The organism is Streptomyces sp. NPDC028314, assembly GCF_055565795.1.
In genome coordinates, this window is record NZ_JBVHTP010000003.1 from 109174 (window position 1) to 162561 (window position 53388).

Genomic DNA, 53388 nt, shown 5'->3' on the forward strand with positions numbered 1-53388 from the left:
TTCACCGTCACCGTCGTCGCCTGACCATTGTCCAGATTCGTCACCTTCAACTTCGTCCCCACCGGGAACGTCCCACTGCTCGCCGCCGGCGCACCCCCCTCACCCGACAACGTCACCGTCGACCCCGGACACACCACCTCCCCGGCGGCCGGCGGAGCCTGTCCACCCGCCGCACCGGACGCACCCGCCGCACCTGCCGCACCTGCCGCACCCGCCGGCGCGTCGCCGCCGCCCACGCGTTCGATGCGGGCCCGGCGGATCAGGTTCTTGCCCGGCTCCCGCACCTTCTCGAAGGCCGCGTTGTTCAGCAGGACACAACTACCCGACGGACCGTTCACCGTCACCGTCGTCGCCTGACCATTGTCCAGATTCGTCACCTTCAACTTCGTCCCCACCGGGAACGTCCCACTGCTCGCCGCCGGCGCACCCGCCTCACCCGACAACGTCACCGTCGACCCCGGACACACGACGTCGGGGGTGGCGGCATTGCCGGTCGCCACCGTGGCGATGATCCCTCCGGTCACCAGGGATCCCGTGGCGACAGTGAGCACGAGCTTCTTCTTAAAACTCATAGTCCGTTTCCGGGACATTGACACTCCTCGATCCGATGGACGCTGTCCCCCTGTCCTTCATACGGGCCGCCATCAGGAGCGAGTGCAGTCTTGTCACCGCCTTACAAATCCAATCTTGAGGAGGTTTTGGGCGCTGCGCGGCGCGCCACGGCAGCTCGAATCTCATAGAGCATGCGCAAAGAGGCAGGTCACAACCCCAACGCCTTGGGAGTCGCCGTGTGTGCGGCGCTCACACCGACGGTCTTGTCGACGCGCGCGAGCAGACCACAGGCGGCCTTAAGGTTCAGTTGACCCGCCCTTAAGCCGAGCCCCAGCTGACGATCGGGCTCGGCTTTCGCCTACAGGACGTAAGCCAGGCCGCAGCGAGGCTGCGTGGACACTGACGCCGATCTGGAGGGCGCCAGGTCCGTTCAGCGGTCCAGCGGGTGCGGGTTCGCCAGGACGCGTTCGGCGAGACCGCCCCGTACGGCCGCCGCCGGGGAGCTCTCCGGCTTGCGGGCGGCCTGGTCACGGAAGCAGGCCAGGAACTCGTCCGCCAGGCCCTCTCGCGGGTACCGGGCCAGGACCGCCGCCCGGAATTCGGCGGTGAAGTCGTCCGCGTTGCGCCCCGAGATGTCCACGCCGGTGGACCGCTCCAACAGATGGCCCTCCGGATCCTCCCGCACGTCCACCGAGTCCCACATGTGCCGCACGATGACCTCGGACAGCCGCTGCCGGCGCTCCACCGGCCACCCTGCCCCGGCGCCGAACACCCAGGCCACGTGCCCGCCGGCCTCGTCGAAGGCGACGGTGTGGCTGTCGAACTCCGGGACCAGCCCTATGTCGTGGAGCAGCGCGGCCACGTACAGCAGCTCGGCATCGTGCTCGATGCCCCGGTCCGCGGCGTACGCGGAGGCCCACACATAGGACCGCACCGAGTGGTTCAGCAGGGCCGGGGTGCAGTAGGCGGTGGCCACTTCGAGAGCGGCGGCACAGGCGGCGGTGTCGGGGGCGGCGGGTACGGTCAGCGCTTCGCGAGACGATCGGAGAGTCATGGTGCCGAGTATGCCGACCGTCGCGGTCCATATCGATCACCGGGCACCCCGAATAACTCGTGAACCTGGGCCCGGGTTGAGGTGAACCAGCCGCCGGCCGCCGCTGGTACAGGACCGCGCAGTATCGTCGGGAGTCCTGGGCGCGGCCGCTCGGCCCGCTACCCATGGGCGGGGCGGGCGCCGGGGCGGCCCGCTTCGCGCCGCAGTCTCCCGCCATCCGCGGCTCGGACAACGGAGGTACCGCACATGAACGCTGACACCGACCGGCCGACGTTCCTCCTGGTCCACGGAGCCTGGCACGGCGCCTGGTGCTGGGACCCCGTACGCGCCGCGCTCGACGCCGACGGTTGGCGGTCCCACGCCGTCGACCTGCCCAGCGCCAATCCCCCGGCCGGTCGGCACGACGGCGCCCGCCCGGTGGGCATGCTGGACGACGCGGACGCCATCCGGGACAGCCTCCGGCGCATCGACGGCCCGGTGGTGGTGATCGCCCACTCCTACGGCGGCGTCCCTACCACGGAGGCCATCGGGGATGCCGCGAACGTGGTACGGGCGGTGTACCTCGCCGGTTTCCAACTGGACGTGGGCGAGAGCATGTTCACGTTTCTCGGAACGCCCGTGCCGGACGACAGCACGGGCCATGCCCCGCCGTACGAGGACGCCCGGCGGATACTCTTCGACGACGTGCCCGAGGCCGATGCGGACCGGGCGGTGGCCCGGCTGCGCCCGCAGAGCGTCCGGTCCTTCACGGAGCGGGTGACCACGGCAGGATGGCGCACCGTGCCTTCCAGCTACATCGTCTGCGATCGCGACCAGGCGCTCGAACCGTCCCGGCAACGCGAACTCGCCACGCGCGCCGATTCCGTCCACCGGCTGCCGAGCAGCCACTCGCCGTTCCTCTCCATGCCCGGACAACTCGCCACTCTCCTGGGCCGGATCGCCATCCGTGACGCTGACTCGCCCGTCCCGGACAGGACCCCGTAGCCACAGAGCCGCTGTGCCCGCGCAGGAGGGCAGTACCGGGCCGGGCTGGCCCGGTACTTGAGCAGCTGACGGCGGCGACCGCCCCAGCCGGTGGTCGCGGCTGTCGCCGCGCGCGCATCCGATCCCTCACCGGCACGTCTAAAACTCGGCCGGGTGGAGCGGCTGGGCAATCCTGAAGCATGCGGACTGAAGGTCGCAGTGTCTGAGTAATCAGCGGGCGAGATCAGAGGGCCCAGGACAGTCGTACGGCCTCGATTTCCGTGTCGTTCAGGAGGGCCTCGACGAGCGGGGCGGGGCCCGCCAGCTTGGTGGCCCACAGGTCGTAGTCGGTGCAGAGGACCCAGGAACGGTCCTGGGCCCAGAGGTTGGACGGGGTCCAACAGTCCTCTTCGGGGTGGTCGTACAACGCCTTGGCGTCCGCGAGGGTGCCGGCCCGGACGTGCAGGTCGTCGAAGTCCTCGGCCCGTTGCAGCAGCGGGTTGTAGTAGGCCAGACAGGGGGTGTCCGCGCCCTGCGGGCTGTGCTCGGTGAGGATGTCGACCAGCCGGTTCCAGTCGGGCCGGTCCAGGCTGCCCTCGGACGGTGCCTTGATGCCGACCGGCCAGCCGCCCGGCTTGATCGAAGGGAAGGAGGTGGGGCACGGCAGGTGCCCCACCGGTACCAGGGGGTCATCGGTCCGCTGCGTGAGTTCCGCCCAGCGCAGTCGGCGCCAACGGGGTCCGGGGCGCTCGCCTGCCGTGCCGGTGAACACGTCCGTGGGGTCGAGGCCCGGGATGATCTCGGGTCCGCCGCCGTTCAGCACGGCACGTTCGTAAGCGAGGTACGACATGTCGGTCGGCCCGAGTTCGTGTTCGTACATCGAGTGGAGCACCCACGCCGCGTCGGGCAGCGCCGGTGGCATGAACCCGGTGAGCCCGTCGTCGGCGGACAGTTCCCGCAGCCAGTCGGTCTCCTCGGGCGCGGCCAGCGGCCACCGGGCGGCCGCCAGAGCGGCGGATGTCTCGTTCATCCGCTCAGGATCGCACCCGCCGCCGAGGCGGTCCCGTAGCGGTCAGCGTTTGCCGATGTCGGGGCCTTCTACGCCGGGCGGAGCGCAGGTGGGCGTGAACGCCGAGGGTGAGGGGATGGCTGATCCCGAGAGCCCTGATACAGGCGTTGAGGGTCTGTGTGTACGGGCGGAGGGCCTCCTTGCGCATCCCCATTGCGCGGTAGGTAGAGGCGATGTTCATGCGCGTGGTGAGAGGCTGTCGGGGTGCTGCTCCCCTGTGCCATCCGGGGGACGGCGAGGCCTTGCTCGACGTCGGCCGAGCTGTCCGCCGTGATCCACCGGATCGGGGTCAGGCCGAGGGCAGTGGCCCGGGTGGCCGCCCAGTGAGCGGCCAGGGCGCTCTTGCCCATGCCGCCGAGTCCGTGCACGACCTGCAACAGCACTCCTCTCGGACGTTCCGTCATGGCGGCTTCCAGGCAGTCGAGTTCGGCGGCACGCGGCCCACGAAGTGGCCGGGACGGTAGGGCAGGTCATCGACGCCCGAGCGGGCCTTGATACCGGCCGCGGGCGCCACCGTCTCCGGTGGCAGCATCACGGTGGAGTGGTCGTTGTAGATGCCCGTGACGGCGATCCCGCCGTTCGTCGCGGTCACGTTTCCGCTTCCTGACACCTGCCGCACCGGGTGTACGGGTGCTGCGGGCCTCAATCCGCCAAGGGCGCCCCTCGAGGAGTGCTCTCGCCCGTGTCTCGCCGTCTGCCCAGCGCCACTTCGCCATGCCGCCCAGCCGGCCTGGTCGCGCACTATGCCGCTGACGGGACTGGAGCCCTCGCCCGTGGCCTCCGCGTCGCCGGGTGTTGATCGCTTGCCGGCCGCCCGTCGTCGCCCGTGCGCTTCTCCCCGGCCACCGCGCTGCCACCGCCACTCGCGACAGCCTTCCCCGTCGCAACGGCGACGTCGTCGGCGCGTCGGCTACGTAGGGGACCAACGTGCGCAGCTCCTGAGCGGCTCGCTCCTGTTCGGGGTGCCCAAGGACTCCAACAGCATCTCGAAACGCGCTCGCCACTCCCCTTCCTGCCGCAACCGCTCCCGTTCCGGGTCTACGGTGGCTTCGGGCTCCAGGGCTCGCGCGGTCGGGTCCCACCGCTCCGGCTCGGCCTGGCCCCGATCGCCGTTGCCACGCCCCAGGAGGGCGGCGGCGCGCTCGCGCACCATGAGCCAGGCGTCCGTTCCGGCGGCCCGGACCACGCGCCACCGCCCGCCACCGCCCGCTGCCGCCACCGCAGTCCTCATCTGGTCAGCGAAGCGATTCAGTCCGGGTGACAAAGCGGGCGAGCTCCTCGGTGGCGCCGCGGGGCAGGCTGGCCGCCACTACCTCCGGCAGGTTCATGACCACGGTGCGCAACCGTACTGCGAGGTCCGGAAACAGGGTCCATGCCGACGCCGGAACGTTCACAGCGGCAAGTAGCAGGTCACCCTCGTAGAAGTAGGCGTCAAGCATCGGCTCATCAAGCAGCAAGCGCACCGCGAGCGGAAGAACGTACGGCAGCGCCACCTGCTGAGAGACGAGGGTGCGCAGATCCGCCGGACCTAGCTCGTCCAGCGGAACGCCCCGCAACTCATGCACCTTGCGGACCAAGTGGGTCGCGTCAGAGGCAGGAGGCGCCCAGCGAGGTGGGTCCAGCGCATCGAGCGTGCGGTCGAGGTGCAGCAGATGGTCCATGGTTCATTGTTGCCAGAACAGGTAGGAAATCTCTGACTCAGGTCACTAAGTCCATGTCCATGTCCATGGGAAGGCGATCTTCGCAATGCAATGCGTCCCCGAACGAGAACTGGTGCGCGGTCGCATGTACGGGCAGGGCTGCCACGGGGAGGGCCGGCAGGGCAGTCAGCGTCGGCCGGCGTCGGGGCTGGTCGGCTGCTGTGGCGCCAGGCAGCGCGCAGCGATCGGCGCACCCATTCGCTCGAAGCCTCGGCTGTCCGTCCGGTGCGTGCCCGGCAGCACGTCATCTGGACTGCGGCCCGGGCGCCTGGGAGAGTGGTGGGGACAACCAGCCTGGTCTGGTGGGAGACCCTGTGCCGCCCTGGCGCCCCCGTTCGGTGGCCAGTTGACGGGCACGGGCGGTCTCGCTCGGCTGCTCGCGGCCCTATGCCGCGTGCTCAACGGCCACCTTGCCCGCATCGGCGGGCGACCGTGATGGGCTCGACCCCTGAACGGGGACGAACCATGAACGACGCAATTCTCGTCACCATGAGCCACGGCCTGAAGGGCACCGTCATCACGGTGACCGGCGAGCTGGACATGGACACCTGCCCGCCCCTGCGCCAAGCCACCACCACCGCAACAGCCACCCGAGCCCCCCTGCACCTGAACCTCGCCGGTGTCCCCTTCATGGACGTCAGCGCGCTCCACCTGCTACTCGACCTCCACCGCGACTTCCAACAACGCTCAGCACTCCTGGACATCAGCGGATTCCAACGGCAGCCCACACGGCTGCTCACCCTCACCTCCAGCCGCCACCTCCTCCACCGCCCCGCCCGGCCAGCAGAAACCGCTCTCCACCCGGTCTCCGTGCAACCGCGTTCGCCCCGGCGCCTCGCCGTCGCCCGCGTCGCAGCACTCGCCCCCGACCGATGCTGATCACCCCGGCCAACGTGTGAGAGCCCCCACCCGGCGGGCCGCCGTCCGCCAGGGAAAGAGGCAAGGCGGCCACCACGTCTGGCTGGCTCCGTAATCGGCGCAAGCAGGAAGATCTATTCACGGCTGCCCCAGGTGGCCGGCGTCACTGCTCGCCCCAGATAATCTGGGCACTGGTGGCCCACCCTGGCCTACGATCCTGCTTGCATCGGCCGATCGGTCGCGCTTGTGTCCTGTGGAAGTGTTGGGTGGCGTGCGTTGCGTTCCTACCGGGCCGTCCTGGCCCTCGTTCCCCTCGCGTTCGCCCTCGTCGCCTGTGGCAGGCTGGCCTTCCCGCCAGTGCCCGGGGGCAGGCCGACCGAGCTGCCCCGATCCCGGACAGTGGCCACGTGGACCGATGCCACGGGCGGCACGCTGGAGCTGAAGCCGGACGGAACGTTTACCGCCCATGACGTCTGCGGCGATTACGACATCGATGCGTACGGGCCGGAGAACGAACCCAGGTCGGGGTCGGGCACGTGGGATGCCGAGGCCGGGCAGGAAGGACAGACCAGCGTCACGGTGTCCTTCGAAGCCGAAGGCGTGAGCTCCCGCTACGAGGCCCTGCACGACGGCAAGACACTGAAGCTCTGGACTTACGTCGGCGACCCCGACGCAGGTCATTCGCTCTGCATCCTGACCGCTCCCACCGGGACAGAGCCCCGCCGCCGGGGCCGAACTGTCCTGGGCTCCGTCATGAGCGCGACGCCGGTCCGGATCTCGTCCGCCGTCCAGCCGGTGATGTCGAGCAGCAGTCAGCCGCCCGAGGAGGCCGGGGCGCCGGTGGTGAGGGTGGTCGGCGCCGCGCAGCAGCCGCCGGTTTCCTCGGTGGCCGTGGGCTGGTCGAAGAGGCCCGCGCCGCCGCAGACACCCGTCTCGGGGAGGGTGAGTTCGACCCGTCCGGCGGCTTCGTGGTCGCCTGCGAGGTGGGCGGCGATGGAGCGGACCTGCTCGTAGCCGGTCATGGCCAGGAAGGTCGGGGCGCGGCCGTAGGACTTCATGCCGACGAGGTAGACGTCCTTCTCCGGGTGGGAGAGCTCGCCCTCGCCGTGGGGGTAGACGGTGCCGCAGGAGTGCTGGTTGGGGTCGATCAGCGGGGCGAGCGCGGTCGGGGCCTGGAGGCGCTCGTCGAGGGCGAGGCGGAGTTCGCCGAGGAAGGTGAGGTCGGGGCGCAGGCCGGTGAGGACGATGACTTCGTCTACGGGGTCGAGGCGGCGCCCGTCCTCGGCGACCAGGACCAGGCGGCCGTCATCGCTGCGCTCGATGGTGTCGGTGCGGAAGCCGGTGGCAGTGTCGGCGTAGCCGTGGTCGACGGCGCCCTTCGCGGCGAGGCCGAGGGCTCCGCGGGCGGGGAGCTGGTCGGCTTCGCCGCCGCCGAACGTGGAGCGGGAGATGCCCCGGCGCAGGATCCAGGTGGCGTGGGTGCCTGCGCCGTCCTTGGTCTTGGCGAGGTCGGCGAGGGAGGCCAGCGCGGTGAAGGCGGAGGCGCCGGAGCCGATGACGGCGGTGCGCTTGCCCGCGTACCGGGCCCGGGTGGCCGGGTCCTTGAGGTCGGGGATGCGGTAGGAGAGCCGGTCGGCGGCCGCTCGTTCGCCGAGGGCGGGCAGCCCGCTTCCGCCGGCCGGGCTGGGGGTGGACCACGTACCGGAGGCGTCGATGACGGCGCGGGCGAAGAGGCGCTGCTCGGTGCCGGTCTCGTCGGTGTAGTGGACGACGAAGGGCTGCTGGTCGCGGTCGGCGTCCACGATGCGATCACGGCCGGCGCGGGAAACGCCCGTGACGGCGCTGTTGTAGCGGACCTTGTCGCCGAGGACGTCGGCGAGGGGCTGGAGGTAGAAGTCGGCCCAGTCCCCGCCCGACGGGCAGGCCGCGCCGTCCGGTCGGGCCCAGCCGGCCGGGGCCAGGAGCTTTTCTGCGGCGGGGTCGACGATTTCGGACCAGGTGGAGAAGAGACGGACGTGGGCCCACTCCCGGACAGCGCTGGCTGCGGCCGGTCCGGCTTCCAGGACCATCGGCTCGATGCCCCGCCCGGTGAGGTGCGCGGCCGCGGCCAGGCCGGTCGGGCCCGCTCCGATCACGAGGACGGGCAGGGCTTCGGTGGATGCGTTCACGACGGGCTCCCCAGTTGATTCGACAGATGTCGATGTCCTGACGACTTCAGGCTCGCACCTGTATCGATGTGCGTCAACATAGACATTTATCGAAGTCCGATGGATGATGGAGGCATGCCCGCCGCGAAAGTGTTGCCACCGCTGGAGGACGAGGCCGTGGCCCCGTGCTGCCCACCCCTGTCCGAACGGCCGCTGACGGCCGCAGAGGCCGAGCGGACCGCCGTCATGTTCAAGGCCCTCGGCGACCCGGTACGCCTGCGCCTGTTCTCGCTCGTCGCCTCCCACGAGGGCGGCGAGGCGTGCGTCTGCGACATCTCCGACGTGGGCGTCTCCCAGCCCACGGTCTCCCACCACCTGAAGAAGCTCCGCGAGGCCGGCCTGCTCTCCTCCGAGCGGCGCGGAACCTGGGTGTACTACCGGGTCGAGCCCGCGGTCCTGGCCACCATGGGCCGGCTCCTCACTCGCGCCGCCACGGCGTGACCCTCACCATCAGCCCGCTGACTGCCGCACGCGCGGAGCATGTCCTGGCGATCTCCCCCGTCGATCACCCCCACATGGGTGTGCCACGTCATGTGGCGGGCTGATCCTCGGTCTTGCCGCGCATGAAGATGACCGTCACCAATGCCAGGCCCGCCACCGCACCGACCAGCTGCATGGCGATGAACCCGGGAACCGAGGCCGGGGCGATGCCGGCGAAGGTGTCGGTGAAGGCGCGGCCGACGGTGACGGCGGGGTTGGCGAAGGAGGTGGACGAGGTGAACCAGTACGCGGAGCCGATGTACGAGGCCACGGCGACCGGAGCGAAGCGCAGGCGGTCGGTACGGGCCAGGCCGAAGATCAGCAGGATCAGGCCCGCGGTCGCAACCACCTCGCCGAGCAGGAGGTTGCCCGCCGAGCGGTCGTGCTGCGACCACGCGACCAAGGGCTCGCCGAACATGGCGTCCGCGAGGGTCGCGCCCGCGATGGCGCCCACGATCTGGGAGGGCACGTAGACGGCGAGCTCACGGGCGGTGACGCCGGCTCCCCCACGGCGGGCGGTCCACCACTCGGCGAGGGTGACGGCCGGGTTGAAGTGGGCGCCGGAAACCGGGCCGAGGAGGGCGATCAGGACCCCGAGGCCGAACACGGTGGCGGCGGAGTTGGCCAGCAGTTGCAAAGCGACGTCGTCGGTGAGCCCGGTGGCCTGGATGCCGGAGCCGACCACTACCGCCACCAGCGCGGCGGTGCCGACCAGCTCGGCGGCGGCGCGGGCGATCAGCGGGGCGCGGGGCGCAGTGGCGCCGGGCGCGAGCCGCGACCCCGTACCGGGGGCTACGACGCCGGGCGCGACGGGCTCGCTGACGCAGGGCGGGGCGGGCGCTATGACGCCGGGCGGGGCGGGCTCGGTGGCGGTCAAGGCAGGGTTCTCCTCGGGCAGGTGCGGCAGAGCACGGAAGGCTAAGGGCTGTCCCGTAATCCCCGGTGGATCAGCGCGCGGCGTCAGATGCGGTGCATCGCCAGGCGGAGGAGCGTCCTCATACTGGGCGTATCCGGGCGCTCCGACAACGCGGCGAGGTGCCGTAGCTGTCGTCGTGCGCCCGCCGGGGATTACGGGACAGCCCTTAGGGGCAGGACCGTTTGAGGTTCGCGTCGGCGGTGGCGCGCGCGGTCTGCGCGAGGCCGGCGAACTGACCGGCGAGGGCTTCGATGACCTCCGGGCGCAGCCGGTAATAGGTGAAACGTCCGCACGGCTCCGTCTCCACGACCCCGGCCTCGCGCAAGACCTTCAGGTGGTTGGAGAGGTTCGTCTGCCTGGCACCCGTCTCCTCCACGAGGTGGGTGGTGCAGAGCGTCTCCCTGGCAAGGAGGGTCACGATCTGGAGCCTGAGCGGGTCGGCCAGCACCCGGATCAGATCAGTGTCGACTGACGTCATCATGAGCTGATACTTTCACATCAGCGGCAGCTGACACCAGGCTGCACTGATGCGCATGCCGCCCGCGCTTCCAGCCGCGCCCGAGAAGAGGCCTCCATGACCGCCGCCAAGCCGTCCGTACTGTTCGTCTGCGTGCACAACGCGGGCCGCTCCCAGATGGCCGCCGCCTGGCTCGCCCACCTCGCCGGAGACCGCATCGACGTCCGCTCCGCCGGCTCCGCCCCCGCCGGGTCGGTGAACCCCGCCGCGGTCGAGGCGATGCGCGAGGTCGGCATCGACATGTCCGCCAACACCCCCAAGATCCTCACCGTCGACGCCGTCAAGGCCTCCGACGTGTGCGTCACGATGGGCTGCGGCGACACCTGCCCCGTCTTCCCCGGCAAGCGCTACCTCGACTGGAAACTCGAAGACCCCGCCGGGCAGGGCGTCGAAGCCGTGCGGCCGATCCGCGACGAGATCAAGACCCTGGTCGAGAACCTGATCGCCGAAATCGCCCCGGCCCCCGCCGCTTGATGGAGATGCGCGACGTCATCCACCAGGAGCGGCAGCGGGTCATCGAACCGCACGGTCCGGGGCTACGTCCGCGCCCTTACGGGGCGCAGGCCTCGGCGATCGACAGGCTGTTCTCGTAGAGGTGGTGCCGGGTGATCCGGCCCTCCTCGACGGTGAGGTGCAGCGCGAACGGCCCCTCGAATGACCTTCCCGTCGCGCGTACGGTCCCCGACAGGTGCCCCATCAGGACGGCATCGGTTCCGTCGACGAGGAAGGTGTCGACGGAGGCGCGCGCCTCCTCGGGCACGGTGTGCTCCATCAACTCCGTGAACTGCGCGGCGCATTCGGAGGCGGTGGACCGTGGGTGGATCCACGGGACGGCGGGGTTCTCGGCCAGCAGCCAGTCGACCTCGTCGGCGAAGAGCGCGACGAGCCGCCCAGTGTCCCCTGCCAGCCGGGCGGCGAGGAACTCCTGCACGACGGCCCGGGTGGCCTCGGCGACGGAACTCGCGGTGGTGGCTGAACTCGCCGTGGACTTGACGGACATGACGCTCTCCTCGCAGCTGCGGCCGGACGCCGACGGGGCGATCCCGTCGACGTGCTCGATCCTGCCGTTGGAAGGGACAGCGGTCGATTACCCCGGGGGTAACCCTCGCGGACGAATCGCCCGGGATACCCGCGGGCGGATCCTGTAGCGCCGGCGGTGTCCAGCCGGTCGCCGTCGGACAGGCGCTCAGGGGCGGCGGCAGTGGAAGATGCCCCAGCTCATGAGGCCCTTCCGGCAGGCGTCCACCCACAGCGGAAGGTTCTGGAGCAGGCCCTCCAGATAGGCGGGGCTGATCACACCGCTGAGCTCCCTCGCCCGCTGCCCCGTCTCCTCCGTGAGGCGTAGGTAGTGGGTGAACATGTGGTCGCTGCGGTCATCGAAGTCGATCCGGGTCAAGCCGAGTCCGGCGATCGTCCGGCGGTAGAGGGCGGGTGTGGCGAACCCGTCCACCTCAAGCCGGGCAACGGCGGCCCGCAGCGCGTCAGCGGGAGCCGTGTCGGCTGCCATCAGATCGGTGAAGACCGTCTCTCCCGGCGTCTTCAGGACGCGCACGGCCTCCGCGAGGAGCTGGGTACGGTCGCCACTGTGGCAGAACGCCTCCTGTGACCAGACGATGTCGAACGACCCCGCCGGGTACGGGATGTCCTGGAAGGACCCGGTGACGACGTCGATGAGTCCGTCCAGGCCCTGCTCCGCATTGGTCTGGCGGTGCCGCTCGTTCTGCGACTCGCTGATGTTCAGCGCCACCACCTTGCAGCCGAACCTCCCGGCCAGGTACCGGGCCGGCCCGCCGTACCCGGAGCCGAGATCCAGTACCGTGCACCCCGGGCCGAGACGGCCGGCGACCTTCGTAGCCGCGAGCTCCACTGTCCGCCGGGATGCAACCGCCACCGACTCGTGTTCGTCGGCGTAGACACCGGTGTGGATGTCCTGACCGCCCCACACCTCGGCATAGAAGGCATCGACGTCACCCGTCCCGTAGTAACGGCGTGCCGCCACTTCCGCCCTCGCCACACTCTCACGACCCATGACCGTCAACCCGCCGTCCGGATCCGCCCACCAGAGGACACCCCAGTACCCGGGGCGTGACGAGCGAGCGGTCTTCGGGGCCTCGCCCTGCCGGATCAACGAAGGCCGGCACGCTCAAGTCACTGTCGAAGTCCCTACGCCATTCCACGCCTGCGGTTCGCGAGGCGCTCTCCGGACGGCGCTTCGGTATCAGCCATGCCGTCTCGGGTGGCTACCCGAGCCAGACGATGTCCAGGACGGACACATGGAGCAACGCCCGGTTCGCGAAATAGACGACGGACAGCTGCCCGGCGGACGCGATACGGACGTCTTCGCCTTCGGGGTCACCGGCGTCCCACTGGCCGAACCCCCACGGGGCGGCCGCCGCGGCGTCCAGCAGATCCCACACCGTCTCTTCCGCGTGCTCCGGCAGTGCGGCGAGGACCTTCGCGGCGGGCGGGGACAGCCGGACCGTGTACGGCTGACCGCTCACCGGCGCCTGCTCCGGAGCTGCTCCAGGTCCATGAACCCGCTCTCGTCACGGCCGGAGGCGAGGAACGCGTCGACCGCCGGGGCGGAGGCGACACGGGCCTGCCAGGCCTGGACGACCTCGTACAGCGTGGTGAGGGAGAACGTACGGCGCGACTCCTCCAGCGCGGTCGCCCACTCCCGCTCGAAGGCCGGCACCCACCGGTCGGCACGGCGGTCGGCGCGCAACTGCGCGAGCAGTTCGGCCGGAGCGCCGGGCGCGGGCGCGTACGGCGTGACGGGTGCGTGATGGGGCTGCGCGCTCATCGGCTGTTCCTCCCGGCGGGTCGTCACCCCACGGTACGCGCGATGGCCGGCCGTGGAAGCGGGCATGGACAGATCGCTCCTACCGGGTCAGCAGCGGGCGCCGGTCCGGTGCCTGCACCGCCGCGAGTTGGCGCTGTGACCGGAAAGGCTCACCGGGTCGGGCCGAGGCCTTCTCACTGCCCGGGGTCAGGGAGATGCTGTACGACGGGAGGGTGACATGGTTTGGATGGGACCCAGCAGTGCCGACGAGGTGACGGTGCCCGACATCGTCGGACTGATCGTGACCCAGGCACGGAAGGTCGCGTGGGAGGCGGGCCTGGTGATCGCCGCTGCCGATCCGGACGGGCCGCCGGTCGGGGCACTGACCTGGCCGGGCGTCTGGGTGGTCACCGCCCAGGACCCCGCGCCCGGGTCCAGGATGCGCCGCCGGGGCTCCCTGATGATCGATTTCAGGGAGGTCCCCGGCGGCAAGGCCGGGGATCGGTAACCCCGCCGTCCGCCGCCCCGTCTGGCGGGCGGGGAGGTCGCAGTCGTCGGCGCCCGGCGAAAGACCTTCCCGGCGGCCTCGGGACGGTCCCCTTCGAGGTCCCGGTCGCGGCTGCGACCCCGGCTGCGACCCCGGCTGCGACCCCCGTTCCGCCCTCGGTTCCGCCCTTGGTCGACTCAGGTGCCGCGTACCGCAGCTGACTGGGAGTCGGGGTTTGCACCGACGAGTTGCGAAGATCTAGATTGTCGCCGCATGACCATGTCACGCAGGACGATCATCAAGGGAATAGCCGCCGCGCCGATCATCACCGCGGCCGGCGCCGCCTTCGCCCCCTCCACGGCCCAGGCGAGCACCCTCACGCCCGGACAGTTCACCCTGGCCGAGCGGACCTCGAACGCCTCGGGGCAGTTCGCGGACCACATCGCGGGCCTGGCGCAGGTCCTGCCCACCGCGGGGGTCTCCGAGGTGCTGGCCACCGCCAACCGCCCCGCTGCCAAGCTCTCCTCGGCGCCGGCCGGCATCGGCGGTTTCTCGCACGGTTTCACCTGGAATTCCGGTGACCAGGACGCGGTCGAATGGATCCCGCAGGGAATCACCACCAGCGCCGACGCGCTCGGCGCGGGCCTGTGGCCCGCGGGCGGCAAGCGGGTGGTCCTGGTGTCCTGGTACTTCGAGACCGACCCCGACGAGGACGGGGTGGACGAGTTCGCGATCGACAAGGGCATCCGCCTCAGCTTCGTCGACTACAGCTCGGCCTCCGCCCCGATGTACCGGCACGTCCTGCTCGTCGAGCCCGTCCGCGCGAGCGACGGTACCCACACCTACCAGCCCGTCCGCAAGCACGCGGGCGGGATCATGTGGTACGGCAACCGGCTGTACGTCGTCGACACGTACAAGGGTCTGCGGGTCTTCGACCTGGACCGGATGTTCGAGGTCAGCACCGGCCTCCCTGACGTCTGCGGGAAGCACACGGACGGCCGCTACCACGCGTACGACTACCGGTTCGTCGTTCCGCAGATCGCCGCCTACGACAACACCGGTACCCTGCTGCGCTTCTCGGCGATCGGCCTCGACCGCGCGTCGAACCCGGACAGCCTCACCCTCTCCGAGTACGCCACCAGCCTCGACGCCCCCGTCGTGGACTACTCGGGCCCCGGGTGGAACGGCAACGGCACCAAGGTCGACACCCCCAAGATCGTGCGGTGGCCGCTCGACTACACGACGCGCAAGCTCGCCTCCACCACCGCGACCGAAGCCGTCACGGTGAAGCAGGGCAAGATCCAGGGCGTGGTCTCCCGCCAGAACAAGCACTACCTGTCGCGCAGCGACGGCCCGCCCTCCAACGGCTACCTCCGGACGGTCACCTCGGGCGCCGACACGCCCTCCACCGTCGTCCGTCTCGGCGTCGGATGCGAGGACCTGAGTTTCCACAGCGGTACCACCGCCGACTGGGCCTACCGCGAGTCCGTGATCTGGAACCTGAGCGAGTACGCGGGCCGGCGGGCCGTGTACGCCGTCTTCGCCGACGGCTCCTGACGCAGAGCAGCCCCGCCGGGAGGCCGCTCCCGACGGGGCGCGCCACCTGGTCCGTGAGCCGCACGCATCGCTCCGGTGTCGGGTGCGGCTCCGGACGGCGTCCCGGCGGCATCGACGGTTTTTGTTCGACGGGATGCCCTCGCGCAGGCGTCGAACTTCGCCTTCGACGCGGGAGCCTTTCGGCGGCCGTCAGCGTGTGGGCAGCTGCGCCGCGACGATGACGTTCCCGTACAGGTCCGCGAAGTGCAGAGATCGGCTTTCACCCTCCGCCCGCTCGTCCCACACCCGCACGCCATGACCGCGCAGGTGCCTGCCGGTCCGCTGCACATCGGCCGTGTACAAGACGAGCAGGTGCTGGCCGCCGCACTGACGGCCGATCAGCTCATGCTCCCGGGCCGTGGTCGCGGGCATCAGCCAGAGGCCGACCCGTGCCTGGCCGGGCAGACCGATGTGCAGATAGCGGTAACCACCAGCCATCTGATCGTGCAGGACCGAGAAGCCCAGGACGTCCCTGGAGTCGGAGCCCGGACGGGCCAACCTCGTCGCCCGGCTGCCCGGGTCGGGGCAGGAACCGCCGCTCATGCTGCTGGGCCACGCCGACGTGGTCGGTGCCCGGCCCGGCACGTGGAGCCGTCCGCCCTTCTCGGGCGAGGTGGCCGACGGCCGCGTCTGGGGCCGCGGGGCACTCGACATGAAGGGCCAGATCGCCGCGAGCCTACTGGTGGTGCAGCTGCTCGCCGCGCACCGGATCCGGCTGACCCGGGACGTGTTGCTGGTGGTCACCGCCGACGAAGAGGCCGGCAGCCGACTGGGGGCGTACTGGCTCTGGGAGAACCACCGCCGCCTCGTCGAGGCCGAATTCGCGTTCAACGAAGGCGGCGGGCAGCGCTTCCTGACCCCGGGCGGACCCGTCTACACCGTCCAGGTGGCCGAGAAGGGAAGCGCCCGGATGCGGGTCACCGCTCGCGGGCCGGGCGGCCACGCCTCCGTACCCCGCCTGGATTCGGCGGTGTTCGCGCTCGCCGAAGCCCTGCTCCGATTGCGCGCGTTCGCCCCGGAGACGGAACTGCACCCGATCGCGCGGCGGATGCTCAGCACCTTGGCGGACCTGCACCCGGGCGCGGGAGCGGAGGCGATCGAGCGGTTGCTGCGGGACCCGGCCTGGGCCCGTGCGCACAGCCTGCCGATCGATCCCGTCCTGCGGGAGTTCGTCGTGGCCGGGCTCCACAACACCGCCACCCCCACCCTGCTCGCCGCGGGGCAGCGGCAGAACGTGGTGCCCGTCGAAGCGAGCGTCGTGCTCGACGGCCGTCTGCTGCCGGGCGAACTGCCCGAGCGGTGGGTGGAGGCGGTCCGGCATGCCGTCGGGGACCGGGTCGAAGTGGAACTGCTGCACGGCAGGGTGAGCCCCGGCGTCCACGACGACCCCGAGATCCTGCGGGTGCTCGACGATACGGTCGCCGCGCACGAACCGGGCGCGCGGGTGCTGCCGTACATCAATCCGGCCGCCACGGACGCCCGCGCCTTCCCCGGCACGAAGGTCGTCGGATTCTTCCCCTCCGCGAGTGACGCGGACATCATGCGGCTCATCCACGCGCCTGATGAGCACGCCCGGATCACCGACCTGATGTTCGGCGGGAAATGCCTGCTGGACGCGGTCCTCAGACTCTCGACATGAAGGGAGCCACCCATGGGTGTCGTCATCGAGACCTCGAACGGCACGATCGAGGGCACGGCCGAGAACGGGCTGTCCGTCTTCAAGGGCATCCCCTACGCACTGCCGCCGGAAGGCCCCCTACGATTCCGGGCACCGGCCCCGGTCCCCGCCTGGGACGGGGTCCGGCCGGCCACGTCCTTCAGCGCCGCGCCACCGCAGTTGCCGCTGGTTCCCGGAATGCCCCGGCCTGGCGGCCGCAGGACGGCCTGGACTGCCTCAGCATGAACGTCTGGACTCCGGGGGGCGCCGGCGACCGGCTGCCGGTCATGGTGTGGATCTACGGCGGGGGATGGAAGACGGGCCACTCCTCTGACCCCGGCTACGACGGCGAGGTACTCGCCCGGGGCGGCGTGGTCATGGTGACGTTCAACTACCGTGTCGGGTTCGAGGGATTCGGCTACGTCCCGGGGGCGCCAGCCAACCGGGGGTTCCTCTACCAGGCCGCCGCTCTCACTCACGAACGGCCGGCCGACGGCTCGTGTCTGGGATGACCGGCCGTCAGTCGCCGAGGACCCGCTCTCGGCATCCCGCCGGATCTGGCACGAGGAGTCCGGGCTTTAGCGGGGCGGAAGCGCCGGTACGGGCCGCCGGGCCGCTATGGCCCGGGGCTCGGGGCCCGGGCCGGGAGTGTGGGCGGGCGGGTAGTGGCCGCGGCGTTCGTGTTCCCGTAGTGAGTGGAGAGGTTGTCCTGGGCGGGCTTGGCCCGCCCGGCCGCCCTCCGGGAGAACGCTCGTAGGACGTTCGCGGTGACCGTGCGCGTGAAGTGCCCGGCGCGTGCGTCCAGGCCGTGGTTGGCCTTGCCTCCACCGGGCCCGCTCGCGTCGAGGGCCTCGACCCAGCGCATGGTGCCGGTCGCGAAGACCGCGGCACCTCCTGGCAGGGACAGGTAGGCCGTGTCCGCGTACGAGGGGCGGCCCTTGCACACCACCGGCGAGTGCGCGAGGACCTCGACCGGCCGCGGCGTCGGGTAGGACAGGTTCACCCGGTCGAACTCGATGCCCACCAGGTGGGGGAAGGAGTCGCCGGCCCGCGCCCCGGTACCCGCCAGGAGCCAGTGGTCCGGGTGGGAGACGACATAGGGGGCGTCGACCGGATAGCCGTCGTAGATGACGCCGAGCAGCGAGCTCTCCGGGTCGGGGGCGGGGGCGCGCCGGAAGTCGTTCGTGGGCGCGGAGCCCTGCTGGAAGCCGGGGTCCTGGGCGTAGGCGTTCTTGTAGCAGACCACGATGCGGTCCGGCCCGGCCGGGGAGGGCGCGAAGCGGATCCTTCGGTAGCAGCAGTTGGCGCCGAGCACGGCCAGGTTCATCCCCGCATCGCGCGCCCCGGTCACGTGGTGGCGCTGCTCGGGGCTCCAGTATTCGTCGTGGCCGGGCGAGACCATGGCGGCCGCCCCGTCCAGGATGTGCGGATCGCGGGCCACGTCCAGGCCTGTCGTATAGGCGAGGGGAAGTCCCAGGCGTTCGGCGAGTGCGATCACGGGCGCTTCGAACAGGAGGAACTGGCCGGCGCCCTGCCGGTTGGCGTAGGGGCGGTCGAAGGAGACCTGGAGGGACCGCGACCCGCTCCTGCCCGTCGAGCCCCGGTAGAGGTCGGCGCCGCCCCACCGGTTGTACGCCTGCCATGTGGCCACCGCGTTGACCACGACCGTACGGCCGACGGCCGAGGCGGACCGGACGGTCAGGGGGAGGTAGCGCTGGGCCTTCCCGTCCTGGGTGTCCAGCCGCAGCAGGTAACAGCCCTCCGGCCACCCCGAGGTGTCCACCCGCGCGGTCGGCTCCCACTCGGCGTGCGCCATCCGCGTACCGGGATCGATCCTGGCCGGCGGTTGGCGGACACCCGGCAGCGGAACCGACTTCCAGACCAGACGGGCTCGGGCGCCGCCGTACCAGCCCATCCGGAAGGCGGAGACGGTGTAGAAGGCCGACGTCGTCGAAACCCGCAACGCGACCGGCTCACCGGGGTAGACGCTGACCCGGTCGGCGAAACCCTCGACGCCACGCGCCGGGCCGGCCCGGGTGATCCGCCAGTCAGGGGAGCCGGGCAGCGCGTTCTCAGCCGTCACATCGAGCCCGCCTCCCGTCCGGACGTGCCCCCCGGCGCCCTCAGGGCCGGCGGCGGCCCGCGCGGCCGTCGTCGTACCGGCAGGCCATGACACGAGCGCCGCAGCCGCGAACCCGAGAATCAGTCGGCGATCCACCACATCACCCCAGGAATCCGAACCTCATGGCAACCTGTTCTAGCCCATGACAGCCCCGCTGCCCCCTACGCCACGAAAGAGAGCGGCCCGGGCGCCGACCCGATGGGTGTCACGGCCGGGCGCTGTGGCAGGAGCCTCGAAGCCGGCGACGGGCACGGCGAAGGCCCCGGTCTCCCTCAGGAGGCCGGGGCCTTGATCGAGCGCTGGGCAGGCCTTGCACCTGCATCCCCCCACGGGAAGTGGGGTGCCTTTCCTTGGACCACCAACGCATGTCCCACCACCGGGAAACCCGGCCGCGAGAACAAGATCACTATAGCGCACTGCCGTCCCCGGCGCGACCAGGTTGGACGGCGTCGAGCGATTGCGTGTCGCGATACGGAGGACAGGCGCGTCATCCGTAGCTTTACGAGACATTCAGCGTGTCGGCGCAGATGGAGGAGCCGGACCTTGGCCCGTGACGCAGCTCACCCGGAAGGCATGGACCGCAGTCACTCCGACCTGTCCCTGATGGGGTTCGTCGGCTACGGGGCCATCGGCCTCGTCGTGCTCGCCATCGGAGTCCACCGAGCGGGCATCGCACCCGGATGGCTCGCCGCCCTCATGGCCCGGGGCATGGTGGGCGTCGCGGCCACGCTCCAGTACCACGTCCTCCTGGTCATCTCGGCCCTCGCTCTCCTCGCCGGCTCCGGCACCGTCGGAGTCAAGCTGCTGAGGGCCCCGGGCGGAAAGCGCACGACAGTCGGCCCGGTGTGACGGCCGCCCGCCTGGAGCAGCCTCGGGTGCGCATGGGCCGGCTATTCGAGGGCGGACAGGACGCCGGCGACGGCGAAGCCGAGGACGGTCAGCAGACCGGTCGCCTTCCCCCCGCGCTCGTACGCCTCGGGCATCATCGAGTTGGCGAGCATCGCCAGGACCGATCCGGCGGCGAACGCCTCCGCGTAGCGGCCGTCCGCATCGGGCACCAGTTGCAGGATGCCGTACCCGGCCGCAGCACTCGCCGCGGCCACCGCGACCAGGGACCACCACGTCCGGTAGGCCTGACGGGGTGTTCGTCCCGAGGCGAGCATGCCCGAGGTCGCGCCGAGGCTTTCGGGCATGTTGGAGAGGAAGACGGCGGCCAGGAAGGCGATGCTGACGTGCCCGCCGGCTGCGACACTCATGCCCAGGACAAGCGATTCCGGTATTCCGTCGAGCAGCGCACCCACGACGATCGAGCGGTCCACGGACCCTGAAGAAGACGCCGAAACAGCGCGGTCGACGAAGAAGAAGACCAGCGCTCCTGCGGCCAGCGCGACGAAGGCCCACACGCTGGGCTCGTTGCCGGGGGGAACGAGTTCGTAGGCCACCGCCGCGATCAGCGCGCCGGATCCGAAGCCCATCACCAACCCGACCCGGCGCCTCGGTGGCATGCGGTGGATCGCTACCCATGCGCCGATGACCAGGGAGACGGATCCTGCCGCTCCCCACAGCGCGGCGATCAGTGCGTTCATGGCCACCTTCGATCATTCGTGGAGCGAAGCTGTCGTCAGGGTGCCCCGGCGGCCTCGGGGCCGTCGTGGCCCGCGGTCCGGGGCTCGGTGCGGGGAGCGGGTGGCTGTGGCGTGCCGACGGGGAGCAGTTCGGTGGTGACGAAGGAGATCACGACGGCGAGGATGACGAGGGGGATCATCGCGGAGCTGCCCAGCAGCAGTACCACGAGGACCACGCTGCTGACCGGTAGCCGCAGGATGGCGGCTGTGGCCGCCGCCATGCCTGCCGCCATGGCCGGCACGACGCCGAGGCCGGGCAGGGGGGCCAGGAGCGCTCCGGCTGCGGCTCCGAGGAAGAGGGCGGGGAAGATGGCGCCACCGCGCAGGCTGCCCAGGCAGAGGGCGTAGGCGGCGCTCTTGAAGAGCAGGATGGCGACGAGGACGCCGACGCCCCAGGCATGTGGGTCTGCGGCCAGTTCGCCGAGGGTGGCCTGGCCGGACCGGGCGACGTCCGCCGGAGTGTGGCCGGTGATCAGGGCGTAGAGGGCGGCGCAGGCGGCAGCGCCCAGCGCGCACAGGACGGTGCGGGACAGTGTCCGGGCCGCGACGTACGCCGCGACCCGCCGACCGGCGTCCAGGACCGGGTGCAGGAGCAGCGCGAGGGCGAGGGCGATGAGTACGGTCCAGAGCACGTCCGGCGCGTCCAGGCGCGGGAGGGGCGTGGGCAGCTTGAGGCCGAGGCTGCCGGTTTCCAGGCCCGTCCAGCGCCCGAAGCCGGTGAAGACCAGGGCTCCGATCCCGCTGGAGAGCAGGGCCGGGAGCATGACCGCGAACAGCTGGGGGCCGCCTACGCCTGCCACCTCGATGAGCAGTACGGCGGCGATGAGCGGGTTGCCGAAGATCGCCGCGATGGCGGCAGCCGCGCCGGCCGCGCCCAGCAGCGCGGTGGCCTGCGGGGTCACGGGGGACCGTGTGAGGTCCCGGAAGAGCAGGGCCAGGCCGCCACCCAGGGCGATCAGGGGTGCCTCCGGACCCAGGACCGCGCCCAGGGGCAGGCTCGCCGCCGCGGCAAGCACAACGCCCGGCAGCGCTGCCGGGGAGGTCGCGCCGGCGTGCAGGCCGCCTGCGGGGATGTGGCCGCCGCCACCGGTGAGCCGGGTGGCGATCAGGCCGACGAGGATTCCGGCGACCAGCAGCAGGGGCAGTGGCCACCACCATGGGGGCGTGTCCCAGCCCAGGTCGTGCGGTATGTCCGCCCACAGCGCGTGTTCCAGTTCGTGCAGCCCGACCAGGAACCAGAACGCGACCAGCGACACCGGGATACCGATGAGGGCCGAGTAGGCGAGGATCTTGAGGTAGCTGGGAGCGCGGAGGATGTCACGCAGCCGGTCCGCCTCCTGCGGCTGCTGCTGCTGACCAGGAGCGTCAACGGGTTGAGGACTCGGCTCCGTCATGGAATTCCTTTCCTCCTGGCCCACGGCCACGAAGTCCCTCGGGCAGCCACGAGAGCGCGGTGCCCACCGCGGCGCCCCCTGCGCCGCCCGACCGGATGCCGCCACCCGGGCGACCGGACTCCCCTTCTCGATGATCCGCCTGGCCGGCGGTCTTCGCCGCTGGAAGGCCCGGTGGCCCGGGACGGGCCCACTCCGCTCAGCCACTCCGAGGCCGCGAACGCTCTACGGATCAACGCGAGCAGGCAGCTGACCGCCGTGCACCGGCCGGTGGCGGGGAATGCTTCCAACGGACCACACAAGGCGCCGCCATGCCGGTGACCCCGTGGTGCGCCTGCCGCGCGCCACCCGGCTCGCCCGGGAGGTTGGCACCGAGGCCGGTGCAAGGGCCGCCGGACAGGGCACCGCGTGCGATCGGGGGCGCAACCTTGAGCAGGACGGGTAGTGGCCGCCGGCAGGCGGTGATCGCCTCCGCGCGGGCGCTGACGACAGCGGGAATCCTTGTCGCCGGCTACTACCTGCTGCCACTGGGTTCGGCCTTCACTGTCGGCCCCGTCCTCACACTCGTCGGTGGCCTCGCAGGGGTGGCGCTGCTTCTGGCCTGGCAGATCCGCAGGATCACCCTGTCCCCGTGGCCCGGGCTGCGTGCCATGGAGGCACTGGCGGTGAGCGCCCCCCTGGTCGTACTGCTGTTCGCAACGGGGTACTGGCTGATGGAGCGCAGCGTGTCCGGCAGCTTCAGCGAAGCTCTGTCGCGGACCGACGCCCTGTACTTCGCCATGACGGTGTTCAGCACGGTCGGGTTCGGCGACATCACCGCGCGCAGCGAAACGGCCCGTCTGCTCACCACGGGGCAGATGACCGTGAACCTCCTGCTGGTCGGCGTGGCGGCCCGCCTCCTGGTCCACGCCGTCCAGGAGGGCAGACGACAGCGGGACCGGGCTGCGGCCGGCGGGGACAAGGCCCCACCCGACGCCCGGTGACCCCGACTTGGAGCCCATGTGGGGTTCGTCGTCTCAGGTCAGGTAGTTGTCGATGTCGCGGGCGGAGCGGTAACCGCTCTCGATCGCCCCGTCGATGAAGCCGCGCCACGTGATCGCCGAGTCGGCGCCCGCGAAGAACAGCCGCCCTTCGGTCGTGCGCAGGTCCGGCAGCACGCTCGCCAGCTGTCCGGGCCTGAAGATGCACCATGTGCCGAGCGCGAGCGGGTCGTTGGCCCAGTCCCAGCCGACGATGCTTTCCACCTCGACGCCCGAGAGCAACGGCTGCAGCGCATTCTGCATGCCCTGGGTGTCGTCGAACTGGGTCATCTGGAGCTTCTTCGGGTTGGCGGAGAACACGATCAGCCACGAGCCTTCCGGGCCGTGGTCGTAGGTCACCAGATAATTGACCGCCTGAGCCTCAGGAGCCACGATGCTCACGTTGCCGATGTCGCCCTTCACGCGTACGAAGGCCTTCATGCCGGCACCCACGTGTCGGTCGGCCGACGCGGTCCGCTTGATCTCGGACAGGCCAGGCTCGAACTCCACACTGTTCAGCACGTTCATCGGCAGCGCGATCAGCGCAGTCGGCGCGCTGACGGCCTCGCCGCTGTCGAGTTCGACCCGCACTCCCCCGTCGGTCTGGACGACACGCCGCACGGGCGAGTTGAGCCGGATGTCGGCCAGCGTGGCCTGCCCGGCGATCGAGTTGATCAGCTCACGTGTCCCCTTCACCAGTTTCGTTGCCGACAGCGCGGCCATGACCTGGGCGGCGCTGTACCCAGCCAGGGCGTAGCACCGGAAGATCTCGGTCGCACCGGACTGATCGAGCGGGCCGAACGCGACCAGGCTGCACATCCCCTCCACCCAGTCGCGCAGCTCCGGAGATGCGGCCTTGAAGGTGTCGAGCTGATCACGCATCGATCTCTTGCCCAGGCCCTGCGGGTCCGGACCCACGGTTTCCAGGAACGGCTCCGGGAACAGGGTCATGCCCGGGGCACAGAACTGGTCGAACGCCTCCAGTGCCCGCTCGACATCGTCGTCGGACAAGTCCACGACGCGGCCATCGGAGACGACCGCCTGCCGCAGCCCCTCCAGCACCGGGAACGTCTCGGTCTCGACCGCGTACCGGTCGATCTCCGACCACACGTGCGGCTGCAGAGGGTGTACCCACGTACCGCCGAACTCCATGGGATGCCCGTCGTGGTCCTTGGTGTAGGTCCGGCCGCCCAGCCGGTCACGCGCCTCCACCAGCACCGCGCGGCGCCCGCGCGCCGACAATTCACGCGCAGCCGTCACACCGGCGAATCCGCCGCCTACGATCACGACATCCACTTCGGAATCTGACGTCGCCATGATCTGCTCCCTTGGAGTCGTCTCACCTGACTCGCGGGCCACTTTCCGGGAATGGGCAGCAGCTGGTCGCGCGCCACGCTCTGATCGTGGAGAATCAGGTCAACCACGATCTTGATCTGGGGATGCCCCTAGGCCACGACGAAGAACTTCACGAACGGTGACCGTGTTCTCCAGATGGCCGTGAACCCGGCCGGGAATGCATAGATGCCTCCGGCAACGAGATCGATCCGCTCGCCCTCGGGGGTTTCCAGCTCCGCCTCGCCCTCGATCACATGGAATGTGTCGCTGGCCGCGGGCTTGTAGGGGAACTCAGCGCCTTCCTCCGGGCCGATCCTCCACAGGCCCGACAGCGGGCCCCCTTCCGTCTGGGCGAGCCAGTGGATCTCCCCCGTCTCCCGGCCGTCCTCGAAATAGGGTTCCCACGACTGGGCCGTCACAGATGAACTCGCAAAACCCGCGGTGTTCGTCATGGATCCCTCCTCGGGAAGCAGGCCGAAAACGTGCCCCTTCCACCACCGTACCCACGTTCCAGGCTTCGAGCCCATCCGCCGGTCGGCGTTCCCTTCGTTGAACCAGTAGTCGCCTGCGGCCAGGTAGCGGAAGGAGTGCACGCTCTTGCCGGGCAGGACGAAGGTGACCTCGGTGCGGTCCTTGCGCTGCTTGCGTTCGAGCAGTTCCTCGCCGCCAGGCGGCTGCGGCGCGGCGAGCTCCGGCCGCGAGTGCGATGCTGGAAAGCAGTGGAGGGCCGGCGGCTGGACTGTCGGGCCGGCCCCGTCAGCAAGGGAGCATGACGTGGGTGGTCTTCTTCGAGGAATAGCGCGCACCGCGGTGGTCGCCGGTACGGCGACGGCGGTCTCCAACCGTGTTTCGCGGCGCCAGGCGGGCCGGTGGGCCGAGCAGGACAGCCAAGCCGAGCAGCAATACGCTCCGCCCCCGCAGCAATACGCCGCACCCGCACCGGCCGCCGCTCCGCCTGCCGCGGACGACATGCGCAGCAAGATCGATCAGCTCAAGGAGCTCGGAGCGCTGAAGGAGCAGGGCATTTTGACGGAGGCGGAGTTCGAGGAGCAGAAGAGCAGACTGCTCGGTACCTGACCAGACCTCAGGTGATAACGCACTGCTCCGGCACCGGTCGAGAACCGGTGCCGGAGCAGTGCGTCCGAAGCGGGGGTCGTCTTCGGACCGCGTACCCCCTCACTGGGGCAGCTGGCCGCCTTCCGCTGCTTCCTCCGCGTCGAGGGAAGCCAGGATGGCCTGCACGGGGATGCGGCCACTTGCCACCATCTGTGCGCCGCTGCGGCGCAGAGCACGGGCGAAGGGGGCGGCCCAGCGGTTCTCGTACACAAGGATCGCGGCCGCGTTGCCCGGTTGAAGGGCGTTGCCGGCTTCGTCGAGGTCGTCCTGTCCGAGCAGTTCGGATGACGCGCCTTCGAAGACGGAAAGCCCCGTCGCGTCCCCGTCGTCGAGTCCTGTGAGTTCCAGGGCGGTGACGGTTCCATCGGCGTCCTTCCGCACGAAACGGAGGTCGAGGATGTGGATCAGGCCTTTGTCCACCAGGTCGATCAGGAGGGGGAACGCCTCGCCCGTCATCCGGTTTCCGGGGAACTCGACGACCAGGTAGTCGACGGGGCCCATGTCTTCGATGTCGTCGCTCATGAGCACTCCTTGTGTATGTCTGGAGCGGTGGCCCGGGGGTGTCCGCGGTATGTGCCTTCCGCGGACGACGAGATCGCGCCGGGGGCCGACACAGCTCTGTTCTCATTGCAGCATCCGCCGTGAGGCACCGCACCTCCGCATCGTCCGCACCGCATCGTCCGCACCGCATCGTCCGCACCGCATCGTCGGCACCGTGGCGACGGTGCACGGCATCCGTGTCAGCCGGTGAGCTGGTAGAGGCTTCGGGCGACGAGCCACAGTCCCAGCAGGAGGCAGGTGACGACGATCGCCGGGTCCTTGTGGCGTTCCAGCCAGGCGCGCAGGCTCAGCAGCGCGTGCTGGGCCTTCTGGGGAGCGAACACCATGTACAGCTCCATGGCCAGCAAGGTGGAGGTGGCCAGGATGCAGAAACCCATGAGGGCCAGGAAGGACTCTGCGTGGGAGAGGTCGGCCTGGACGACGGTGGCAGCAGCGGCGCCGACCATCCCCCAGGGTTGGAGCAGCACCGCGAGGGCTGCTGCGGACCATCCGGTGGCGTCGTCCATCCGGGAAGTCATGGACGACCCGGAGGAATCCTGTGCGGGGGAATCCGCAGTGGTAGCGGTGCGGCGGCTGCGCCGGCGACGGCGCTCGCTGTAGACCACCAGGCCGACACCGATGATCAGCGTGGCCACGAGTGCCGCCATGGACGGCGGAGAGCGGGGCGGGGGCGGCTGCCCGCCGGTGAGCAGGAGGACGATCGCCATCACGGCCACGAGGCAGGCCAGCCAGGCGATGATGAACGCCAGCCCCTTGCGCACCCCACGGGGGGCGGACACCACCAGCACGAAGGCCATGATGGGCAGGGGGAACAGCGTCACGGCCAAGCCGATGAGGAGCAGGTCAAGCACCATCGCGGCCCACCCCTCCCCCATGCGCCCTTCCCGCCGGAGGAACGGACCGGGCCGCGGCCTGGTCGAGTTCGGTGTCGAGAGCCAGGGCGGCGGTGATGAGGGCGAGGTGGGTGAAGGCCTGGGGGAAATTGCCGAGTTGTTCGCCCGTCAGGCCGACCTCCTCGGCGAAGAGCCCGACGTGGTTGGCGTAGGTGAGCATCTTGTCGAAGGCGTAGCGGGCCTGATGGACACGGCCGGCCCTGGCGAGGGCGTAGACGTACAGGAAGGTGCACAGGGAAAAGGTGCCCTCGGAGCCCTCCAGTCCGTCCGGGGAGGCTTCCGGGTCGTAGCGGTAGACGAGGCTGTCGGAGACGAGTTCGGCGTCCATGGCGTCGAGGGTGGACAGCCAGCGCGGGTCTTTGGGGGGAATGAAGCCGACCAGGGGCATGAGCAGCAGGGAGGCGTCCAGGACGGTGTTGTCGTACTCCTGGACGAATGCCTGCCGTTCCGCGCTCCAGCCGAGGGTCATGATCTGTTCGAGGATCGCGTCGCGTGCGGCGGTCCAGCGGGGCAGGTCGGCCGGGCGGGCGGTGGCGGTGGCCTGGCGGATGCCGCGGTCGAGGGCGACCCAGCACATGAGGCGGCTGTAGGTGAAGTCCTTCTGCCCGCCGCGCGTTTCCCAGATGCCTTCGTCGGGGCGGTCCCAGTTCGCGCAGAGCCAGTCCAGCAGGGCGGCGCAGCGCTGCCAGTCGTCGTAGCCGATGACGTTGCTGACCTGGCCGGCCTGGGCAAGGGCGTAGACGGCCTCGCCGTAGATGTCCATCTGCAGTTGGTCCGCGGCGCCGTTGCCCGAACGTACCGGTACCGAGCCGCGCCACCCTTCCAGGTGGTCGAGGACCTCCTCGGTCAGGTACGGGTCTCCGTCGACCCGGTACATGATCTGCAGGGGTTCGCCGTTGGGAGCGCCGCCGTCCCTCAGCCGCTGGATGAGCCAGCTGCGGAAGGCGCTGGCCTCGTCGGTGAAGCCGAGGTCGCGCATGGCGCGCACCGACAGGGAGGCGTCGCGGACCCAGGTGTAGCGGTAGTCCCAGTTCCGCTCCCCGCCCTCCTGCTCCGGCAGGCCCATGGTCGCGGCGGCGATCGGCGCGCCGGTGGGGGCGTACGTCATCAGCTTGATGGTGATCGCGGAGCGGTTGACCATCTGCTGCCAGCGGCCGCGGTACGTGCAGCGGCCGGTCCAGCCGTGCCAGAAATCGCGCACGGTGTTGAACTCCTCCACCATGTCGCCCACGTTCACCGGCGGCGGGGCCACGCTGCCCGCGTCGCAGACGGTGAGAAGGACGGCCGCGCGTTCACCCTCGCCCAGGGTCACGGTCGCCCGCACGTCCCTCTCGTCGGCCTCCAGGGCAACTGGCCCCAGGGCTTGCAGGTAGGCGGTGGTGCCGGGTCCGTCGAAGCGGGCGGTGGCGCCGTCGAAGGTGAGGTCGTGCGGTGCCCGGCCGTAGTCGAAGCGCGGGCGGCACTCCAGGTTGAAGCGCACGGTTCCGCGTACGCCGCGCATGACCCGCACCACCTGGTGGACGTCGGTGACGGTGTGCGGATCGCGGACGGGCATGAAGTCGACGACCTCCCCGACGCCTTCGGGTGTGAGGAAGCGGGTGATGAGGACGGCGGTGTCGGCCAGGTAGAGCTGGCGGGTGACGACCTCGGCGCCCCTCGGCGGCTCGTTGCCGGAGACGGGTGGCGCGTCGGCGGTGATGGCGAAGTAGCCGCCCCGGCTGGCGTCGAGCAGGCTCGCGAAGATGCTGGGCGAGTCGAACCGGGGTGAGCAGAACCAGTTCAGTACGCCCTCGGACGAGACGAGGGCACAGGTCTGCAGGTCCCCGATCAGGCCGTGCTCGGCAATCGGCGGGTAGGGGCGCATCGGCCCTCCCTGAGGAGGCTCAGCGGAGTCTGGCACCGGCTCTCACGAACCGAGGACCTTGGCCTTGGCATGCTCGAACTCGGCCGCCGTGATGTCGCCGCGGTTCTTGAGCTCGGCCAGCCGCGACAGTTCCTCGGCGCTGTTGGTGGTCCCGGCACTCTCGCGCACGTAGGAGCGGAAGGCCTCCTCCTGCCGGTGAGCCCGCTTCAGCTCGCGCTCGCCCATCCCGCGCCCGCGGGCGATCAGGTAGACGAAGACGCCGAGGTAGGGCAGCAGGATGACGAAGACGGTCCAGCCCGCTTTGCCCCAGCCGTTCATCTCGTCATCACGGAAGATGTCGCCGATGACGCGGAAGAGCAGCATGAACCAGAGCACCCAGAGGAAGCAGAGCATCATGGTCCAGAAGATGTTGAGCAGCGGGAAGTCGTAGTCCTCTGCCAGGTTGAGCAGCGAGTTCTGCATGGCCGGTCTCCTGTTTGGTTCTGGCGGGCCCTGCGGGTCCTGGAAAGAGTCCGTCTGAGAATCAGTGGTCGCGGAATCAGTGGTCGCGTTACGTGCGTGAACATCCAGCGGCCGTGCCGACACCTGGATTCCTGAGGCATGGCGGGCGAGCCTGCGCGTCTCCTCTTCGCTGCGGCCGCGATGGCGGGTTCTCGAGCGCCCCCGGGATGAATTGCCGTGTTCTCCCACCGCTCTGCGGGTGACCTCGCACGGATCTCGTCCCGCCCTCTCATTCTCGGCTCCCCGCCCGGGGGGCGCCACGCGGGCGGGAACGGACGGCCGCCGAGCCGAACGCCGCCGGGGGCGGTTCCGGCCCGGGCTACCGATCCCCCGCGTCGGTGCCTGTCCAGACGAGCGGGTACGCCTCGCTGCCGGTCCGCTCGACCCACTGGAGCCGGTCGTACACCACGGCGCGCCGGGACTCGGGGGTCCGCTCCGCCAGCCTGTGCAGCAGGTCGCGGATTCTGCGCAGGGCCATCGGGGATCCGGCGGCGGCGAAGACGACGTCGTCGACGGCGGTCCGGACGTACTGGTCCCAGCCGGGCACCGGGATGCTCACCCGCAGCCGTCCGGCCGAATCGGTGAACCGGCCGATGTCCAGGTCACGGTCGGCGAGGCGGGTCAGCAGGTCCTCGAGACGGTCCAAGGCCTCCACCGCCGTGGCCGGATCGTTCACCGCCGGGGACAGGGCCCGGAGTGCGATGTCGGCCAGGAGCCGGAACGGCAGTTCGGGGTCCTGGCCGAAGGTCCGCTCGACCCCCGTCGACACGGCCGCGTGCAGTGCCGCCTCCGTCGGACCGTCCGCCGTCACCTCGGCGAGCACCATGCCCCCCGTCAGGGTCGCGCCCGGCGCGATGCGGAACGCGACCGAGGAGTCGTGTTCCTGAGTGAGGCCCACGAGGGCGGGCACGTCGATGTCCTGGAGCACTCCTGGCGGTCCCGCCCAGCGGACCGCGATCCCCGCGCCGGCCGTCACGGTCTGCGCGGGGGTGTCGCTCTCCGGGGCGTACGGGCGTAGGTACAGGGCGTCGTACAGGCGGTGCGCGCGGGCGGTGATCGCGGTCAGCGAGTGGCCGAGCTGGATGGAGTCGAACGCCTTCATCTGCACCGTCCGCATCAGGACGAGGGCGATCAGGGTGAGGAGCATCGCGGCGCACGGAACGAAGGCGGAGACGCTCTCGCGGGTGCCGAGGGCCAGGCCCGAGGTGATGCAGAAGACGAACACGCCGACGGAAGGCGAACGCCCGCCAGACGATCGGCTCGTCGCGGAACAGGCCGAGGCGCGGCGTGAACGTGCTCGCGGAGAACTGCACGACCAGGAACAGCATCGAGTAGATGATGCTCACCAGGCTGATGACGCCGAAGCCGATGGTGAACAGCACGCTGACCACCCGCCCGGCGGCTACCTGCGGTCCCGCCGTGACCAGGGGAGCCAGCAGGCCGAGCACCAGCCCGGCGATCGCGCACAGCAGCTGGGACAGGCCTCTGCGCAAGGCGCGCGTGGGCCGCCGGAGCAGCGCGCCGCGCCGACGCCTTACCCGCGCCCCGCGGTGGGCGCCGTCAGCCGATCGGAGCATCCGGCCTCCTCCAGGGTCGTATCCCGCACGGGGCGGATCGCGGCCTCCCGGCTCCGACCCGGGGGCCCCGGCCGTCGGCCGGTCCAGCGCCGACGGGTCCCCGCCCAAGATCCCTATTCCTCTGCCGCGCGCTCCGCGGCACGCACCTGCGCAGCGAACTCCTCCTCGGGCATGCGCTCCAGGGTCCCGCCGTGGCGCCGGGCCAGTTCGTCCCCGGGCCCTTGCGTGGCCTCGTCCACGTCGACGATGAGCAAGGAGGAGCCCTCATCGATGCGACTGCTCAGCATGATCAGTCCCGCGCCGTCCTCCAGCAGCTCCTCGTTCTCCACTGCGCCGCCCAGGGCCGCGCCCGCTGCGGCGCCCAGCACGACACCCAGCGGTCCACCCAGCAGGCCGATCAGTCCACCGGCAAGCCCACCACCCGCGGTCCGCCTGCCGGCCCCCTGCACGTGGGTCTCCGGTACGTCGAGCAACCCTTCGGCGGAGCGCTCCAAGATCGACGCCTGACGCAGCCCCGGCAGCGTCAGTGCCTCCTGGAACGCCGCACGGCTGGCCTCCCGATCGGTGAACGAGATCAGCAGCACCTGATGGCTGTCCGCCATGTCGACCGTCCTCCATCGCTGCGCGCCGGGCGCACGCTTCCACATTCACAGTGGAACCCGCCGCAGGCCTCCCCGCCACACCCAGCGGACGGTGCACGGTTCCCGTGGGACCGGTTCCGTTCTGTGTCAAAACACGCCGCCCCCTGCACGCAGAGTTAGGCTTGCACCAAGACGTACGACTCGTACGACTGGAGCGTCGCATGCGATACCGCCTGCTGCCCGGCTTGGCGGCGTGGACGACCGCTACGTCGGTCTTCGCGATCGCCCTGATCGCTGTGCCGTCCGGCCCCGCGCACGCATTCACCGGCGCCAACCACGAGAACATCACCCGGGCGGCCCTCCCCTGGGAGCCGCTCACGCTGTCCGAGATGGCCGATGCCCGCGACGGGGCGGTCAATGCCAATGACCACGGCGGATACTTCCTCCTCGGCCCTCTGCACTGCGACAACGCCGACTACCTCGCCCCCCGCTACGTCCAGGACTATCCCCGCAGCCGGGACGAGGCCACCACCGAGCTCCTCGCCTGCATCCGTACCTCCGTCGCCCACTTCCGCAACGCGGTCCGGGCGGCCGACGGCCTCGTCGACAAGGACGGCAAGGTCCGGGCCGACCAGAGCGACCTGTCCTCCCACTGCGCATGGCAGGAGACTCCCAACCGCGCCAAGTGCAACGTCCTGGAAGAGCTCGGCCGCAGCTGGCACCAGATCCAGGACTTCTACTCGCACTCGAACTGGTCCGACCGGACCGCCCCCGGTCCGGTCGGCCTCACCGACCCTCCCGGACTGGCACGTACCGATGTCGCCCCCTTCCTCGACATCCGCCGCTACAGCACCATGAATGACGCCGACTGGACCCGGGACGCACGCACCCGCATACCCGTGGACCTCGCCACCGGCTGCTACTCCGACTTCGATTCCACCGGCGTCAAAGCCGCTGACTGCGCCGGTCGTATCACGCACAACCGCGGCCTGAACAAGGACACCGCCGCATCCCACCGCTCGAAAACCGGTGACAACTTCACCCACGCCGTTTCCGGCGCCACCGCCGAGACGACCCGCCAGTGGAACGACTTCAAGGCCGAACTGCTCACGGCCTATCCGGACCACCGGCGCGGCGAACAGATGATCTGTGCCCTCACCCACGACCACCCGGATTCGAGCTGCACCTGAGGCGGTCAGGCAGCCGCGTCAGTGGGCGAACAGCGGGGACACGGCGGCCTCGGAACTGCTGTTCCAGTACGTCACACGGGCCTTGTCGTCCACGTACACGCCGCCCTTCGGCATCTCCAGGAGCACGCCCTCGCCCGTGTTGTTGTCCGGGCGCTGACCGTGCGGCGCGAGCGCCATGTTCTTCACGAGGGTGCTGACGTCCTTGTTGCTCTGGCGCAGGAGCAGCCCCGCGTACGCCTCCTTGCCGGGGGCGAGGGTCACCTCCGTCTGCGGCTTGGAGTTCGCGAAGACCCCCACGAGCCGGCCGTTGCCGTCCTCCAGCCGGAGTACCGGATGGGTCCGCAGCTTGCACGGCGTGGTGCTGGTGTTGGTGACGGTCAGCAGGACCTTCGAGTCGTCCTTGGCGGGTGGCACGGCCCACTCCACCTTGACCTCGGTGTAGTCGTCGGGGCAGTTGCCGTCGATGCCCTTGGGGTCGCCCTCGGCCTCGCCCGGACGGCCCGGCGCGGCAGAGGACGCGGAGGCCGAGGGGACGCCCGGCGCGGACGCGGAGACGGAAGGCGCTGCGGAAGGGGAGGCGGTAGGTGAGGTGGAGGACTTCGGCGGCGGGGTGGCGCCGGCCTTGTCGTCGCTCGGCTCGCAGGCCGTAGCGGCCAGGAGCGCGGCGGCGGCGAGGCCGAGGGCGCCGAGCGTCCGGGCGTGGGTGGACCTGGGGAAAGTGCGCATCACGAGCCCCCGTGGCTGCTGACGTACTGGGATTGGTCTGGACAGGATGCCCGCCGTGGCTTCGGATTCACGCTCCCGCGAGGACCGTTACAGCTCTCGTATGCGGCGGTGACGGTTCCGTCGTGAGGGCGGGGCGGGAACCCCCGCGACGGCGGCCCCGGCTCTCGACCGAAGATCACCGAGTAGTAGCCTCGTTCCGCAACACGACGCGAAGGGGAGCTCAAGTGGCGCGGGTTGCGGTGGTCGGTGGCGGTATCAGCGGGCTGGGAACGGCGCTCATGCTCGGCCGGCGGGGCCATCGGGTCACGTTGTTCGAGCAGGACGCGCGGGAGGCCGGAAAGGACCTGAACCGGGACTTCTTCCACTGGTCCAGGCCCCGAGCCCCACAGGCCGTCCAGCCCCACTCTTTCCTCGCGCCCGTGCGCACCGTGTTGCGCGCCGAGACCCCTGATGTCTACGCGGACCTGCTGGCACGCGGAGCCCGGGAGTACCACGACTTCGACTGGTTCGGTGAGCATCCGCCGCATCGGACCGGCGATGACGACTTGGTGACCCTGCGCACCCGCCGCATCGTCCTGGAGGCCGCATTGACCGCGGCCGTACGGCGGGAACGCACCGTCGAGGTACGGCGCGGCTGCCGGGTGCGCGCCCTCACCATCGAGGAGGGCTCCCCTGCCCGGGTCACCGGCGTGCAGGTGGGCGCTGAAACACACCGGGCGGACCTCGTCGTCGATGCGTCCGGTCGTCGCTCGCCGGTTCCCGCCTGGCTGATCGCGGCCGGCTGCCGCCCGCCCGTGATCGACAGCCACCGCACCGGGATCGCCTATCTGTGCCGCTGGTACCGACTGCGTGCCGGCGGTCCTCGTGACCCCGGGCGGGTGAAGACCGGCTCGGCCTCACCGTTCGCGCTCGCCGGCGTCTTCCCTTCCGACAACGACACCTTCGCGCTGCACCTGGTGCTCTCCACGGGTGATCCGACCCGCGGCGCGCTCACCGACCCCGCCGTGTTCGAGGCCGCCGCCCGCCGCTTCCCCGCCACCGCCGCCTGGCTCGACCTGGCTCCCGAACCGCAGTCAGCCGTCCTGGCGATGGCCGGCCTGGACAACCGCTGGACCGCCCTCGCCGACGATGACGGACCTGTCGTCACGGGCTTGGTCAACACCGGGGACAGCCTCATCCACACCAACCCCACCTTGGGCCACGGGGTGGCCCTCGGTCTGCGCGCCGCCCAGTACCTCGCCGCCCATGCCGACCAGATCGCCGCGGACCCCACCGGCTACCACACCTGGACAGCACAGTCCCTCCGCCCGTGGTTCGACGCGCAGGTGACGGCCGACCGCGCCAACGAGCAACGCCTCGCAGAGGGCTCACCCCTCTCGGACCGGCGGGCTGCGGCCCTGGCCGCCTGCGCCTTCGACGACCCCGTCGTCATGAGAGCCCGAGCCCAGGTCCGCCATCTCCTGCGACCGGCCCCCGACGCCTACGGCTCCGACGAGGTAGACCGACACGTCACCGCCTGGCTGGCCGCCCGCCCGGACTTCTCGCCGCAGCACGACGGCCCGACCCGAGGCCAGTGGGACGCACTCATCCCGAACTGAGCGCGCGCTCGGCAACTCACCTCCGACACGGCGATCTCGGCCCAAGCCGCCCTGCCTCAGCGGAACTCGTGGACCACCTGGATCTCGCCGACCATGTGGGCGTTGAAGTCGTCCAGTTCCTCGGCCGGGACCCACAACTCGAGGATCGTCCGCCCGCCGGCCTGTTGGACGGGGTACCGGCTCAAGAACTCCGACTCGACCTCAAATCGGGTGACGAAGCCGACCCCGCTGTGCTTCACGTTCCAGTCCCTCGCGATCTTGATCGCGTAGTCCTCGTTGAGGACGGGGTAGAAGATCGGCTGCTCGGGGAGCCGAGGCGGCCAAGCGCGCCAGTTCAGCTCTCGGACCAGGTCCAGCTCCTGGGGGCCGGTGGGGCGCCAGAGGGTCGTCGTTGCTCGCCGGCTGGTCATGTGAATCGCTCTCTGAACGCGGGGAGGCCCGCTGGTAGGGCCCGGCCTGAGAGCGGACGATACCGGCGCCGGGAACTCGACGGCCACGCAGTTTCCGTGCCAGGTCAGCGCCGTAGCCAGCCGGGCGATCGTGCGATCCCGCGTACGGTGCCAGGCGGCGTGGGCCCCCTGGCGTGGCGTCCCGGAACTCCGAGCCGAGGAGGGATATACCCCAGGGAGCAGGTGTCCGCAGTCCGAATGCCATGCGCGCCACCCGCTCCAACGGTCAGCAATCAGCGCTCAGCAGGGTACGGATCCGGCCGGCCCTGCGGGAGGCCCCGTGTTCCTTTCCCGTCTTGTCCTCGCCCCCGTCGGTTTGGCCCTGGCCCTCGCGCTCGCCGCCGGCGCGTCCGGGGCGGCTCCGGTTCCGCAGGCCGGAGCGGAGCCTGGGCCCCGGGCGGGGTCCCGGGTGACCGTGATCCCATCGCTCCCGGGCAGTACGACGGCGCTGGCCGGGTACGCCGTCCAGTCGACGGCGAAGGTCACGGATCCGGCGGCAGTCGTCTCCAGCCCCGGCTACCGGACGGACGGCTGGTATCGGGCCGGGCCCCGTTCCACCGTCCTGGCCGCCCTGCTCGCCGCGGGCGTGTATCCCGACCCCTTCTACTCCACCCAGCAGAAGTCGATCCCGGCCGCGGACTTCGCCGTGCCCTGGTGGTACCGGTCCGACTTCGCCGTCGCCGACACCACGGCTCGTACGTACCTGGACTTCAGCGGGGTGATCTCCGCCGCCGACGTCTTCGTCAACGGCCGCCCGGTCGCCACCGCGCGCACCGTCTCCGGCGCCTACACCCGGCACGAGCTCGACGTCACCGGCCTGGTCCGGGCAGGCACCAATACGGTTGCCTTCCGGATCCGCCCCAACGACCCGCGCAAGCACCTCACCATGGGCTGGCTCGACTGGCTCCAGCCGCCGCCCGACCAGAACATGGGCATCGTCCGTGACGTCACCGTGCGCCGCGGCGGGCCGGTCGCCCTGCGCGACGCGCACGTGCTGACCGCCCTGGCCGTGCCCTCGCTGAGCGCGGCCGACCTGACCGTCAAGGCCCGGGTGCGCAACGACTCGGCCCTCACCGTCACCGCCAGGGTGTCCGGCATCGCGGGTCCGGCCGCCGTCAGCCGACGCGTCACCCTGGCCCCGCACGAGACGAAGACCGTCGTCTTCTCCCCCGCCGACCACCCCGCGCTGCGGCTGCGCTCGCCCCGCGTGTGGTGGCCCGCCGCGATGGGCGGGCAGCCGCTGTACGGGCTCCGCCTGACCGCGACGGTCGACGGCGCGCCCTCCGACACCGCCCTGACGTCGTTCGGTATCCGCGACGTGCGGGCGCCGCTGAACGCCGACGGAGCCCGCCAGTACCTGATCAACGGCCGCCCGCTGCTGGTCAAGGGCGGCGGCTGGTCCCCCGACGCGTTCCTGCGCTGGGACCGCACGTACACCGAGGACCGGCTGAAGTACGCCCTCGACCTGGGCCTGAACACCCTGCGGCTGGAAGGGCACATCGAGCCCGACGAGTTCTTCGACCTGGCCGACCGGTACGGGATCCTGACGCTGCCCGGCTGGGAGTGCTGCGACAAGTGGGAGGGCGAGGTCAACCGTACGGAGGCCGGGGAGAGGTGGGGGGCCGCCGACCACCTCGTCGCCAGGGCCTCCATGGCCGCCGAAGCGGCCCGGCTCCGCCACCACCCCAGCGTCATCTCCTTCCTGATCGGCAGCGACGCCGCCCCCAACGCGGAGATCGAGAAGGGATACCTGGAAGCGCTCAAGGCCGCCGACTGGACGACCCCGGTGGTCCCCGCGGCCTCCGCCGCCTCCGCGCCGCTCACCGGGCGTTCCGGGATGCGGATGACCGGCCCGTACGACTGGGTCCCGCCCGGCTACTGGTACGAGAAGCGGGAGGGCGGAGCCACCGGATTCAACTCCGAGACGAGCGCCGGCCCGGACATCCCGACGCTCGACACGCTGCGCCGCATGATGTCCCCGGCCGAGCTGGAGACGCTGTGGAAGGACCCGTCCGCCGCCCAGTACCACCGCTCCCCCAAGGCGCTCTTCGCGGACCTCAAGCTGTACGGCGCCGCCCTGGCAGGCCGCTACGGCGCCCCGACCGGCCTGGAGGACTACGTACGCAAGGCGCAGCTCGCCCAGTACGAGAACGTGCGCGCCCAGTTCGAGGCCTACGCGCGCAACGCCAAGGACTCCACCGCACCGTCCACGGGAGTGGTCTACTGGATGTTCAACAGCGGCTGGACCTCCCTGCAATGGCAGTTGGTGGACCGCTACCTCGACCAGGGCGGGGCCTACTTCGGCGCGAAGAAGGCGAACGAGCCGCTGCACGTCCAGTACGGGTACGACAACCGCTCGGTGTCGGTCGTCAACAACCGGGTATCCGCGGCCTCCGGGCTGGCGGCACGGGTGACGCTCTTCTCCACGGACGGCGCACAGCTCTACGACCGCACGGTGACCGGCCTGCGCGTCGGGGGCGGCGGCGCGAGCACCACCGCGCTGACGGTTCCCGCGGCCGTCCCGGGCCGGTCCACCACGTACCTCGCCCGGCTGCTGCTGACGGACGGTGCCGGGCGCGAGCTGAGCCGGAACGTCTACTGGCTCTCGGACAAGGCGGACGTGCTCGACCACAAGAACGCCGACTGGTATCACACGCCCACCACGTCCTACGCCGACCTGCGCGGGCTGAACTCGATGGAGCCGGTGGCCCTCGCCTCGTCCGCCACGACGACCCGCGGCGGTGCGGGGAACTCCACGACCAGGGTGACCCTCCGCCACGCGGGACGCGGCAGGACCCCGGCGCTGCTCACCGACGTACACCTGGTGGGGGCGCGAGGCGAGCCGGTGCTGCCGGTCCGGTGGAGCGACAACCAGGTCAGCCTCTGGCCGGGCGAATCGGCGACCCTGACGGCAACTTACCGGACCGATGATCTACGCGGCTCCGCGCCCCGGCTGCGGATCTCCGGATGGAACACACCGACGGTCACATATCCGGTACTCGCCTCGCCGCCACGGCCGTAGTCCGCCGGCCCCCTGCGGCAAGGCCGCTGACGGGGCGTCGTCAGTCGGCGTGCGCGGCGTAGGCCCGGTCCGCGAGCAGCGCGGCGAGTCCGAGCAGCAGAGCGCATCCGGCGCTGAGCAGCGGCGGAGCGGCGACGCCCGTCAAGGCGGAGGCTCCGACGGACGCGCCCAGCCAGCCGGTCGCGGCTCCCAGCGCGGTCACGGACGCCCGGTCGAACCAGCTCGCACGGCGACGGCCGCCGTCCGCGCGCCGCCAGCGCAGCAGCTGCACCGGCAGCAGCAGGGCCAGCACGGACAACCAGGTGATCAGCGGTGCGTGGAGCCTGCCCGGCAGCGGCGGGTGGTAGCCGAACGCCTGGATGGCGGCCAGGGCCATGAGCAGGGATCCGACCACCGCCCCCTGGACGACGGTCGTCCGCTGCTGGTGCAGGTGCAGGCGCTGCTGGACGACCATGGCCGTGGTCCGGGAGATCTCGTCCGCCTCCTGCTTGACCGATTCCGCGTGGGCGATGTCGTCGTCCAGGAGCGCGACGAGGCCGCGCCCGAGTTCCTGATCGGGGCCGGATCCGCCTCCGGAGTCCGGCGGCAGTACACCGGCCAGCGTGTCGAGGGTGATCCGTACGGAGCTCCGCATCTCCCGGAGGTCCCGCAGCGTCTGGCTGAGCCCCTGGTCGCCTACGTACAGGGAGGCGAGCGCGGCCTCCGCCGCCAGCAGCTCGCCGGGCCCCGAGCCGCCCGCGAGGACGTCACGGCACATTCCGGCCAACCGTTCCGAGGCGGTCGACAGGCGTTGGCAGAGCTCCCGGACGCCGTGCTGCCGGTCCCGGTGAACCGCCGCGTGGTGGTGCATCCGGGCGGCGCCCTCCAGGTAGCGGGCGAACGGAGCCGCCGCCCCGGTGCGGCCGACGTGCCAGAGCCAGGAATCGAAGGCGTCCTCGTCCGCCGCCGCCCCGACGACGACGGCCTCCCGCGGTCCGGTTACCGGGGCACCGGACAGCAGCACCAGGTGTCCGGCGGCGGCCCGCCGCCAGGCTCCGCCGAACCGTCCCGGTGCGGGAACCGCGGCGAGCAGCCCCGCCAGCCGCTGGGGCCTGCGCGCGGCACTTCCGCGGTCGAGAGCGCGGTACAGGAAGGTCGTCCCGAGGGCGATCTCCTCGGGGAGCGGTGTCACGGCGGCGTCCCACCGCGCGCGGAGAGCGTGCCAAGAGCTGCCGGGGAACGGGAACAGCGCCACGGTGACGCCGATGACGTCGTGGCGTAGGGAGACGAAGCCCTGCGCGGCGTGCGGCCCCGTGCACTGGCGGGCCGCGAGCAGCCGAGCACCGGAGGCCGGGCCGGATCGCAGGAGGGGTGCCAGGGAGGGGAGTTCGGCGGGGCCGTGACCGGGGACGGAGTCGCGCAGGCCGAGCCCGTCGTGCAGCTGCGACCACATCCGTGTCAGGGACGCGGCGCCCCTCTCCTCGTCCGCGGCGGCTCCCTCCAGGTGTGCGAAGGCATGGACGATCAGGGCATGGCCGTCCGAGCGGTTAAGCGGCATCGTCGTCCATCGACCGAACAGGGTCGGCGGGTGCGGCGGTGTCCTGCTCGCCGGCGGTCCGGATCCGGTCGACCAGCCGGTCGAGCCGCTCCGCCAGCGCGGGCGGGGCGGGCGTCCGCGGGTCCTGCCCGCCGACCATCCGCATCCGGTCGCCCACCACGCAGTCTTCGAGCCGGGACGCGGCGCGCCGCAGGCCGTCCGGGTCCTCGGCGTCCAGCGCCTGCTCCAGCTCCACGAGCACGGACTCCGCCTCGGCCCATGCCCCGGAATCAGCGACGGTGTCGTGCGACACGGCTGCCAGCACAAAACGCGCGTCCTCGCGTGCGTCCGACCAGTCGTTCACGGGCTCCCCCTTCAGCGTCCGGCAGCGCGAACAGCGTGCCACCATAGGAGAGTTTGAACGGAGCACACACCTGCCGCAACGGCAACGGGGAGTTGTCCATGACCGACGCGCCGGGACGCCCACAGCAGCCGCACGCGGCGGCCCGGGCCGCACTGGCGGGCTTCGAGCGGTGGCAGAGCCTGCGCGACCCCGAGGCGCTGCGGACCTCCCTGCTCCAGTGGTCCCGCGCACTCGAAGGCCTGCCGGCCGGCTCCCGGGACAGGCCCGTCTGCCTCACGGAGCTGGGCCGGTCGCTGCGCGGCTGGTTCGACCTGACCGGCGACGCCTCCGCACTCGACCGGGCGGTCGCGGTGAGCGCCGCCGCGGTGGCGGAGGGCGAGGCCCTCGGTCATGCGTTCCTCGACGAGCAGCTGTCGAACCTGGCGCTGGCACACTCGCAGCGCTACCGGACCGGCCACCGCGTCGCCGACATCGAGGCCGCCATCGCTGCGGCGCGCCGCAGCATCGCCGCGACCCGGCCGGACCACGAGCGGCTGCCGGGCCGCCGCGCCAACCTCAGCCAGATGCTCACGGCCAAGGCGGTGCGGACGCTGGCCGCCGAGGACTTCGAGGCAGCTCTCGCAGCCACCCGCGGGGCCCTCGCCTCCCTGCCGCCGGGACACCCCCTCGTCGCCGGCACCCACGTCAATCTCGCCGAGCTCCTGCTGGGCACGTATCAGCGGACGAAGGCCGCGGCCGACCTCGACGAGGCGATCGGCTCGGCCCGGGCGGCCCTGCGGCTGTCCCGTTCGGGGCGGCAGGAGCACGCCCGGGCATGGGGATCGCTCGCCCAGGGACTGCAGCTGCGGATCCAGGCGGCACGGGCGGGCGGGACCCCGGTCGGCACCGATCCCGACGAGGCGGTCGCGGCGGCGCGCACGGCGGTCGCGCAGAGCGGGCCGGACAACCCGCAGACCGCCCTCGAAGTCCTGTGCCTGGCTTCGGTCCTGCGCCTGCGCAGCGAGGAGACGGGCGGCCTGGCAGACCTCGACGAGGCGATCGCCCTCTGTGAGGGCCTCCTGCGCCCGGGGCACCGCGGTACGGACGGCGCTGCGCAGGACCAGATACGCGAGTTGCTCGCGGTGAGCCTGATGCAGCGCCACCAACGGGTCTCCGACCCCGGCGACATCGACTCCGCCCTACGGCACCTGGAGGCCTCCGGCCGGAGCGTCCCCGACCACGACCCCGGCCTCCCCGTGGCCCTGTTCATGCGCGGTGCCGCCCTGGTGACGCTGTACGACGAGCACACGGCGGACCCGGCGCTCCTGGACGAGGCGGTCGGTCTGCTGAGGAAGGCCCTTTCGCTCAGCCCCGACGGCGGCGACGAGGCCACCGTGCTGCGGACCTCGCTGGGCGAGGTCCTCCTGCGCCGCTTCGAGGACCGCGGCGACGGCACCGACCTCCAGGAAGCGGCGGCCCTGTCCCTGCGGGCCGTACGGGAGACCACGCCCGACACGCCGCCCCGCGCTCTGACCGCGCATGCTGCCGTGGGCGTACTGCAGACCCGCGGACGGCACACCGGCGCCGGATCCGATTTCGACACAGCGGTCGACCTCGCCCGGGAGGCTCTGCGGGCCCGCGGGACGGAGCCCGGCGCGAGGGCAGTCATGCTGAACGACCTGGGCAACGCCCTCCAGTCGCGCTACGAGCACGGCGGCCGGCTCGAAGACCTGAACGGCGCCATCGAAGCCAAAAGGGGGGCCGCGCAGTCGGGCCGGCTCTCGACGGCACACCGCGCGATGTGCCTCAGCGGACTCGGCCACTCCCTGCTGACCCGCTTTCAGAACTCCGGGGACGTCGCAGACCTGACGGCTTCGGTCGCCGCCTGTGCCGAGGGCATGGAACTGCTCCAGCCGGACCACCCGTACCAGGACCGGCTGCTCGCGAACCTCAGCCTCGCCCTGAGGGCCTCCCACACCCGCCACGGCCGACCGGACGACCTGGAGCAGGCCGTCCGGTACGCCCGCGCCGCGGTCGCCGTCACCCCGCCGGCGTCGCTCCGGCTCCCGATGAACCTGTGCAACTTCGCGATCACCATCCAGGAGCGCTTCGCCGGAACCCGGGACCCGGGCGACCTCGAAGCCGCGATCAGCGCCATCCGACGGGCCATCGACACGGCGTCCCCGGACCACTTCGACCAGGTGAAGTTCCTGTCCAACCTGTGCCAGCTGCTGCAGGACAGGTACGTGCTCCTGAGGCGGGAGGAGGACCTCGCCGAGGCCGTCGACGCCGGCCGCCGCTGCGTCGACCGGTGTCCTCCCGACAGCGCGAGCCGCGACGGCTGCCTGCTGCACCTCGGGAACGCCTTGCAGCGCGCGGGCCGGACCGACGAGGCGGTCGAGATCTTCCGTGAGGCCGCCCGGCTGACCACCGGCGTTCCCCGTCTCCGGCTCGTCGCTGCAGAACGCTGGGGGGTGGTGGCCGCCACGCAGGAGCGGTGGGAGGAGGCATTGGCCGGCTACGCGTACGCCGTCGAACTGCTGCCCCAGGCCGCCTGGCACGGCCTGGAGCGCACGGACCGCGAGCACTTCCTGTCCCTCGCGAACGGTCTGGCCTCGGACGCCGCGGCCGTCGCCATCGAGGCGGGCCGCCTCGCGCAGGCGGTGGAGCTCCTCGAACAGGGGCGCGGCGTCCTCCTCGCGCAGGCCCTGGACGCGCGTACCGGCCTGGACCAGCTGCGCGACCTGGCCCCGGACTTGGCCCGGGACCTCGACGACGTCCGGCGCCGGCTCGACAGCGCGGGCACGGCGGGCACCGACGGGGAAGCGCGCAACCTCTCGGCCCACCAGGTGGCGGTGGAGTCCCAGCGCCGCAGGGACGCGGCAGCCGCGTGGGACCGCCTGCTGGAGCGGGCGCGGATACTGGTGCCGGACTTCCTGCGCCCGCGCCCCTACGCCGGGCTGCGCGGGGCCGCGCGGGGCGGTCCGGTCGTCGTCGTCAACATCGGCCGTCACCGCAGCGACGCCCTGGTGGTGACGGCCGAGGCCGACGCGCCCCTGCTCGTTCGCCTCGACAGGATCTCCCGCCCCGTCGTCAACGGCTGGACCCGCGACCTCATCACCACGTTCCGGGGCCCGGAGGAAACCACCCCGCGGCAGCGGAACGACGTCCTGCGATCCCTGCTCGCGGCCCTGTGGAACGACATCGCCGAGCCCGTCCTGACCGCGCTCGCCTGGCCCGCCCGTCCCGCGAAGGGGGCGCTGCCCCGGCTGTGGTGGTGCCCCACCGGCTCCCTGACCATGCTCCCGCTGCACGCTGCGGGCATCTGCCCGGCGCCCGGCGCGGACGGCCCCGCCCCGGCGCAGGCGAACCTCCTCGACCGTGCCGTCTGCTCCTACGCCCCGACCCTGCGCTCCCTCCTGGAGGCGGGCCTACGCCCGGCGGGGACCCCGCCGCAGATGCTGGGCGTGGCCGTACCGGACGCGGAGGGGATGACGGAGCTGCGTCACGCGGTCCCGGAGATCGGCGCCCTGCGGGACCGGTTCCCCCGGATGACGGCCGTGATCGGCCCCCAGGCGACCCGCGACACGGTGCTCGCGCAGCTCCCGTCCCACACCTGGCTGCACTTCGCGGGCCACGGTTCCTCGTACTCCCTCGCCGGCGGCGCGCTGCACTGCACGGACCACATGATCAGCCTGCGCGAGGTGACGGCGCTGCGGCTGGACGCGGCGGAGCTGGCCTTCCTCTCCGCGTGCGAGACGGCGGGCGGGGTCGCTTCCCTGGCCGACGAGTTCGCGCACCTGGCGGGAGGTCTCCACCTCGCGGGATACCGCCACGTGATCGCGACCCAGTGGTCGATCAGCGACCTGCGCGCCCCTCAGGTTGCCGGCGCGTTCTACCAAACCCTCGCCGACACCCCGCAGTCCCCCGACGGCCCCCTCCCCGCCGCGGCCGCTCTGCACACCGCGATCCACAACCTGCGCCGCACCCGACCGGACTCCCCGGCCCTGTGGGCCCCGTACCTGCACACCGGCCCCTGACCGGGTCGGAAGGCGCCTCGCCCGGCAGGCCGAACCCGCCACCGGCCAGATCACCCACCCCGCGTCACGGCAGGAGGTCCTCGCAGCCGTCCGCCGCCCACCTCGTATCCTGCACCTGAGCTCACCCCCGAGCTGCTTCGATGGGCCGCGCCGGGCCCCGCGCCCGGCACGGCGGGAAAGGGAGACCCCTGATGGACGTCCAGCACTTCGAGCGGATCACCGCGTTCATCGAGGCGCGGCTGACCCCGCTGTTCGAGGCGGAGACCGGAAGTGACAGCGGCTTCGCCATGGACGACACCTCCCGGGCCCTGCGCGCGCTGCGCAACAGCGTGCTGGAGGCCTCCGCCGTCAAGGGCCTCATCGCGCAGCGGGAGTCGGCCGAGCCGCGCACGCGCAGCATCATCGACCAGTCGGTGGAGCACCACTGGGACGTGCTGCGCGGCATCGCCCGCCAGTGGGAGGACCACACGGACTTCCGCCGGGAGTTCAAGCGCCACGCCTGGGAGCTCGACGCGGCCCCCGCCCCGGCCGGCGCCTGACCCTCGGGAGACACCCCGTGGGTCCGGGCAGGCGTCCGGGCCCACGGCACGCCGCCGCTACCGGCTGGGCGCGCCGCCGATCAGGTAGTCAACCCGGCGCCGCAGGCCGCTCCAGCGGCGGTCGTGGTGGTAGGCGCGCTTGATGCTCCGGGCCCTTGCCTTGGGCCGGCGCGGGTAGAAGCGCCGCGCCCAGAGGGAGACCGGCCGGGCCAGCCGTACCGCCGCGACCAGCGCGATCAGCGGGACGACGACGCCGAGTACGGCCATCCGGGGCTTTCCCTTGACCAGGGCCACGACCGCCAGCAGCAGGTTCAGCACGACGGTGACCACCGCGGTCAGCCGGTTCTGCTCCTGATCGGGGGTCAGCCCGTCGACGCCGAGGGGCAGGAAGCCGCACAGCAGCAGCCCGGCCAGGGCCGAGGTCATGATCACGACCTCGACGCTGAGGGTTCCCTCTTTGGACCAGTACACGTCGCTCAGGTGCAGGATCAGCGCGAACTCGTCCAGGACCAGGCCCGTGCCCATCCCGAACAGCACGGCCGCCAGCGCGGACCCCCACCCCGTACGGCCGCCCGCGATCGCCGTGAAACCACCGACGGTCATGAGGATCACCCCGGGGACGGCGTGGTGGACGTGCAGGCCGCCCGGCGTGACGTTGCGGAACGGACCCTTCCCGGCGCGGATCATGCGCGTGATGATCCGGGTGACCGCGAAGGTGACCACGAACGCGGACAGCGCGAGGAGCAGGGGCAGTTTCCCCGGCTCCAGGATGTTGCGGTACCACCAGTCGCCCATGCCGTCACCCTGGCGGGCCCTGCCGCGCCCCGCACCACGGGGACCGCCGTTCGGGGCGGTTCGGGGGACCGGGCGTCGGCGCGGGAGGTGATGGCGGCCGTGGTCAACACGGTGATCGCCCGCTCATCCTCCGGGCCGTCGAATCCCGTGTGCCGGGTACGGCGCGGGCGTAGCCGTCCGGCGCCCCGTGGAATCGGGCCCCGAAGCCCTCCGCCTGGGGCCGGTGGCGCGATGGGGACCGGCATCGCGCCTGTCGGCGGCCTCGTACGTGCGCGAAGTGGATCACTTTCGGTGCCACGATGCCTGGCGGAAAAGGGCGGCAGCGCGGTGAGCGGCCGCACAACGACGAGAGGGAGGCCCGTGACGCCTCAGGTGGTCGATGAAGCGGCTCAGCTGGTGGATGAAGCGGCTCGGCTGGTGGAGGAAACAGCTCAGCCCATTCCGGGGCAGACCAAGCCACTGCTCGACACGCTCGCCCGCGTCCCCGGGGCCTTTGGGCCGGTGGCGGGGCGGCCCGACGCGGAGCTCCTGATCGCCGCTTCCGTGCTGCTGGCGGACGCGGCTCTCACCGCGCGGCGGGCCGGTGCGGAACTGACGGAAGCGTTGAGCGGTTGGCGGTTCGCACTGGCCGCCCTGCGCCGTCCCGGGTGGGCGCTCGGCACGGCGGCGTCGTGCGCGAAGGCGCTGACCAGCCCGTCGGGACTCGGTTTCGGTCCGAACGGCGGAGTCGTCGGAGAGCTGGCCCGGATGGCGGGGAGCATGACCTACCGCCGCCCGGCCTCGGTGGCCATGGCGGTGGATGCCTTCGCGCTGAGGATCGAGGCGGCGGCGGTCGAGCACCCCAACCTCGACTCGCCACTGGCGAGGCGCCTCACGGACGCCATGGTGGACGGGAACCGGTGGGAGGCGCTGCGGGCGCTGCACGCGCTGGTCGAGCGGCTGGGCGTGACCCGTGCCCTGACCACCGTCAGCCCTGTGATCATGGAATTGCTGGCGTTGCTGGGGCTGCTCGACGAGAATCCGGCCAACGACAGCTTCTCCTGGGTGACGCTCGCCGGCGGTGTGCCGGCGACGGACCCCTTCTTCGGACTGCCGAGTTCGCTGCTCCGGTACCTCAACCCGGGGCCCGGACGAGCGGAGCGGATCGAGCCCGACTCGATCCTCGCGAAGGTCCTGACGACGTCCCGCAACGACATCGTCAGCTACATCAACGACATCGGCGCGCTCGGCAATCACGGGCTGGCGCTGCTGCGGCGCGTCGAGTGCGCCGACGGCCACGTCCGGTACGTGCTGCTGCTGCCCGGTACGAGCTTCGGGCTGCCGAGCAACAGCACCCCGCAGGACCTGGTCGGCGCCTTCGACGGGTGCCTGCGCTCCGACACGACCTACACGCGCGCCGCGCGGAAGCTGCTGCTGCGGGCAGGGGTGCCGGACGGGGCGGAGCTGATGTTCGTCGGTCACAGCCTGGGCGGGCTGACGGCGATGAACCTGGCCATGGACGTGGAGCTGGCGTCCACCTACCGGATCACGCACGTGGTCACGCTCGGCTCTCCCATCGACAACAAGCGCCCGGCCGACCACACCACTCAGGTGATCAGTCTGGTCAACGAGCACGACGTGATCCCCATGCTGGACGGGCGCGGGCCCGCGTCTCCCAACGACATCCCCGCCAGCTGGGTCGAACTGACCTGGCTGGACGAGTCCTACGACTACCCGCTGTCGCACGCCCCGCAGGCGTACTCGGACACCTTGCGCGGGGAGATGGCGCACCACCGGGACCGGGTGAACGAACTGATCAGGGCCTACGACGGCGAAGTCGTCGGGAACCAGCCGTACATGCTCCGCGACAAGTGACCACGAGGGAGACCGACCGATGACCCTTGCCGAAGGCCCGGCCATGACGGCGTATCAGCCCGAAACGGCCTGGCCCCTGGAGAACGTCCTGTTCAGCGCCGCACTGGTGGCCCGGCGGATGCCGTGGGCGGACCTGACCGCGCGCACGCTGGGCCTGCACGCGCTGACCCGCGAAGGGCTGACGCGCCGGCTGATGACCCACCTGCGGGGCGGCCGGGACGGGCACCCGGTGCGGCTTCGCACGCCGTTCGGCACCTTCCTCGTGCCGCTGAGCCGGGCGGACGCCGAGAGCCTGCTGACCCGGGCCGACGGCGCGGGGGTGCTGGGAACCGCGTCCGGTCTCGCCGCCGACGGGCGCCGGTACGGGCTGTCGCCGCACGTGGCGCCGGCGGGCGCGTGGGACGTACTGACGGAGGACGAGCTCGACGGGCTGACCGCCCAGGTGGCCGAGCACCTGGTTCCGGTACTCGGTGCGCGCCGGGAGGACGGGACCCTGGACCGGGACCACTGGCGCGAGGGCATGCTGCGGCTGAGCCGGCACGTCGTGCTGGGGGCCGATGCAGCCGCGGACACCCTGCTCAGCGAGATGGTCACGGCGGCGGCGGACGCCGCCGGCAGCCGTTCGTACGAGGCGCGGACGGCGGCCGTACGACGGAGGCTGGCGCGGTACCTGGCCGCTCCCGAGCCCGGCTCCCTGGCCGGTCGGCTGGCGGCCCGGGGCCAAGGCGCCCAGGAGACGCACCTGACCGTCGCGCACGCGCTGGCCCTGGTGTCGACCGCCACCAGCACCTCGGCGCTCCAGGCCCTGGCCCTGCTCGCCGCAGGCGCGTCCGGTTCCGCAGGAGGGTCCGGGGGTGTCACGGGGACCGTGACGTCGGCCGAGCAGGCCATCGACCGGGCCCTGGACCTCTACCCTCCGCTGTCCGCGATGGTGTACCCGGTACGCGCGCCGCTCGGCGCTGACGGCCCGGGGATCGGAGCCGGGGACGAGATCCTGTACGTCCCGCCCCTGTTGGGGCAGCGCGCGGAGGGCGAGCGTGCGGATCCGGCGTGGGCGCTGTGCGCGAACCCGTCCGGCTGCGCCGTCGCACGCTTCGCCGCGCTCGTCGGCCGGGAAGTCGTCCGCGGGAGCACCACCGGGATGCGGCCCGTCCTCATCGCTCCGCGGTTCACCACGGACCGCCTGCCGGACACCCTCGATCCCCGGACCGTGGTCGTTGCCCTCGCCGCGTACGACGGCCCGGGCGGGACGCCGGACGGGCAGGGTCCGCCGGCGGTCGGCTCAGCGCTGGCTGCGCCGCTCCGCGCGCACGGGGCGCGGGGGCAGGCCGGCGCCGACCGGCTGGAGGGCCACGCCCAGGCCCTCTCCGCCTGCGCCGCCGACAGCGGCTGGAACGGGAGCGAGGCCGGCGAGCGGTTCCGCATGGCTCTCCTCGGGCACGCCGACCGGTGTTCGAGGGCGGCCGCCGACGTACGGCAGGCCGCGAGGCGGTTGTCGGACTGACCTCCGTGCGCGGGCGCCGGTACTCCCCCGGCCTTCGAACGAACGACTGCGCGCCTTCCGTCCCGACCGGCCGTGATCAACAGCTCTGACGGACGTTGTACCGGCAGAAACCCCGTCTCGCCGACAGCCTTGTCGACGGGCATGCGATGTGAGAGCGAGGTCGGACCGTGAGGGACAGTGTGGCCGAGATGATCAAGGCGACCGGGGCGGAACTCAGCTCCGCCAAGCGGTTGCTCGGCGAAGCCAGCGGGGTGGCGTGGGACCGCCTCCTCGACTGGCTCGTCGACGACTATTTCCGGGTCGTCGCGCTCGGCCTGGAGAACATCCCCACGGAGGGCCCGGCCGTGGTCGCCGTCAACCACTCCGGCGCCTGGGGCCTCGACGCGTTCGTCCTGGACAAGGTCCTGGGCAGGGCACTGGACCGGCGCGTGCGCTTCCTCGCGGCCCCGTTCGTCTTCCGCACCCCCATCCTGGGGCGGCACGCGCGCCGCAGCGGCGCGCTCCCGATCGGTCCGACGGCCGGCGTCGAGCACCTCAACGCGGGGCAGCTCGTCGGGGTGTACCCCGAGGGCATCGCAGGTCTGGAGAAGCCGTTCACCGAGCGGTACCGCCTGCAGTCCTTCAGCCCCGGCTTCGCGGTCGCGGCCATCCGCTCGGGTGCCCCGGTGGTACCGGTCGGGATCGTCGGCGCGGAGGAGGCGTGCCCCAAGCTCGGTGAGGTGCCCACCCTCGCCCGGCTCCTGGGCGTGCCGTACTTCCCGGTCACCACGCCCTTCCCGCTGCCGTCCAACTGGACGATCACGGTCGGAGAGCCGATCCCGGCGCCGGCCCGGCCCGACGGTCTGGCCGCCCGCCGGGACGCGGCCCGGCGGCTCAGCGAGACCACGCGCACCGCCGTCCAGGAACTGATCGACCGCGAACTGGCCGAGCGGGAGAACCTCTTCGACTGATTCCGCGGTACGGGGCGCAGCGGTCAGCGGCGCAGCTGTCCCCCAGGTGTTTGCCTTTTGCTGCGGTGTTCGGGGCGCGGCCCCTCCGAGGTGCCCCGCCGGTCCCCTCACCGGGCCGCCCACCTGCGGGTTTACGCGTTCCATGCTTGCCTTTGCGAAGGCTTTAGCCGTTTGCGCCCGCTCTGATTTGCGTGGAGCAACCAACCACTTCTACGGTTGCCCAAGGCAACGAAGCGGGAGGTGGGCATGGGCACGCAGGCGCAGTACGAGGAACTCGCCCGCGAGCTCAGCGCCCTCGGCGCCGTGAAGCGGGACATGGGGCGCATCCTGCCCCCGGAATGTCCGGCGGGCTCGGCCGCGGTCCTGACCCTGCTGGGGCGGCACGGCGACATGAGGATGAGCCGGCTCGCCGAGCTGCTCTCCGTCGACATGTCGGTGACCAGCCGGCACGTCGCGCACGTCGCGGACCGCGGCTGGATCGCGCGCTTCCCCGCCCCCGACGACAAGCGCTCACGCATCCTGCACCTCACCGACGCCGGGCAGGAGCAGCTCGACGAGCTCTCCCGACGCACTTCCGAGCTGCTCGCCGACCGGCTGAGCGACTGGTCCGACGGCGAGGTCGGCCGGCTCGTGCACCTCATGACCCGGCTGCGGACGAGCTTCGGCGACTGCCGCTCCGCGCCACGGCTCCCCTGACGCCGAAACCGACCACCCGTACACCCGCACAAGAACGTAAGGATGCCCATGGCAACGACCACACCAGCCGGTGTGCGGGGCTCTCACGCCAAGCACGGGGGCGGCCACGACGCCGCCGCCCCGATGACGCACCGGCAGATCATGGAGGCGCTCTCCGGGCTGCTGCTCGGCATGTTCGTCGCGATCCTGTCGTCGACGATCGTCTCCAACGCCCTGCCCGAGATCATCGGCGACCTCGGCGGCGGCCAGTCCGCCTACACCTGGGTCGTCACCGCCGCCCTGCTCTCGATGACCGCCGCGACCCCGCTCTGGGGCAAGCTCTCCGACCTGTACAGCAAGAAGGCGCTGGTACAGATAGCACTGGTCATCTACGTGCTCGGCTCGGCCGCCGCGGGTCTGTCGCAGAACGCCGGCACGCTCATCGCCTGCCGCGTCGTCCAGGGCATCGGCGTCGGCGGCCTGTCCGCCCTCGCGCAGATCGTGATGGCCGCGATGATCTCCCCGCGCGAGCGCGGCCGCTACAGCGGCTACCTCGGCGCGACCTTCGCCGTCGCCACCGTCGGCGGCCCGCTCCTCGGCGGCGTCATCACCGACACCTCGTGGCTCGGCTGGCGCTGGTGTTTCTACGTCGGCGTGCCCTTCGCGATCATCGCCCTGATCGTGCTGCAGAAGACCCTCCACCTCCCCGTCGTCAAGCGCGAGGTCAAGGTCGACTGGGGCGGCGCGTTCCTCATCTCCGCCGCCGTCTCGCTCCTGCTGATCTGGGTCACCTTCGCCGGAGACAAGTACGACTGGATGTCGTGGCAGACCGGCGTGATGGTCGGCGGATCGATCCTTCTCGGGCTGCTGTTCGTCCTCGTGGAGTCCAAGGCCAGCGAGCCGATCATCCCGCTGCGCCTGTTCCGCAACCGCACCATCACCCTGTCGTCCATCGCGTCCCTCTTCGTCGGCGTCGCGATGTTCGCCGGCACGGTGTTCTTCAGCCAGTACTTCCAGCTGGCCCGCGACAAGTCCCCGACCATGTCCGGCGTGATGACGATCCCCATGATCGCCGGACTGTTCGTCTCCTCCACCGTCTCCGGGCAGGTCATCACCAAGACCGGCAAGTGGAAGGCGTGGCTGCTGTGCGGCGGCGTCCTGGTGACCGCCGGCCTCGGCCTGCTCGGCACCATCCGCTACGACACGGCGTACTGGCACATCGCGATCTTCATGGCGCTGATGGGCCTCGGCATCGGCATGATGATGCAGAACCTGGTGCTGTGCACCCAGAACCAGGTGGCTCCGTCCGACCTCGGGTCGGCCAGCTCCACGGTGACGTTCTTCCGCTCCCTCGGCGGCGCGATCGGCGTCTCCGCGCTCGGCGCGGTGATGGCCACCCGGATCACCCACTACGCCCAGGACGGCCTCGCCACCCTCGACCCGAAGTACGCGGCCGCCGCGGCGAGCTCCAGCACGGGCGGCAGCATCCCGGACATGGACAGCCTGCCCGGCCCGCTGCGCACCGTGATGGAGAGCGCGTACGGCCACGGCATCGCGGACGTCTTCCTGATCGCCGCGCCGCTGGCGCTGCTCGCCTTCCTCGTCACCCTCTTCATCAAGGAGGCGCCACTCCGGACCTCGGGCGGCATCGCCCAGGCGGCCGCCCCGGCGGAAACCGGGGCCGCCGAGGCCGGTGCCGGGGCACACGTCGGTTCCGGCGGGTCCGAGGCCGGGAGCGCGCTCCCGGCCGGGGCCGACGCCGCGGACGGCGCGCGCCCCGGGGAAACGCAGCAGACGGCCGCCGTCTCCACGGTGGCGGAAGGAGTGTCCGGTCCCGTGAACAGCGGAATTCCGGTCCGCGGCTACGTGCGCGGCGCCGAGAGCACCCCCGTGCCCCAGGCGGCGGTCACGCTGATCTCGCTGGCGGGACGGCAGCTGGGCCGGTCGGCCGCGCAGGCCGACGGCTCGTACGCCCTGGCCGCGCCCGGCAGCGGCTCGTACGTCCTGATCGCCGCGGCCGACGGCTTCCAGCCGCAGGCCTCCACGGTCGTCGTGAACGGTGAGCCGGTCGCGTACGACGTCCTGCTCAGCGGTACCAGCGGGCTGACCGTCCTCGTCCGGGCCGCGGCGACCGGGACCCCGGTCGAAGGCGCCATGGTCATCGTGACCGACGTGCGCGGCGACGTGCTCGCCACCGGGAGCACCGGGGAGCAGGGCGAGTTCACCTTCGCCGAGCTGGTCCCGGGGCCGGTGACCGTCGCGGTGAACGCCACGGGGCACCGTCCCACGGCCCTGCCGGTGGACATCGCCGGCGCCGGCGCCACCCGCGTCGAGGTCGAACTCGACTCGGGGACGCAGGTCCAGGGCGTCGTACGGGCCCCGCGCGGACCGCTCGACGATGCGCAGGTCACGCTGCTCGACGCGGCCGGCAACGTCATCGGCACCGCACGGACCGGCGCGGACGGCGCGTACGCCTTCACCGACCTGGACAGCGGCGAGTACACGCTCATCGCCACGGGCTACCCGCCGGCGGCCACCGCGCTGACCGTGAGCGCCGGTGGGGTCGACGGCCACGACATCGAGCTCGCCCACCCGGGCGACTAGGCGGCCCCGGGGGGGGGGGGGGGGGGGGGGGGGGGGGGGGGAGGGGGAGAGGGGGGGGGGGGGGGGGGGGGGTGGGGGGTGTCACCGACTCGCTGCCTTCGCGGGTGATGGGATTGTCCGGTCACCGACGGCTCGTGCGGGAGCTGGAGGACGCGGGTGT

General features: G+C 71.5%; 51 protein-coding genes and 1 pseudogene. 22 read left to right on the forward strand and 30 right to left on the reverse strand.

Features of this window, described 5'->3' with window-relative positions; translation table 11 throughout:
* Positions 1 to 572: RlpA-like double-psi beta-barrel domain-containing protein (locus ACZ4TG_RS08160; RefSeq protein WP_468160617.1), on the reverse strand; the 572-nt coding region annotated here is incomplete at its 3' end.
* A gap of 410 nt (positions 573 to 982) precedes the next feature.
* Entirely contained in the window at positions 983 to 1606 is a 624-nt protein-coding gene (locus tag ACZ4TG_RS08165; RefSeq protein WP_468160618.1) for an HD domain-containing protein, read from the reverse strand.
* A gap of 246 nt (positions 1607 to 1852) precedes the next feature.
* Between ACZ4TG_RS08165 and ACZ4TG_RS08170 the strand changes: the two genes are divergently transcribed.
* The gene (locus tag ACZ4TG_RS08170; protein WP_468160619.1) at positions 1853 to 2590 is read left to right on the forward strand and encodes an alpha/beta fold hydrolase; all 738 of its coding nucleotides are present in this window, start codon (positions 1853 to 1855) and stop codon (positions 2588 to 2590) included.
* A gap of 223 nt (positions 2591 to 2813) precedes the next feature.
* On the opposite strand, the gene ACZ4TG_RS08175 is transcribed toward ACZ4TG_RS08170, so the two are convergent.
* From ACZ4TG_RS08175 to ACZ4TG_RS08190, 4 genes are all read right to left on the reverse strand, one after another.
* The gene (locus tag ACZ4TG_RS08175; protein WP_468160620.1) at positions 2814 to 3599 is read right to left on the reverse strand and encodes a hypothetical protein; all 786 of its coding nucleotides are present in this window, start codon (positions 3597 to 3599) and stop codon (positions 2814 to 2816) included.
* Positions 3600 to 3603: 4 nt separating this feature from the next.
* The gene (locus ACZ4TG_RS08180) at positions 3604 to 3819 is read right to left on the reverse strand and encodes a tetratricopeptide repeat protein (RefSeq protein ID WP_468160621.1); all 216 of its coding nucleotides are present in this window, start codon (positions 3817 to 3819) and stop codon (positions 3604 to 3606) included.
* 219 nt (positions 3820 to 4038) lie between these two features.
* Positions 4039 to 4230 (reverse strand): hypothetical protein, encoded by a 192-nt coding sequence (locus ACZ4TG_RS08185; protein ID WP_468160622.1) that lies wholly within the window; start codon positions 4228 to 4230, stop codon positions 4039 to 4041.
* 643 nt (positions 4231 to 4873) lie between these two features.
* On the reverse strand, positions 4874 to 5299 hold the full coding sequence (locus ACZ4TG_RS08190; RefSeq protein WP_468160623.1) for a contact-dependent growth inhibition system immunity protein: 426 nt from the start codon (positions 5297 to 5299) through the stop codon (positions 4874 to 4876).
* 504 nt (positions 5300 to 5803) lie between these two features.
* Between ACZ4TG_RS08190 and ACZ4TG_RS08195 the strand changes: the two genes are divergently transcribed.
* On the forward strand, positions 5804 to 6217 hold the full coding sequence (locus ACZ4TG_RS08195) for an STAS domain-containing protein (RefSeq protein ID WP_468160624.1): 414 nt from the start codon (positions 5804 to 5806) through the stop codon (positions 6215 to 6217).
* Between the two features lie 791 nt (positions 6218 to 7008).
* Here ACZ4TG_RS08195 and ACZ4TG_RS08200 read toward each other — a convergent pair.
* Positions 7009 to 8364, reverse strand: coding sequence for an FAD-dependent oxidoreductase (locus tag ACZ4TG_RS08200; RefSeq protein WP_468160625.1), 1356 nt, complete (start codon positions 8362 to 8364; stop codon positions 7009 to 7011).
* A gap of 114 nt (positions 8365 to 8478) precedes the next feature.
* Between ACZ4TG_RS08200 and ACZ4TG_RS08205 the strand changes: the two genes are divergently transcribed.
* Positions 8479 to 8844: an ArsR/SmtB family transcription factor gene (locus ACZ4TG_RS08205; protein WP_468160626.1), complete on the forward strand. Its 366-nt coding sequence runs from the start codon at positions 8479 to 8481 to the stop codon at positions 8842 to 8844.
* Between the two features lie 88 nt (positions 8845 to 8932).
* Here ACZ4TG_RS08205 and ACZ4TG_RS08210 read toward each other — a convergent pair whose 3' ends face one another.
* A complete protein-coding gene (locus tag ACZ4TG_RS08210; RefSeq protein ID WP_468160628.1) occupies positions 8933 to 9760 on the reverse strand; it encodes an aquaporin in 828 nt (275 codons plus the stop codon).
* A gap of 205 nt (positions 9761 to 9965) precedes the next feature.
* Positions 9966 to 10280, reverse strand: coding sequence for an ArsR/SmtB family transcription factor (locus ACZ4TG_RS08215; RefSeq protein WP_468160630.1), 315 nt, complete (start codon positions 10278 to 10280; stop codon positions 9966 to 9968).
* Between the two features lie 93 nt (positions 10281 to 10373).
* Between ACZ4TG_RS08215 and ACZ4TG_RS08220 the strand changes: the two genes are divergently transcribed.
* Complete coding sequence (locus tag ACZ4TG_RS08220; RefSeq protein WP_468160632.1) at positions 10374 to 10790, forward strand: arsenate reductase ArsC; 417 nt, start codon at positions 10374 to 10376, stop codon at positions 10788 to 10790.
* Positions 10791 to 10866: 76 nt separating this feature from the next.
* On the opposite strand, the gene ACZ4TG_RS08225 is transcribed toward ACZ4TG_RS08220, so the two are convergent.
* The 4 genes from ACZ4TG_RS08225 to ACZ4TG_RS08240 form a co-directional block, all read right to left on the reverse strand.
* The gene (locus ACZ4TG_RS08225; protein WP_468160634.1) at positions 10867 to 11316 is read right to left on the reverse strand and encodes a nuclear transport factor 2 family protein; all 450 of its coding nucleotides are present in this window, start codon (positions 11314 to 11316) and stop codon (positions 10867 to 10869) included.
* Between the two features lie 186 nt (positions 11317 to 11502).
* Positions 11503 to 12315: an SAM-dependent methyltransferase gene (locus ACZ4TG_RS08230; RefSeq protein WP_468160636.1), complete on the reverse strand. Its 813-nt coding sequence runs from the start codon at positions 12313 to 12315 to the stop codon at positions 11503 to 11505.
* Between the two features lie 241 nt (positions 12316 to 12556).
* Complete coding sequence (locus ACZ4TG_RS08235) at positions 12557 to 12817, reverse strand: hypothetical protein (protein WP_468160638.1); 261 nt, start codon at positions 12815 to 12817, stop codon at positions 12557 to 12559.
* Complete coding sequence (locus ACZ4TG_RS08240) at positions 12814 to 13119, reverse strand: DUF6247 family protein (RefSeq protein WP_468160640.1); 306 nt, start codon at positions 13117 to 13119, stop codon at positions 12814 to 12816. Before ACZ4TG_RS08240 ends, ACZ4TG_RS08235 begins: the two co-directional genes overlap by 4 nt.
* Positions 13120 to 13345: 226 nt before the next feature.
* On the opposite strand from ACZ4TG_RS08240, the gene ACZ4TG_RS08245 reads away from it, so the two are divergent.
* A complete protein-coding gene (locus ACZ4TG_RS08245) occupies positions 13346 to 13606 on the forward strand; it encodes a PASTA domain-containing protein (protein WP_468160642.1) in 261 nt (86 codons plus the stop codon).
* A gap of 252 nt (positions 13607 to 13858) precedes the next feature.
* Complete coding sequence (locus ACZ4TG_RS08250; RefSeq protein ID WP_468160644.1) at positions 13859 to 15142, forward strand: hypothetical protein; 1284 nt, start codon at positions 13859 to 13861, stop codon at positions 15140 to 15142.
* A gap of 189 nt (positions 15143 to 15331) precedes the next feature.
* On the opposite strand, the gene ACZ4TG_RS08255 is transcribed toward ACZ4TG_RS08250, so the two are convergent.
* Positions 15332 to 15724, reverse strand: a complete 393-nt coding sequence (locus tag ACZ4TG_RS08255) for a VOC family protein (protein WP_468160646.1) — start codon at positions 15722 to 15724, stop codon at positions 15332 to 15334.
* Here ACZ4TG_RS08255 and ACZ4TG_RS08260 point away from each other — a divergent pair.
* Genes ACZ4TG_RS08260 through ACZ4TG_RS08270 form a run of 3 tightly spaced genes read left to right on the forward strand, consistent with a single transcriptional unit; the run spans position 15723 to position 17350 of the window.
* Positions 15723 to 16820 (forward strand): M20/M25/M40 family metallo-hydrolase, encoded by a 1098-nt coding sequence (locus tag ACZ4TG_RS08260; protein WP_468160648.1) that lies wholly within the window; start codon positions 15723 to 15725, stop codon positions 16818 to 16820. The genes ACZ4TG_RS08255 and ACZ4TG_RS08260 overlap by 2 nt on opposite strands.
* A gap of 12 nt (positions 16821 to 16832) precedes the next feature.
* Positions 16833 to 17084, forward strand: coding sequence for a carboxylesterase family protein (locus ACZ4TG_RS08265; RefSeq protein WP_468160650.1), 252 nt, complete (start codon positions 16833 to 16835; stop codon positions 17082 to 17084).
* Positions 17081 to 17350 (forward strand): carboxylesterase family protein, encoded by a 270-nt coding sequence (locus ACZ4TG_RS08270; protein ID WP_468160652.1) that lies wholly within the window; start codon positions 17081 to 17083, stop codon positions 17348 to 17350. The genes ACZ4TG_RS08265 and ACZ4TG_RS08270 overlap by 4 nt, the downstream gene beginning before the upstream one ends.
* A gap of 104 nt (positions 17351 to 17454) precedes the next feature.
* Here the strand turns inward: ACZ4TG_RS08270 and ACZ4TG_RS08275 are convergent, their stop codons facing one another.
* The gene (locus tag ACZ4TG_RS08275; RefSeq protein WP_468160654.1) at positions 17455 to 18921 is read right to left on the reverse strand and encodes a N,N-dimethylformamidase beta subunit family domain-containing protein; all 1467 of its coding nucleotides are present in this window, start codon (positions 18919 to 18921) and stop codon (positions 17455 to 17457) included.
* A 612-nt stretch (positions 18922 to 19533) separates the two neighbouring features.
* On the opposite strand from ACZ4TG_RS08275, the gene ACZ4TG_RS08280 reads away from it, so the two are divergent.
* The gene (locus ACZ4TG_RS08280) at positions 19534 to 19809 is read left to right on the forward strand and encodes a hypothetical protein (RefSeq protein WP_468160656.1); all 276 of its coding nucleotides are present in this window, start codon (positions 19534 to 19536) and stop codon (positions 19807 to 19809) included.
* A gap of 41 nt (positions 19810 to 19850) precedes the next feature.
* On the opposite strand, the gene ACZ4TG_RS08285 is transcribed toward ACZ4TG_RS08280, so the two are convergent.
* Positions 19851 to 20546: a ZIP family metal transporter gene (locus tag ACZ4TG_RS08285; RefSeq protein WP_468160658.1), complete on the reverse strand. Its 696-nt coding sequence runs from the start codon at positions 20544 to 20546 to the stop codon at positions 19851 to 19853.
* A gap of 35 nt (positions 20547 to 20581) precedes the next feature.
* Entirely contained in the window at positions 20582 to 21979 is a 1398-nt protein-coding gene (locus tag ACZ4TG_RS08290; RefSeq protein ID WP_468160660.1) for a chloride channel protein, read from the reverse strand.
* A gap of 425 nt (positions 21980 to 22404) precedes the next feature.
* Here ACZ4TG_RS08290 and ACZ4TG_RS08295 point away from each other — a divergent pair, with 425 nt between their 5' ends.
* Complete coding sequence (locus ACZ4TG_RS08295; RefSeq protein ID WP_468160662.1) at positions 22405 to 22959, forward strand: potassium channel family protein; 555 nt, start codon at positions 22405 to 22407, stop codon at positions 22957 to 22959.
* A gap of 33 nt (positions 22960 to 22992) precedes the next feature.
* On the opposite strand, the gene ACZ4TG_RS08300 is transcribed toward ACZ4TG_RS08295, so the two are convergent.
* Both ACZ4TG_RS08300 and ACZ4TG_RS08305 read right to left on the reverse strand, forming a co-directional pair.
* Positions 22993 to 24312, reverse strand: coding sequence for a flavin monoamine oxidase family protein (locus ACZ4TG_RS08300; protein ID WP_468160664.1), 1320 nt, complete (start codon positions 24310 to 24312; stop codon positions 22993 to 22995).
* Positions 24313 to 24440: 128 nt separating this feature from the next.
* On the reverse strand, positions 24441 to 24857 hold the full coding sequence (locus ACZ4TG_RS08305) for a cupin domain-containing protein (protein ID WP_468161422.1): 417 nt from the start codon (positions 24855 to 24857) through the stop codon (positions 24441 to 24443).
* A 247-nt stretch (positions 24858 to 25104) separates the two neighbouring features.
* Between ACZ4TG_RS08305 and ACZ4TG_RS08310 the strand changes: the two genes are divergently transcribed.
* Positions 25105 to 25407, forward strand: coding sequence for an SHOCT domain-containing protein (locus ACZ4TG_RS08310; RefSeq protein WP_468160666.1), 303 nt, complete (start codon positions 25105 to 25107; stop codon positions 25405 to 25407).
* Positions 25408 to 25506: 99 nt separating this feature from the next.
* Here ACZ4TG_RS08310 and ACZ4TG_RS08315 read toward each other — a convergent pair whose 3' ends face one another.
* The 6 genes from ACZ4TG_RS08315 to ACZ4TG_RS08340 all read right to left on the reverse strand — a co-directional run bounded on the left by ACZ4TG_RS08315 (position 25507) and on the right by ACZ4TG_RS08340 (position 31444).
* Positions 25507 to 25968, reverse strand: a complete 462-nt coding sequence (locus ACZ4TG_RS08315; protein ID WP_468160668.1) for a DUF6325 family protein — start codon at positions 25966 to 25968, stop codon at positions 25507 to 25509.
* 218 nt (positions 25969 to 26186) lie between these two features.
* A complete protein-coding gene (locus tag ACZ4TG_RS08320) occupies positions 26187 to 26861 on the reverse strand; it encodes a GAP family protein (protein WP_468160670.1) in 675 nt (224 codons plus the stop codon).
* Positions 26851 to 28764, reverse strand: coding sequence for a glycoside hydrolase family 15 protein (locus tag ACZ4TG_RS08325; protein ID WP_468160672.1), 1914 nt, complete (start codon positions 28762 to 28764; stop codon positions 26851 to 26853). Before ACZ4TG_RS08325 ends, ACZ4TG_RS08320 begins: the two co-directional genes overlap by 11 nt.
* Before the next feature lie 42 nt (positions 28765 to 28806).
* A complete protein-coding gene (locus ACZ4TG_RS08330) occupies positions 28807 to 29226 on the reverse strand; it encodes an SHOCT domain-containing protein (RefSeq protein ID WP_468160674.1) in 420 nt (139 codons plus the stop codon).
* 358 nt (positions 29227 to 29584) lie between these two features.
* Positions 29585 to 30490: a DUF2254 family protein gene (locus ACZ4TG_RS08335; protein ID WP_468160676.1), complete on the reverse strand. Its 906-nt coding sequence runs from the start codon at positions 30488 to 30490 to the stop codon at positions 29585 to 29587.
* Between the two features lie 465 nt (positions 30491 to 30955).
* A complete protein-coding gene (locus ACZ4TG_RS08340; protein ID WP_468160678.1) occupies positions 30956 to 31444 on the reverse strand; it encodes a hypothetical protein in 489 nt (162 codons plus the stop codon).
* A gap of 200 nt (positions 31445 to 31644) precedes the next feature.
* On the opposite strand from ACZ4TG_RS08340, the gene ACZ4TG_RS08345 reads away from it, so the two are divergent.
* Positions 31645 to 32613 (forward strand): hypothetical protein, encoded by a 969-nt coding sequence (locus tag ACZ4TG_RS08345; protein WP_468160680.1) that lies wholly within the window; start codon positions 31645 to 31647, stop codon positions 32611 to 32613.
* A gap of 18 nt (positions 32614 to 32631) precedes the next feature.
* Here the strand turns inward: ACZ4TG_RS08345 and ACZ4TG_RS08350 are convergent, their stop codons facing one another.
* Complete coding sequence (locus ACZ4TG_RS08350; RefSeq protein ID WP_468160682.1) at positions 32632 to 33339, reverse strand: DUF4232 domain-containing protein; 708 nt, start codon at positions 33337 to 33339, stop codon at positions 32632 to 32634.
* A gap of 224 nt (positions 33340 to 33563) precedes the next feature.
* Between ACZ4TG_RS08350 and ACZ4TG_RS08355 the strand changes: the two genes are divergently transcribed.
* Positions 33564 to 34937: an FAD-dependent oxidoreductase gene (locus tag ACZ4TG_RS08355; RefSeq protein WP_468160684.1), complete on the forward strand. Its 1374-nt coding sequence runs from the start codon at positions 33564 to 33566 to the stop codon at positions 34935 to 34937.
* Between the two features lie 56 nt (positions 34938 to 34993).
* Here ACZ4TG_RS08355 and ACZ4TG_RS08360 read toward each other — a convergent pair whose 3' ends face one another.
* Complete coding sequence (locus tag ACZ4TG_RS08360) at positions 34994 to 35347, reverse strand: hypothetical protein (RefSeq protein ID WP_468160686.1); 354 nt, start codon at positions 35345 to 35347, stop codon at positions 34994 to 34996.
* A gap of 319 nt (positions 35348 to 35666) precedes the next feature.
* Between ACZ4TG_RS08360 and ACZ4TG_RS08365 the strand changes: the two genes are divergently transcribed.
* Entirely contained in the window at positions 35667 to 38408 is a 2742-nt protein-coding gene (locus tag ACZ4TG_RS08365; RefSeq protein WP_468160688.1) for a glycoside hydrolase family 2 protein, read from the forward strand.
* 40 nt (positions 38409 to 38448) lie between these two features.
* Here ACZ4TG_RS08365 and ACZ4TG_RS08370 read toward each other — a convergent pair whose 3' ends face one another.
* Positions 38449 to 39945, reverse strand: a complete 1497-nt coding sequence (locus ACZ4TG_RS08370; protein ID WP_468160690.1) for a CATRA conflict system CASPASE/TPR repeat-associated protein — start codon at positions 39943 to 39945, stop codon at positions 38449 to 38451.
* Entirely contained in the window at positions 39935 to 40288 is a 354-nt protein-coding gene (locus ACZ4TG_RS08375) for a CATRA system-associated protein (RefSeq protein WP_468160692.1), read from the reverse strand. The genes ACZ4TG_RS08370 and ACZ4TG_RS08375 overlap by 11 nt, the downstream gene beginning before the upstream one ends.
* 98 nt (positions 40289 to 40386) lie before the next feature.
* On the opposite strand from ACZ4TG_RS08375, the gene ACZ4TG_RS08380 reads away from it, so the two are divergent.
* Together ACZ4TG_RS08380 and ACZ4TG_RS08385 are read left to right on the forward strand one after the other, a co-directional pair.
* Complete coding sequence (locus ACZ4TG_RS08380; RefSeq protein ID WP_468160693.1) at positions 40387 to 44307, forward strand: CHAT domain-containing protein; 3921 nt, start codon at positions 40387 to 40389, stop codon at positions 44305 to 44307.
* Positions 44308 to 44498: 191 nt separating this feature from the next.
* Positions 44499 to 44846 carry a hypothetical protein gene (locus ACZ4TG_RS08385; RefSeq protein ID WP_468160695.1) on the forward strand — a complete coding sequence of 116 codons (348 nt, stop codon included), beginning with the start codon at positions 44499 to 44501 and terminating at the stop codon, positions 44844 to 44846.
* A 57-nt stretch (positions 44847 to 44903) separates the two neighbouring features.
* Here ACZ4TG_RS08385 and ACZ4TG_RS08390 read toward each other — a convergent pair whose 3' ends face one another.
* Positions 44904 to 45641, reverse strand: a complete 738-nt coding sequence (locus ACZ4TG_RS08390; protein WP_468160697.1) for a hypothetical protein — start codon at positions 45639 to 45641, stop codon at positions 44904 to 44906.
* Positions 45642 to 46037: 396 nt separating this feature from the next.
* Between ACZ4TG_RS08390 and ACZ4TG_RS08395 the strand changes: the two genes are divergently transcribed.
* From ACZ4TG_RS08395 to ACZ4TG_RS08415, 5 genes and pseudogenes are all read left to right on the forward strand, one after another.
* A complete protein-coding gene (locus ACZ4TG_RS08395; protein WP_468160699.1) occupies positions 46038 to 47495 on the forward strand; it encodes a lipase family protein in 1458 nt (485 codons plus the stop codon).
* Positions 47496 to 47514: 19 nt separating this feature from the next.
* Positions 47515 to 48999 (forward strand): cytochrome P450 family protein, encoded by a 1485-nt coding sequence (locus ACZ4TG_RS08400; RefSeq protein WP_468160701.1) that lies wholly within the window; start codon positions 47515 to 47517, stop codon positions 48997 to 48999.
* A gap of 167 nt (positions 49000 to 49166) precedes the next feature.
* Positions 49167 to 49949 carry a lysophospholipid acyltransferase family protein gene (locus ACZ4TG_RS08405; RefSeq protein ID WP_468160703.1) on the forward strand — a complete coding sequence of 261 codons (783 nt, stop codon included), beginning with the start codon at positions 49167 to 49169 and terminating at the stop codon, positions 49947 to 49949.
* Positions 49950 to 50195: 246 nt separating this feature from the next.
* Positions 50196 to 50674, forward strand: a pseudogene (locus ACZ4TG_RS08410) (MarR family winged helix-turn-helix transcriptional regulator); the annotation flags it as partial.
* A 94-nt stretch (positions 50675 to 50768) separates the two neighbouring features.
* Positions 50769 to 53228, forward strand: a complete 2460-nt coding sequence (locus tag ACZ4TG_RS08415) for an MFS transporter (RefSeq protein WP_468161424.1) — start codon at positions 50769 to 50771, stop codon at positions 53226 to 53228.
* Positions 53229 to 53388 lie beyond the last annotated feature (160 nt).

Excerpts from the sequence above, each read along its gene's own strand:
- ACZ4TG_RS08330 (WP_468160674.1), bottom strand. The coding sequence starts at position 29,226 with ATGCAGAACTCGCTGCTCAACCTGGCAGAGGACTACGACTTCCCGCTG.
- ACZ4TG_RS08290 (WP_468160660.1), bottom strand. The coding sequence starts at position 21,979 with ATGACGGAGCCGAGTCCTCAACCCGTTGACGCTCCTGGTCAGCAGCAG.
- ACZ4TG_RS08270 (WP_468160652.1), top strand. The coding sequence starts at position 17,081 with ATGAACGTCTGGACTCCGGGGGGCGCCGGCGACCGGCTGCCGGTCATG.
- ACZ4TG_RS08245 (WP_468160642.1), top strand. The coding sequence starts at position 13,346 with ATGGGACCCAGCAGTGCCGACGAGGTGACGGTGCCCGACATCGTCGGA.
- ACZ4TG_RS08415 (WP_468161424.1), top strand. The coding sequence starts at position 50,769 with ATGACGCACCGGCAGATCATGGAGGCGCTCTCCGGGCTGCTGCTCGGC.
- ACZ4TG_RS08350 (WP_468160682.1), bottom strand. The coding sequence starts at position 33,339 with ATGCGCACTTTCCCCAGGTCCACCCACGCCCGGACGCTCGGCGCCCTC.
- ACZ4TG_RS08220 (WP_468160632.1), top strand. The coding sequence starts at position 10,374 with ATGACCGCCGCCAAGCCGTCCGTACTGTTCGTCTGCGTGCACAACGCG.
- ACZ4TG_RS08390 (WP_468160697.1), bottom strand. The coding sequence starts at position 45,641 with ATGGGCGACTGGTGGTACCGCAACATCCTGGAGCCGGGGAAACTGCCC.
- ACZ4TG_RS08225 (WP_468160634.1), bottom strand. The coding sequence starts at position 11,316 with ATGTCCGTCAAGTCCACGGCGAGTTCAGCCACCACCGCGAGTTCCGTC.
- ACZ4TG_RS08340 (WP_468160678.1), bottom strand. The coding sequence starts at position 31,444 with ATGGCGGACAGCCATCAGGTGCTGCTGATCTCGTTCACCGATCGGGAG.
- ACZ4TG_RS08175 (WP_468160620.1), bottom strand. The coding sequence starts at position 3,599 with ATGAACGAGACATCCGCCGCTCTGGCGGCCGCCCGGTGGCCGCTGGCC.
- ACZ4TG_RS08180 (WP_468160621.1), bottom strand. The coding sequence starts at position 3,819 with ATGAACATCGCCTCTACCTACCGCGCAATGGGGATGCGCAAGGAGGCC.
- ACZ4TG_RS08325 (WP_468160672.1), bottom strand. The coding sequence starts at position 28,764 with ATGCGCCCCTACCCGCCGATTGCCGAGCACGGCCTGATCGGGGACCTG.
- ACZ4TG_RS08315 (WP_468160668.1), bottom strand. The coding sequence starts at position 25,968 with ATGAGCGACGACATCGAAGACATGGGCCCCGTCGACTACCTGGTCGTC.
- ACZ4TG_RS08300 (WP_468160664.1), bottom strand. The coding sequence starts at position 24,312 with ATGGCGACGTCAGATTCCGAAGTGGATGTCGTGATCGTAGGCGGCGGA.
- ACZ4TG_RS08360 (WP_468160686.1), bottom strand. The coding sequence starts at position 35,347 with ATGACCAGCCGGCGAGCAACGACGACCCTCTGGCGCCCCACCGGCCCC.
- ACZ4TG_RS08380 (WP_468160693.1), top strand. The coding sequence starts at position 40,387 with ATGACCGACGCGCCGGGACGCCCACAGCAGCCGCACGCGGCGGCCCGG.
- ACZ4TG_RS08255 (WP_468160646.1), bottom strand. The coding sequence starts at position 15,724 with ATGAGCGGCGGTTCCTGCCCCGACCCGGGCAGCCGGGCGACGAGGTTG.
- ACZ4TG_RS08385 (WP_468160695.1), top strand. The coding sequence starts at position 44,499 with ATGGACGTCCAGCACTTCGAGCGGATCACCGCGTTCATCGAGGCGCGG.
- ACZ4TG_RS08195 (WP_468160624.1), top strand. The coding sequence starts at position 5,804 with ATGAACGACGCAATTCTCGTCACCATGAGCCACGGCCTGAAGGGCACC.
- ACZ4TG_RS08285 (WP_468160658.1), bottom strand. The coding sequence starts at position 20,546 with ATGAACGCACTGATCGCCGCGCTGTGGGGAGCGGCAGGATCCGTCTCC.
- ACZ4TG_RS08400 (WP_468160701.1), top strand. The coding sequence starts at position 47,515 with ATGACCCTTGCCGAAGGCCCGGCCATGACGGCGTATCAGCCCGAAACG.
- ACZ4TG_RS08250 (WP_468160644.1), top strand. The coding sequence starts at position 13,859 with ATGACCATGTCACGCAGGACGATCATCAAGGGAATAGCCGCCGCGCCG.
- ACZ4TG_RS08240 (WP_468160640.1), bottom strand. The coding sequence starts at position 13,119 with ATGAGCGCGCAGCCCCATCACGCACCCGTCACGCCGTACGCGCCCGCG.
- ACZ4TG_RS08345 (WP_468160680.1), top strand. The coding sequence starts at position 31,645 with ATGCGATACCGCCTGCTGCCCGGCTTGGCGGCGTGGACGACCGCTACG.
- ACZ4TG_RS08260 (WP_468160648.1), top strand. The coding sequence starts at position 15,723 with ATGCTGCTGGGCCACGCCGACGTGGTCGGTGCCCGGCCCGGCACGTGG.
- ACZ4TG_RS08215 (WP_468160630.1), bottom strand. The coding sequence starts at position 10,280 with ATGATGACGTCAGTCGACACTGATCTGATCCGGGTGCTGGCCGACCCG.
- ACZ4TG_RS08280 (WP_468160656.1), top strand. The coding sequence starts at position 19,534 with ATGGACCGCAGTCACTCCGACCTGTCCCTGATGGGGTTCGTCGGCTAC.
- ACZ4TG_RS08165 (WP_468160618.1), bottom strand. The coding sequence starts at position 1,606 with ATGACTCTCCGATCGTCTCGCGAAGCGCTGACCGTACCCGCCGCCCCC.
- ACZ4TG_RS08305 (WP_468161422.1), bottom strand. The coding sequence starts at position 24,857 with ATGGGCTCGAAGCCTGGAACGTGGGTACGGTGGTGGAAGGGGCACGTT.
- ACZ4TG_RS08205 (WP_468160626.1), top strand. The coding sequence starts at position 8,479 with ATGCCCGCCGCGAAAGTGTTGCCACCGCTGGAGGACGAGGCCGTGGCC.
- ACZ4TG_RS08265 (WP_468160650.1), top strand. The coding sequence starts at position 16,833 with ATGGGTGTCGTCATCGAGACCTCGAACGGCACGATCGAGGGCACGGCC.
- ACZ4TG_RS08170 (WP_468160619.1), top strand. The coding sequence starts at position 1,853 with ATGAACGCTGACACCGACCGGCCGACGTTCCTCCTGGTCCACGGAGCC.
- ACZ4TG_RS08320 (WP_468160670.1), bottom strand. The coding sequence starts at position 26,861 with ATGGTGCTTGACCTGCTCCTCATCGGCTTGGCCGTGACGCTGTTCCCC.
- ACZ4TG_RS08370 (WP_468160690.1), bottom strand. The coding sequence starts at position 39,945 with ATGCCGCTTAACCGCTCGGACGGCCATGCCCTGATCGTCCATGCCTTC.
- ACZ4TG_RS08190 (WP_468160623.1), bottom strand. The coding sequence starts at position 5,299 with ATGGACCATCTGCTGCACCTCGACCGCACGCTCGATGCGCTGGACCCA.